The sequence below is a fragment of the Spirosoma aureum genome, from assembly GCF_011604685.1.
Lineage (GTDB): Bacteria > Bacteroidota > Bacteroidia > Cytophagales > Spirosomataceae > Spirosoma > Spirosoma aureum.
The window spans coordinates 1,911,275-1,968,945 of sequence record NZ_CP050063.1 but is presented as its reverse complement, the minus strand read 5'-3'; the positions used below and the strand labels follow the sequence as shown (position 1 = coordinate 1,968,945).

Sequence of the window (57,671 nt, the reverse complement as noted above, 5' to 3'; positions counted from 1 at the left end):
GCATACAATCGGCCAACAAACCGTCGGTAAGGTTCAATATGTTCGATACACTGTTGGTATCTCCACCGGCCTCGCGTGATTGAAGAATGCGTTCGGCGTCCTCAATAATCAGTACAGAGTCTTTATTATCGAGCAAAAACGGAATGATCTCCGGCGACGTCAGGTAATTGGTCATGTAGGGCGGCAAAATAAGCATGTCCTTTTTGACCAATGAACTCAGGTATTTGATATAGGTTGTTTTGCCCGTTCCGGGTTCGCCATGAAGCAAAATCAACCCTTTGCTTTTGGGTTGTGCCAACAGCGTAACCAGTCGTTCATGAACAGGCTGGAAATCGTCATTATAATGCAGGTCGAGATTAATATCAGGCGGTAAAATTTCAACCCGCTCAGTATGCAACCCACCTAATCCACTCTGAATCAGATATATATGAGTCTGATTCTCCTCATGAACGTATTTGTGATCCTGAAATCCATCCAGTAATGCACGCGCAGATCCCTCATCGCGGTAAAATCCATACAGCCTAAAGAATCGCTCGCCAACAAACTCAGCCTTAAGCACTACACCATCACTGTGCTGATAAATCCGTTCAACTGTATGCCAGCCATCGTCGTTGACGCGGGTTGAGAGATTAATCAGGTCAAACCCCCGCTCATCCAGCAATGCCCGTGCCGACGGCTTAAAATCGTCATTGAAATGCAGGTAGTTCGGATAGCTGCCAAAAGCCTGCACAAAGTGCGGTGCCATCGGAAACTCACGATCGAGGTCGCTGGGAATGTACAAGTTTTGAATGGTTTGATGATTAGGCATACGACTATCGGCCGTCAGGTAGCGGAACATTTCGGCTTTTGAGAACTCTTCCTGAGGCTTCAAGTGGGCTTTAGATTACGATTTTACGGTACTAAATTACCTTAAAATTAATAAATAGCATACTCTGGGCGACAGTTTAAGCCAATAGCGGTAAACAACAGGGACATTTAATATGAAAACTTGAGTAGGCCTGGCGAAAAGCGAAACATAATTTCATGCACACTCTTCTCATAATACTGATTTGATAACGGGCTTTCGGGTGTTTTTGAGTTAAAAATATACCCGATCCGAATTGATTTCGTCAATTGATACTCCGCCAGAGCCTGCAAATAATTTGTCTGAATAACCCCAGGGCTATTGCTACGATAGGAAGCACCAAGCCCAAATTCTTCGCCAAACCAGATCCGGGCGTTTATGTCGATACCCAATGGCCGATCGTCAATTTTAGAGACAAGAACGGATGGAATCAGTACGGTTCCTTCGTCAATGCTGATTTTCGTACCCACATTCACCATAATCGGCCGAACAGCGGGATAAATTGTCTGTCCTGCCAGATTTACTCCCTTCGACACGATTTCGGGCATCGAAATACCGCCAAAAAAGTGTTCAGCCTGATAATAAATCCCAACACCAAAGCTCCCAACGGCCCGGTTCAGGCTCGACGCGCTGGTGAAATCATAGACCGGTAACACGTTGACACCACCCTGCACACCGATCGATAGCTTAGCCAGTGCAGGCAAATTAAACCGATACGCCACACTACCATATACGCCGGTAGCGGCCAACACACCCATACGATCGTTCAGGGCCTGAAAACCCAACCCGATCCGGCCATTGTCTATTGACCCATCGCCCGAAACACTCTGCGTTATCGGTGCATTACGGGCAGTTATCCATTTACGTCGTAGAAAAGCGGACAAATGAAAAGACTCGCGACTACCCGCATAAGCCGGATTGATACTTAATGGGTTGACCAGATATTGCGAGTAAAGTACTTCTCGTTGCGCCAGAGCAGGACGAGCCGTAACTAGTGCAACGAAGCAAAAAAGCAAAAAAAGGGGATTTTTACGGATAAAAACAGACATAGGTCGTTGAGGAATAGGGGCCCAAATTGCGGGGTTTTGTGCTAAAAACCTAATCGGGCCATTGATTAACGATCAACCCCGCTCGACTACCGAGCGGGGTTGATTGCTTAAGCCATACAGGTATGAATACGATGTTCAGCGATATGCTTTTAATGGCAGATTACCCCTCCCTGTTAACGCAGATCAAGCTATTACTACTCCAGCGTCAGAATCTTAATTTCAGTCCGACGGTTCTGCTGGTGTACTTCTTCTGGACAGTTGACGCCATCTTTGCACTTGTTCAGCAACAGGCTTTCTCCATACCCTTTCGCAACCATTCGCGTAGACGAAATACCTTTTTTCTTCAGGTAAGCCACGGCAGCTTTGGCACGGTTACTCGATAATGTTTTGTTGTATGTTGCAGTTGCCCGGCTATCGGTATGCGACCGCATTTCGATTTTCATAGTCGGGTATTTGGCCATCAGGGCTACCACTTTATCGAGTTCGAGGGCCGCATCAGGACGGATAGTTGCTTTATTGAGGTCATAATAAATGTTATCAATTTTAATAACATCACCTTTCTTGAACATAGTCAGATCGGGCGACCCTGAACCGTCTTTCGTTATCCTGCCACCATTGGTTCCCATATTGTCTTTCATGGCTTCGAGCGAGTAATCGCAACCCGACTGTACCATAAACTCGTAGCTGCCATCCGCACCTGTCGTGGTTTCCTGCGATGTTCCGTCACATTCATTGACCAGGACTACTTTCACACCAGCAATAGGCTTCTTATTCGTCTGGGTCGTTACAACACCACGCAGCTTGCTTGTGGCAGGCTTTGCCTCTTCTTTCGGCTTAGTGAGCGGTATTTCGATACGGGATGGCAAATCGTCGGATAAATCTTTGGTCGAGAATCCGATTTTATTATCAACATAACCCTCACGACTTGCCAGGAATTTAAAATCACTGTCGGTGTCGAGGCAAATCCGCATCAATCCTTCGGCATCTGTTTTGAGCTGCTTGTCGTTTACTTTACCTTCACGCTCAACGGCCACCGACGTATTGGCCAATGGCTCTTTTGAGTCGGCATCAAATACACTTACCATCAGTTCACGGCAGGGATACATGGGCCCTTCACGCGTAAAACGATAGACATCATCATCAGCTCCGCCATTCTTACGATTACTGCTGAAGTACCCGGTTTTGCGTTCAGCATCAGTTACGATACCAAAATCATCCTGTGGAGAATTTAGCGGTTCGCCAACGTTCCGAAGATTTTTGACATGCTGACCATCGTCAGACAGCTGAGCATAAAATATATCCAGTCCTCCTAGTCCGGCCTGCCCATCGGAAGCCAGGTAGAGGTTGCCTTTTTCATCAATGAATGGAAACATTTCATTCCCTTTCGTATTTACTTCTTTCCCCAGATTTATGGGTTCCGACCACTTTCCATTCGTCCATTTTGACACGTAAATATCGGTTCCACCAAATCCTCCCGGGCGATCAGATGAAAAGTACAGGAATTTATCATCTGGAGAAAGAGCAGGATGCCCTGTCGAATATTCGTCGTTATTGAACGGAAGCTCTTCTACTTTACCCCAATAGCCGCTTGTTTGTGTTGATGTATATAATTTAAGTTTGTTAACACCATCGGTGCTTTTACGAGACTTCCCATCATTGAAGTTATTACGCGTAAAAATTACTCGGCTACCATCTTTAGTAAACGTTGCCGGGCCCTCATGGTATTTTGTGTTCAGAGATCGGCTAAACTGATCGGATTCACTAACTGCTTCCTCCGAATAGCCTAATCCGGCATTAATGTTATTGCCGCCGAAATAACCCACCGTCCGCGAGTCGTTGGCCGTTTGTGCCGTATAATCATCGCTACCGAGTGGCCGAATGAGCATGGTCTTTGGCACCTTTTTAGCATTTGGGGTAGATCCCCCCAGACGGGCTGCTGTTGAACCCCGAAGGTCCTTGGCTTCAGGCAGATAATACAGGTCCAGAAATGGTGTACTATTCCATTTGAACACCCGTTTAATTCCGTTTGGCTCACCTGTCGATACAAATACCAATCCACCTTTATACAGTATTGGACTGAATTCTGCCTTACGCGTATTTAGTTTCAAAAACTCAACTTTATAGCTGTCGGCATTGCTCGTCAATGGAGTTACGTCACGATAAAGCTTCGTGAATTTCGCGCCCCGTTTGTCGTCAGGTTGTACGTTACTGTATTTTTCGTACATCACCTGCGCTTCGCGGTATTTGCCATTGCTGGCCAGCGCCTGCGCATAATAGAGATAACTTTGAGAATATTCTGGTGGGAGTTCTCCCCCTGCGATTAGATCGCGATAAACCCGTTCAGCATTCTTCGTATCATGAATCTGATGGTAGCTATATCCTAATTTTACTTTAGCGGCTCGACGTTCATTTTCTGGTAACGTTGCAGCGCCAGTTAGGGCTTGTTCATATAGATTAACGGCCTGGGCATAGGCCAGTTGATCGAACTGGCGATCGGCCTGTTTATTGAGCGACTGTGCGAACACCTGTCCGATAAGCAGCCAGAGCAGACTAAAAAGCGGGCAAATCCGTATCATAATAACAAAGAGTGTTTTTAAGGCTGTTACAGGAGCCAGAATAAATTGGTATGTCTTTGTAAACAAGCAAAGCGAACATATCTATTAATAAAGCAAATACTGCGCCGAAATTGACGATGGCCTGTAAAGAGAAGAGACGCAAGCTAAAAGACTTATTGAATCGTCTTCCTTCTTACGTCTCTCCTTAGCTTTATCTTTCTTTGCTATCAGAAATACCTGGGCGTGAGGATGCGGTTCTTACCGAAACCAAACTCATAGCGCAACATGAGCTCATGCGAACTGGGGGCGATGTCTTTGAAATTGTTCATCGTCCGATCATACGCGTAGCCAAAGCGGAACTGATCCGTCAGCTGCACCTCCAGCATCCCCACCAACGCATCGGTGCCCACAGGACTCCAGTCCGAAAACTGATTCCGACGGATCGAAGCGCCAATCGCAACCCGATCTGCAAACCAGAAATTGATGTTCCCATCAAAGCCCAGTGGTGCACCCTCCGCATACTTCACCAGCATCGAGGGCTTCATCTTCACGACCGGACTAAGGCCGACAACAAATCCGGCCGCCAGATACGCATGACGACGTTGCGTCGAGATTACGTTTCCTACATTGTACTCGGTCAGCTTGTTCTTAATCAAGCGGGGCACCGATAAACTGATATACGACCGGTCATTGCTCAGGTAAATCCCTGTCCCGAAATTGGGCAGGATCTTTGAAATGTTGTTGGCAAAAGCCGGGTCCAACTGACCCGACCCGTCCGGAGTCGTCTTGATGTCGGCCAGGTTCACATTATAACTGGCCGCGCCAGCCTGTAAACCCAACGCCAGTGTGCTCTTGGCACCCACCTTGATCCGAAACGCATACGAGGCAAAACCGCCCGCTTCCGAGACCGCCCCATACTTATCCCCGTACAACTGTAGACCGACGCCTACCCGCTCCCGGTTCAGTGGCATATCCATCGTAAAGGTCGCCGTTTGCGGTGCTCCCTCTACCCCTGTCCACTGATTGCGGTACAGGGCCGACATGCTCAGAACATCCCGACTGCCCGCATAGGCTGGGTTCAAAGCCATCATGTTGAACATGTACTGCGAGAACATCTTGTCCTGTTGAGCCTGGGCCGGCTTGCTGCCGATCCCAAGGATCAGCAGCAGCCCCACCGCCCACTTTTTTGTTGAAAACTGGTTTGCCATCGGTCTTAGCGGTTAATCATCATGTAGTGTACAAACCGGCGACCGTCGCTGGTCCGGATTACGTAGTAGTAGGTGCCATCGGGCAGCCCGTCAGCATCCGAACCCACTGTTACTCCGGTATTCGGTTTGCCATTCCAATCGTTGTGGTAGTCTTCGTTCTTGTAAACCATATTTCCCCAGCGGTTATAGACTTCCAGACTTACCGTGACTCCCGTTAGCCCCCGGATCACGAACAGATCGTTGAGGCCATCGCCATTTGGAGAGAAGCCTTCCGGAATGAAGACGCTCTGGTCGGTGGGCGGCAGATTGAGCGGAGTGGCTTCACGTTCGTTGTCATCGGTCGGATTGCCATTACCATTGAGGTCGGCGATAAGACCATTAGTAGACACATCGGTAACGACTCCGGTTGGCGAGTTAGCCTGAGCAAAAGCTGAGTTGAGGAACGTAGTCGTGCTGCCATTAGTTGCCACATTGACAACCACCAGGATGGTATCGATCTGACCCGGTAGCAGCGTGCTGGTGCTATCCCCAATGACGATGAGCGATTCGGCGTTTCCATCGAAGTTAGGATTGAGCTTCAGTGTACTGCCCGTAGAGGTCGTAATCGGCGCTTTGACCACCGTGTACCTCGACCCTGTTTGACTGTTAAACACTTTCGATAGTGAATCGCTCACGCTGACACTCCTCAGGATAGTAGACCCGAAGTTCTGAACAACGATCTGGTAGGTCACGTTGAAGCTTCCATCAGGTTGGCGAAGGGTATCGGCCACGGCCATGGCAACGCCAATGTAGGATGCTCCGGAGAGACCGTTCAGTGAAACTGGTGTCGGCTCATTGTTGTTGCGCGGATCCAGATCATTATCGGGGTCTTCGTTTATACCAGCCGTCGACGTATCCGCTACTACTACATTATCAGGGCTCAAAGCGGTTGCATAAGCCGTGTTATAGAACGTCAGCGAATCCGCATTCTTCGCATTCACCCGAACTGTAAAGACCAGGTTGCGCGTAGCGCCAACAGGCAGTGTACTCAACGAATCGACCAGCATGTTTGTGATCAGCCCCTGTCCCGTATAGAGCGAATCGGCGGTCAGTCCTGAATCAGCGGTTACCTGAATCCGATCATCCACAATCAGAGCACCGTGGCCGAAGGTTTGAGAGAGATTATCCACCACCTGTACGTTCGTGAGTGGTACCATACCCAGATTGCTTAGCTTAATGGTGTAGGTAACATCATAAATACCCGTTTGCAATAGAGCAGGTTTCCCAACCGACTTGGCGACACCTAACAGCGCAGTCGGCAGATCGAAACGAACACCGGTAGCAGTAGCCCCCGCAGGTTTGGGGTCCAAACCATTATTCGATATATCGGTCACGGTCTGAGTTGTATCAGCAGTGTGTCCTTCACCTGTAATGGTCGAGTAGAACGGCCCTTTATTACCATTCGTTTTCACATTAACCGTTATTAATACGGTATCCTGTTCGCTCGCATTCAGATAACTGGCATTGGTCAGCAAGTTCGGCTCTGTGTTACCATTGAAGGCAGCGTTTGCTACCAGATGGCTACCGGCACCGACGACTGGCGATCCAACTACGGAGTACGTAGCAGGTGCAGGGAAAGCTTTCGCCAGGCTATCGGTTAGACTTATGCCGTAGAGGGCTACATCACCGAAGTTCTTCACGGTTGCTTTGTACGTAACATTATAGCTACTATCGGGCTGCAACTCAATTTTAACAACCGCTAGTGCAACACCGATGCTCGGTCCACTTGTCTGGGGTGCGCCCAGCGTAAATGTAGAGTAGCCTGTGTTGTTAGTCGGATCGCCATCGTTGTCCGGATCTACATCACCACCATCGACAGAAACGTCTTCGACCTTAGTACCGTTACTCAGCGCCGATATCGCAGCAATGTTGCTGAACGTTTTTGTGGAATCCCCTGAAGTACGCTTAACCGTTACATCCAGGAAGAATGTTTGTGAGCGTCCTGGTGCTATGTAGCTACTTGTCGAGTCGAATAGATTCGTATTGGCACCTGTTCCGGTAAAGGCTGGGTTATAGGCCAGACTAAAGTCCGCGCTCGTCGTGCTAACCGTTGCAGCTTCGATCTGATTCGGAGCGAACGCGTGTGCCAGATCATCTTTCACCTGAACACCTTTGAGCGTATCATCTCCGAAGTTGGTGACCACAAATCCATAGCGAATATTGATCAGCGAGTCACCCACAGCGGTCGGAGTGCCAACAACTGCTTTGGCCAACCCAACAATACCTGTTTTAGCCGCCGACGTGTCTTTCACGGTTACGCTTGAGCTATTGTTGGTCAGATCGGTGTCCACATTATCCAGATAGGTGATCTGTGCCGTATTCACCACTTCGCCTTTGGTTAGCAAACGAGCCGTGAACACAACCGACTCGCTTTTGCCCACTGGCAAACTGTCGATTCGTTTGGTCAGCACCCCGTACGAGACCGAAGCCTTCGGTGTTAGTACCGAAACCAGTTCCAGTCCTTTAGGCAGCACATCCCGTACATCGACGTTGTGTGCGGTGTACTTACCCTGGTTGCTTACCGTCAGCGTGTAGGTTACCAGTTCTCCGCGTTTCACTACCGACTTGTCGGCCGTTTTTGCCATCACCACATCGGCCGTCAGTGTATCAGCCGCACAGTTGAAGACTTTTACCTCGATTTTGGCGGGTGCACTCAAACAACCTGTGGGCCCTTTTGCCACCACCCAGTAAGTTCCTTCGCAAACCGAGTCCGGGCGAATCACCACATTCGAGGTGTTGCATTCACAAATCCGGTAGTTGTACGAATAACCAGCGATGGTTGAAGAGAGCGCTTTCGTCAAGTCTACAATTTTCGCGGGGCAGCTGTTGCGCAGATTCGACACCAGCGGAGGCAGAACCGGATCAGCCACATTCACCGTGACATTACCTGATTTTACTGAACTACATCCTTTTGGATCCAGCACTTGTACATTATAGACGCCACTGGCTTTTACCACAATGGTTTGGGTCGTGGCTTTGTTGTTCCACAAGTAACTGGCCGCGCCATCGGGTGCTTTCAACCGTACCGAGTCGCCATAACATAAACTGGTAGACCCAAGGATTGAAATAGTCGGTATGGTTTTGCTTCCCTCGATAGTCAGAATCATATCGTCGGTCGCTACCGGACAACTGGCATTGTTGGTACTCACCGACAATGTCAGCGTCACCTTGCCAGCCAGGATGTCTTCTGCACTGGCCGTGTAGACTGCATTCAACGCGAAGGCATTATCAAACGTACCATTGCCGCTGGTAGTCCAGTGAGCGGTTTTACCCGATCCTCCCAGCACACCCGCTAATTGGTAGGTCTTGGCCGCACAAATGCCCGCATCTTTTCCCGCATTGGCCGTCGCCGGATTTCGCTCATCGCAAGGTAGCTGTGCTTCGCAACCAGTGATCTGTACATGAACCACCACTGGCAGACTCATACAGCCGCTCACCGTCCTCTCGACTACATAGTACGTCCCGGTGCCGACCACTGAAGGATTGGCTACTTTCGAGGCTGCACTTAGGGTCGCATCTGTATAGTACTCAAATACACCTCCGGAAGTCGAAACCGTACTGCTCACCGCTGTGCTCAGATCCACCGTGTTGAAGGGGCAACTGTTTAGCTTGTCTACCACCGTAGGCGAAGCCACTTTGGGCAACACCGTAACTGCCACGGCATTCGATGCCGCGCTCTTACACTGAGCCGAGCTATTGCAACTGGCCGTGTAAGTTGCACTTGTTGTCAGTGAGACCGTGATTGATTGGCCCACCTGATCATTCGACCAGGTTACATAACTATTGTCGGGGCAACCCTGGGCCACCAGCGTCACTGGCGAGCCGAAGCAGGCCGTCGTGCTGGTCGAACCACCAGCCACCGAAACCGTGGGGGCAGCCGGAGCTCCGACCGTAATCGTGTTGAAAGCCGACCATTCACTGGCGCATTGGCCCACCACGCATTTCACTCGGTACTGTACCGTTTGGGTAGGCGTAACCGTCAATATACTGCCGGTGGTACTGGCCGGATCCGACCAGACATAGGTGCCTCCAGCGCAGCCGACAGCCGTCAGCGAGACGGTTTCACTAGTGCAGATGACGGGTTTATCAACCGCGATGGCTGGAATGGCTGGTGTACCCAGCTTCAGCACCAGTGGTTGCGATACCCCACTCGAGCAACCATCCACTGTACAGATAGCCGTTATCGATAGATCGCTATTGAGCACTTTAACGATGCTTGCTCCTATCGATTGGTCACTCCATGTTACGGTTCCATTCGTACAACCCTGGGCTGTCAGCGTCACGCTAGAGCCTGCACAGACAGTTGTGGAAGAGCCTGCGCTCAGCGTTGGCGGAGCCACTACCCGTACACTAACCTTGGCTCCTATTAGATCCAGATCCGCACAGACATGCTGGTCGGTGATCAACTTGAGCACATCGGCACTCGTGGTAATGCCCGGTTTGACAGCCGATAGATTCAGGTAGTTCTTATCGCCAGAAGTCGCGTTATAAACCAGCGTATGGATGGTGTATTCAGCTCCCACCGCTGACAGACTAAAGCTAGGCGTGGCACTGGTTTGTTCGACAACCAGACCCGCTCCCTGAGTCAGCAGGTACAGTACCGAGTAGCCCGCTGGCTGAACCAAACCACCATTGGGTGTAGCCGCCACAATTACACTAGTACTAGTTCCTACACAAACCGTCGGGCTCACAGGAACCAGCGTACCGGCTTTCGCTACACAATCACCTTTGTTGATGATGATGGCATTGGACGGAGTACTCAGGCAGTCATGGAATTTACACTGTGCATAGTAGGTCTGGGCTCCATCTGGCTGGACCACCAATACCGACCCCCGGTTATTGCCCGTAGCATCCATAGCTGACCAGATCACCTCGCCAATACAGCCCGTTGCCGTAAGTGAGATCGTTCCTCCCGGCTCCACAGCGGTGGCCGAGGCCACAATGGTGGGAGCACCGACTGGCATTACAGTAACGGTATAGGTAGCCGATACTTCGCTAGGACAAGCGCCCTGCTGGCAGAAGACGGTATAGGAAGTGGTCACACTAGGGGATACAACGATGCTGGCGGTTGTCTCCTGGGTGCTCCAGTGAGGGGTTCCGACGCAGTTTTTCACATTAAGTTTGACGGTTTCGCCTGGACAGATCGTATCGGCACTACACACACAGCGGACAATGGTCGGTCTGGGTGTGGGTGTCACATCGATATTGATCACGTTCGACTGACCGCTGGCGCAGAGCGTGGTGTTAGCCGGCCGGCATATGGCATAGAACGACTTATTCGTTGGCGTAGCAGTTACCGTTACTACGGCCCCTCTCTGATTATCGGACCAGATAATGTCGCCCGTACAACCCGTAGCGGTCAGTGAAACGACGGCACTGCTACAGACCGATAGACTTGACGCGGTAACAGTTGGCGCTGCAAGACCCGATGTAGACACAGTAACACGTACTTTGTTTGATGGATCACTAGTACAATTGCCAACTTTGCAAGTAGCATAGTAGTCTCTGGATTCACCAGGCACGACCTGGATGATTGGACCAACTTTATCCAGACCCACCCATTGCACTGTTCCGTTACAGCCCGTAGCCGTTAGCGAGATCACCTGACCGCTACAGACCGACAGGCTCGAAGCCTTCACAATCGGGACCGAAGGCGATACTACCGTTACCGGCAACGAAGCCGATGGGTCACTGATGCAATTCTCACCCGTTTTGCACTGGGCAAAATAGCTCGTGCTAGCTGATGGGTAGACTGAAATGCTGCTTCCCACCTGTTTATCACTCCATACCACGGTACCCGTACAGCCATAGGCCGTCAGTACCACTTTGGCATTGGCACAGACCGAATCCACATCCGCACTGATGGTTGGAATCGTCGGTGCGACTAGTTGAATCACGATAGGCTGCGAGGACTTGCTTGCGCAGCTACCTGTATTACAGTAAACCGTGAAGACTTTATTGCCTGCTGTTGGCGTAACAACAATGCTGCTTGTGGTAGCCGTTGTGCTACTCCACTGTGGCGTACCCAGACAGCCGTTGATCGTCAGTGTAACGTTGCTGCCTGGACAAACCGCCGTTGCACTGCTAACGATGCTCGGTGTCGGCACGTCTGTTGCAATATCAATGGTTTTAGTGGCTGGCTTGCTCAGACAGGTACCAATGATGCAGGTAGCAGTATAAGTGGTTTTGGTCATCGGATTGACCACAATAGAGGCACCGGTTTGGGGGCCTTCTGACCATTCGACGATACCACCAGTGCAGCCCGATGCAGTCAGAGTGACCGAAGCACCAGGGCAGACGGTCGTGGCACTGGCCACAATTGTCGGTGGCTGCGGATCACGAACTGTAATGGTGACCAGGTTGGAAACTCCGCTCGTACAGCTTGTGCCAGAAATGCAGCTGGCTGTATAGGTTGCTGTTACTTCAGGCTTAACTGATACTGAGAGCCCTCGCTGACCATCAGACCAGATGACAGTACCACTAGTACAACCCGTTGCTTTCAGAGTAGCCACATCGCCTTTGCAGATTTCACTAACGGCACATGCAATATAAGGTGGCTCAACAGAGCACGGGTTCATCGGGATGGTCACTGACGATGTATCATTGCCAGGGAGGCCAGGATCGTTGTTCGAACCACCGATTATCGCCGTATTCTTAATTGAACCTGTACCTGTTCCAATTATCGTTGCTTCAATAAGCAGATTACGGTTTGAGCCCGTTGTTAAGGTACCGATAGTCCAGACCCCGGTAGCAGCACTATATTCCTCTGCTGGAGTCGCGCTGACAAACATCAATGTCGACGGCAATAGATCGGTTACTTTTACAGCAGTACCTGTAATTGGGCCATTGTTCGTAGCGGTTATCGAGTAGGTGATTTTCTGTCCTACACTATAAGGGCCAGCCGTCACAACCCGCTTAACTACGGCCAGATCGGCCTGACATGAGCCAACTGTTACAGTTACTGATGAGCGCGTAACGCTAGTACAGTTTTCAGCACTTATGGCTTCGGCATAATAAATATTGATGCCCGTTTTCGCTGGCTGAATCGTTTGTTTGCCACCGCTCAGCGTCGAGCCAATCAATTTACCATCCTGATCATACCAGTTAATTTTGGAACCCGGAGCAAACCCGATCAGCTTAGTCGCGCCACCCTGACAAATTAGGGTGTCATCGCAGGCAACACCAGTTGGTGCTTCTGGCCGCTTATTGACTTTCAGGATCAGTGAGCTTGTAGATGCACTACAATCACCTGCACCATCTGGGTCGTTTGTGGTGGCCGTAATCAGTACTGACCCAGCCGTTATATCGGTAGCTGACGGTGTATACGTGGAAGTCAGACTATTGGGAGCACTAAATGTACCGGTACCATTTGATGTCCAGGTTACACTCGTAGCCGAACCCGAAATTGTTGCTTTCACTGTAACCGGATCTACCGAGCATGTCGCCAGGCCAGGACCAACCTGAACTTCTGCCAGATTCGGACAGTTACAATTTACGATTTCAACGGTCAGTACTGTCGGGCTACTGTAGCAACCTTCTGATGAGCGGGCAAACAGATAGTATTTACCTGCAGCTACCGCCGTTAGATTCGTCACTCGTGTAGCCTGCGATCGAGTTGTACTCGTATACCATTCGTAGGTCTGTGCCGGATTGTTGTTATCAACCGGAATAGTAGCCAGGTTAACCGTTTGTTCAGGACACTTATTTTTAATGGTACTCAGAATTACGGGTGTCTGAATAGTATTTACGGTTATAATTACCGGCTTACGAGCGCTATAACAACCATTTACTGTCGCTTCGACATAATAAGTCGTCGTTATCGTCGGTTTCACTGTTACCAACTCGCCATTACCAACTATGGCAAACGCGGTTCCATCCGTAGGAGTTAAGAACCAGCATATTTTTGCGCCAGGAAGAGACGATGCCGTCAGTTTAATTGAATCGCCGTTGCACATATTAGCATCATTCGACGCAATCAGGCTAAAGTTGGTTGGGCACGATGGCGTAAATCCAGCATCCAGTGTTGGATTGTATTCTCCAGCCGCCAGTGTCACCGACTGTGTCTGACCCGTTATCGAGTTAGCATCACTGTCTTTAGCACTATCTCCGCCCAGATTGGCCGTGGTACTCGTATAACCCGCCGGTGTTACAAAACTTACTGAGTAAGGAACGCCGGGTGTTAAGCCAGTGAAACTATAGATACCACTGGCATCCGTTGTTATTGACTTAAGCGGACTGTTATTGGCATCCAGCAATACGACGACGACTCCCGAAATCGGTGTATCACCCCCATCCTGAATACCATTTTTATTGTTATCCGCAAATACATAATCACCCAGACTTGCCGTCGATGGAATGAAGCCCGCATCCAGAGAGGTGTTAAACTCCCCAGCGGCCAGCGTAATCGATTGGGTCAGTCCTGTTACAATATCAGCATCGCTGTCTTTGGTATCATCTCCACCCTGATTAGCCAGAGTGGCTGTATAACCCGACGGTGTAGTGAAGCCTACCGAGTAAGTGGTGCTGCCACCTGAAGTCAAACCGGTGAAACTGTAAAAGCCAGTCACATCAGTGGTCGTCGTCAACGAAGCTACCCCGTTGACATACAAAACCACTTTGACTCCCGGAATTGGTGTATCGCCACCATCCTGAATACCGTTTTTATTATTATCCGCAAATACATAATCGCCTAAACCTGCCGTCGATAGTATCAGACCTGCATCCACATTGGGATTATTTCGGGCGATATCGCTAACCGGTTTACTCGTGTCAATGGTATACACACTCGTAAAGCCATCTGATCCGGCATCACTATCGAGCGAATCAGTGGGCGTAGAGGCTACATCCTGCTGAGAAAAAGTGAAGTTAGGTTGTATGGCGAATTTAACTTTATACTGACCATCGGTCAGGCTATCAAATAAATACCTGCCACCTCCTGCTGTTATTGTAGAATCTAATTTGGTAGTTCCGGTAGAGTTGTATAAGTAAACCTTTACACCATCTACACCGGTCGCTCCATCATTCTGTAAACCGTCTTTGTTCGTATCATTCCACACGTAGTTACCCAGGCTACCAAATAGACCCTGAATAACTTCAATGTCACAACAGTTAAGAGCTGGACAGCCATTGATACTTGTCGTGAAACGATAGGTACCAGGACTTTTAATGGTCAATGAAGAATCAGCGTTAATAACCGCCAAATCGGCTGAAACGGTTGTTACATTCACATTGTTTCGGTACCAGGTAATGTTCCTGTAACCCGATGGAACAGTTACAGTGAATTCATCACCCGCATACCAATAGATGGGAACCGAAAAGCAGACCGTACTATAATCATCTTCACCCAGACTCTGGTTATTAGGTTGCGAGTCGGCATCCGTTTGATCGGCAGACATAACCTCGGCCGTATTAAACCAAACGCCACGCTCCAGGACTGTAGCCTGAAGTGTAAGAATAGCAGAGTCGCCGGGAGCCACAGCACTTAAGCTCCAAAGTCCGGTAGCGGATGTATAGTTACCTGTTCCACGAACTGTGGTGGCCGAACCTGCAACATACGAAACGCCCCCAAGCGGTAACTGATCCTTCACGACCACATTTGTAGCGGTAGCCGATCCAGCACCATTCCGAACAATAACTGTATAGGAAATAACGTCACCCAATGCCGGATTCTGCTTACTGATTTTCTTTGAAACACTCAAATCAATAGTAGCAGGCGCTTGTGCATGGGCTGAGCCAGCAATCAAAAATAGTAAACCCAGCAGAGAAAAGGCAGTTTTCATCAACTGCTTCGACTGTAGCAACGAATGAGTGAAGGCTATAAACGGCAATAGCAACTTTTTCAAGTTGTTTGCCTCTGAAGGGTCAATCTCAGCCGGTTCCAGATTTTGGCCGGTGTCGGGCACCGTTCTGGAGACATTTGCGAGATAAGACTGGTTTAGTAAAGTTCGCTCATTCATTGGTTGTTGTCCTAAAAAAGTGGATGCCTGGTGCAGACAAATCGTTGATTGGCCAGGAGGGCTCGGAAGGCCAGTAAGAGGAATATCAGGTGGTTCGCAGTCGGCACGAATTGACCTATTTATTTTCAGATCCTCCGTAGGTGGCTTTACAACGGCTGTAAAGAAAGAGGTAGATTTATTATCGCCTGATAAGGGCTTGGTGGGTTTTGCCTGCAAAAGCTGCAGCAAATAGGTAATGAGTCGACCTTTCAGTCGAACCATCTGATTTTTCCTGCCGGCAAGACTAATGTCTCGCATAAGAAATAGACCGGCTAGGGCCTTAAGGCAAGTTGTGCTTAGCGTAGAAGTTACTTTCATCTGCAACCTTATTTGGGGCGGTATACTTAATTACAAAAAGACCCCGCCAGCTGGCAATTGTTCAGACAGCCAAACCACTGATAAGTCACGGTTTGCATTCTACTAACAGAGGTTACTTTTTGCTAACTAAGAATTGAACGAAAACTATGCCAAAGCGTAATTTTCTCTGATTTATTCTAAGTGGCAACTATCAAAACCGTTACATATTAACAGTATAAATAGACAAAATACCCCATCTGGTTACCAATTGTATGACAATTCATTCTCTGGTTCCGTAGACAACTTTGAGGTAGAGAGAGTTGTACAGATAGCGAAAACTATGCCAATCATCCGGCAAAGAGTCTTATAAATTATTTTATTGATTTTGTTCGCCTATGCGAAGACATAAACCCGGCAAAGTGGGGCTTAATCTGTTAGACGAAATAGAGAGAGAATATGCCCAAGGCACGCCTGAATCCTATTTATCGAAGAGTCGATAAGTACAGTGATTCAATCGAACAAACATACGTAAGAAATTGCGTATAACAAAGGTTCATGCCTGGCTGGAACTTCGTCAAACAAAAAGGCGACTTAGTAAAGCCGCCTTTTTGTTTGACGAAACGAATATCCGCTAAAAATCGTAACCTAATGTTAGATAGGCGATTGGCTTACTGACAACTTTATTTTCCAGACCCCAGCCGTAATCAAATTTAACAAAATAGCCAAATAGCATTGTTCGCGCTCCGGCGCCATATCCAATCAGGAAAGGATTTTTGAAATTCGTAACTACCGCTCTGAACGGAATATTACCACCGCCGACTATTTCGGTGTTCAAACTATTTTGCTGGCTAAAGGGCCCTTTGCCTGACCAGGCCGTTCCAATATCCGTAAAGGCAACTAATTGCAAATTCCGCAAAAAATTCGATGTGATATTACCGCGATATAAATAACGGATCAATGGTAATCGAAGCTCTAAATTAAGCAGCATATGACTGGTACCCGTTAGCTTACCTTGTCGGAATCCACGTAAGGGTGCCGCAAAATCCAGGAAAAACACGTTCCGATAATCATACGGGATCTCAACGGGAATTGTGTTTGGAACCAGCAACGGATTGGATGCAATCGGTTCTTTAATAGACGAGTTAGCCCCGATCCAGTTATCCATACCGCCCAATGTGCTTTGTTTGGGAGCAGGCCCACCCGACTGACTAAAGGAGAACCGGGCTGCCAGCACCAGATCACGGTGAATTTTCTGATAATGACGCAAATCAATCGATAACCTCCTGAAACTTTCCGATGAAGACCGCAATCCAGCGTACTCTTCATACTTGACTTTCATTTTGGTTCCGATGGCCATATTCATGCCATTCATTTTCGTATTGTCGAACACGACTTCACCTCGTAAACCGGCATAGTCAGAGACGCGATCAGGCTCGCTAAATGACGAAATATCGATTAAACGAGTCGTAGCGTAGAATGGCGAAACAGTGAACCGGGTAGTTACAGAAATTGGATAGGAGGCCGAAAGGGAGACACGATTATACCGATACTTCTGACTTAACCCGCTGTTGTCGACAAACAGTGTACTCCGGTCTACGCGTGCACCAAAGTCTATAAGATGGGTCAGGTTCGTATATTCGGCAAACAGATCACTATTGCGAAGGGTCGTCGTAATAAACAACCCGGCACGTAAAACGTGGTTTTCCAGGAGATCGGTCAGGGTCACGTCCTGCGAGTAACCAAATCCTTTGGCCGAAATCGGATCAATCCGCCAGTTTGAATTGGCATCATTGACCGTAAACATTCCTTTATAGTTAAAAGGCCCCGAATGGTAATATTCTCCCGGCGACGGTTTCGGGGCAACGTTGTTGTCAGCGTAGGCGTAGTGCCACCTATCGAACGGCGTTGGCGATATTCTGTTGCCTTCAGTACTTCCGGATCGAACTGATAATTATCGGTATCGACTTCGCCCGGTTCGAGAGCCAGCTTACTTTCAGTGCCAGGAGCACCAGTAGCAGGTCGTTTTGCTATCGATGTATCGGCTTGCGTGGTATTCGTACGGCCGGGTAGCCCTGCCGAATCAGGTTTAGCCGCTCCGGAACGAACTGCGTTAGCTTTGGCAGGATTTGCCAGTCCAGCATTAATACTGCGCTGTGTTGGAGGAGCCTGAACCGTTTGCGTTAAGTTTAATTGCGACCGGAAACCGATGTATTCTTCCCCATTCTTGAGGCTACTGTAAACAAAGCCTCCGTTTGAAGTATTCAGATCATAAAGCTGAATACTTTCTGGAAAAGCGGTCAATTGGCCGACCGATCCCGATTCAGTATCGAGTCGGTAAAGGTTACGTATTCCGCTGACGTCATTGAGGAAATATACAACTGTTTCGCTGGCCGGAATTGGCTGTGTAGCATGCGAGAGTGAATCCGTCAGGCGTACCAGCGAGAAATCGCGTGCACCGCCCTCGTGCGAGAACAAGCTCAACCGATCGGTAATGCTTTTGTAGGAGCCTTTGTCGACACCGAGCGTATCTAATTTCCGGTTTGAGCTGAAAACAATCTGACGAGCTGTTCTTCCAACAAATTGAGGATATAGATCATCATACAGATCGTTGGTTAGTTGTTGATACGAACCCCGATTAATGCTGTAAATGAATAAATCGTTTTGCCCCTTCCGATCGGCACTCAAAATCAAGCTACCTCCATCATCCGACGCATCGACCGAAACAACCTGCGTTAATCCGTTGATCTGCCGCTTAAACTGGCGCTTGGGCCGTTTCTCAAAGTCGCTGAATTGATACAGGTTCGTTTTCCCCAACTCGTCGGTAATCACGATTAGATTATTTCCACGCTGCCAGGCAACGAGTGGAGTATTGGTTCGGGCCACCTGTCCATCGAGTCGGTATCCACCCTGCAAGACCGTCGTTTTCTTATGGTTTGTGGTATTGACAACCTCTACATTAAACTTTCCGTCGAAAAGCGTCGTATAGGCAAAATATTGTTTATCGGGGCTTAGTTTCAAACTATTCAGTACCAGCTCATCATCAGACGAACTAAGTTTAACCTGAAAATCATCGGTCCCGGCCTTGTAGGATTGCGCAACTACATTAGCCATAGCGGCATAGTATTCACGCCACTCGCGCAGAAACCGGTTATAGGGTACACCAAGGGTGCTTGAAATGCTACTTTGCTCATTACGAATAATGCGGGTCAAATTCAGAATGTTCGATACATTATCCCGGCCATATTTCTGAACAATGTAGTTCCAGATTGAATGGCCTACCCGTTCAGCTTCTGTACCCGACAATAAAGACGGTTTTTTGACAGCCTTTGCTATTGACGCATCACGCATGTAGTCGTCGATCTCCAGACTATAGCCATCAGCAATATAGGAAGCGATGCCAGGCATAAACCAATCGGGCAGTGTCAATAAAAGCGAGCTCTGGAGAGCGTCTTTCAGGCTACCTCCATAGAGCATGTCATAGACAAACAACATGGAGATATCATGTACTATCTGCCGACGGAAACTAATCTGATCGCCCGTAAATGCCAGTTCTACACGCGACTTCGACAAATCAAGTTCCCGTCGATTCAGGCCGCCCTGTGTATTAAGGCCAATATTGCTCTGAGCCAGTTCTGACGGTGAATTAAACAAGAATATTTTGACCCGGTTATAGGGCGTATATCCTAATAATTCCGTGATCCGATCAAATTCAGATTCAGCATATTGAGCCGTTAGATTCGCAATCTGGCTACCATCCTGATAATAATAGATTTCGAAGTTGGAAGTTCTTATAATCTTCCAGTCAAAACTCCGGTATTGAATCCGGTTTTTACCAAAACGCTCAAGCGCTGGGTAGTTTTGCGCTGTGGCTGCGCTCAATGTTCCCAGCCACAAGCCCATCAGCAGAATGTATTGATTTCGCATACTGATCAACAAAACGTTAGACGTCGGATAAAAGCCCCGGAAAGGAGCCCAAAAAGCTCTCTATTCAGGGCCTGAAATCGAACGCCTTAATTAACGCTATAATAACGAAACATAACGGCTAATATTCGCTTCCGGCTCTAATTCTTCGCCATCTAATAAATGCCGTGCAAATTGCTCAGCCAGATAGGGCGCAAGTGAGACCCCTTTTGTGCCCATACCCCCAAAAATACCAATGGCCGGATACTCCGGATGAATACCCACAAACGGCCGTCGATCTTTGGTTGATGGTCGAATACCCGCCTGTTGTGCAACGACCTGATAAGGAACCTTCAAAACCGCGCGAACTTTCGACTCTAAAAACGATCGCCCGTCATCAGTTGTTTGCCAATCCAGGTCATGCCAGGAGTAAGTAGCCCCAATCCGAAGCAACCCGCTCCGAATTGGCAAAATAAAAACACCCTGATTCACGATCGATGTAATAGGATAATTATCGACAACCGCCGTCAGAATTTGTCCTTTCACGGGATTATACGGCAGCCAGTCAAATAACAAATTCTCGCGGGCCTGAACGCCATCACAAAATATGACTTTATTTATTTTGACGCCCTTCCAATCGACACTTTCATCCTTAATTATCAGATCAATAGAAGAAACTCGACCTTCATAGTATTGATTTTTTCGTATAAAATAGCCCTTTATAATTCTGGTCAGTTCAGTTAAATCTACCCATCCTGACTGGGTTACTTCCAAACCTCCGAACGGGTTATTTATATACTGACTATAGGACTGATTATCAACCAGTTTTGACACATACGATTGAATGTCGGGTTCAGCTATAATGGCGAGATAATCGGTTTGCTCGGCCAGTGAGCGAAAGGGGCGGTAGATATTTTTAGGATGAAAGAATCGAACAGCAAGTTCCTGTTCAATCTGAGAATAAAACTGATGAAGGAAAGGGAACAACTCGTCAGCTTTCCAGGTTCGAACCAATTTCCGGCCGGTAAGCGGATTAACAATTCCGGCTGCTACCGCCGAGGCTGATGGAAGCCCAGGATCATCGGCCAGTAATACAGAACAACCGCGTTGATCAAGTATCCAGGCCAGCACAGACCCGGCTATCCCCTGCCCTACAATCAAAAAATCGGCAGTCATTCGTGTTTAAAATTTGGCAAGTGCAGCAACAGACAGATAAGACATTTGGACGCCCGTTATAATCACTCAATAATTAATAGTCCTGATATCGGCTAATTAATTATCCTATTACTTTCTTCGATTTCAATCGATGTAATTCGGCCAGCCGCCGGTCTGCCAGTTCAATAACCCAATCGACCTGCTCTTCAATAGTCATGTGCGACGTATCCAGCAAAATGGCATCAGGTGCCTGGACGAGCGGGCTTTCAGAGCGAGTGGTGTCAATTAGATCCCGCTTTTCGATGTTTTTAATAATTTCTTCCAGACCGACCAATTCACCCTTTGCCAGCAACTCCTGCTGACGCCGTTTAGCCCGAATATACGTTTCGGCGGTCATGAAAACTTTGATCTCCGCATTCGGAAAAACTTTGGTTCCGATATCCCGACCATCCATAACAAGTCCTCGCCGACGCCCCATCTTCTGCTGCTGGGCTACCATTGCCCAACGAACTTCTGGAATGGCGCTCACTTCACTGACCAGATTGGAAATGTACATCTTGCGAATTTCTTCCTCTACATTCAGCCCGTTCAAACAGGTTTCGTTCTTACCCGTGCGAGCGTTGTGCTTGAATGTAATATGAATACGGTCAAGAGCAGCTTCAATTTCTTTTTTATTGGAAAACGAAACCCGTTCCTGAAGAAAGAACAGTGTTACAGCTCGATACATAGCACCCGTGTCGATGTAACCGTAACCCATTTTGGCGGCTACGGCCTTAGCCGTCGTACTTTTTCCGCAACTGGAATATCCGTCTATGGCAATCACTATCTTCGGCATGAAAGGCTTGGTCCGCCGAAGCGGTAATATTTCAGCAAAATAACCACAAATTAGAGGGATAGTCAAATCAACAGATCTGATCGACTATCGGTTTAACTCTCTAAATTCTGAACGTAACATGGCAAAAATATGCTCGTCCAGATATTGATTGTTCTTGACAGCGGCTTTAAGATGTACGGATTCGTGTCGATACCCCGATGCTTCCAACACCCGCATCGAACCTACATTTCCATCCAGCACACAGGCAAAAATCCGATTGACCTGAAAATTCTTAAAAATATAATCAGTCATGACCGGCACGGCTTCGCTCATAATTCCCTGCCCCCAATAGTCTTCACTAAGCCAGTAGCCAATCTCGGCATTATAGCGATAAATATCGTCTTTAATCGTAAATCCAATATTCCCTACGGCCTGACCATCAATCTCAATAGCCAGATTATTAGGCTGTTGATATGACTTATTGGATCGCACCCACGAATGGGCATCGCGTGGCGTGTAGGGGTACGGAAAAAAATCCCGGACGTTATTCCAGATACGACGGTTACTGGCATGGCGGGCTAACGAATCTTCATCGCCCTCACGCCAGGGGCGAAGTCGACCAAGAGAAAGTTGAAATGTGATCAATGTAGTGGTCAATGGTGCGAGGGTCTTTATACGAAAGTAACTATGTATTCCACCAAATGTTAACCCAAATTTATCCTTATCCTGCGGGATTTCACACCCCGCTTTACTGAGTTCGTCGGAAAAAGTGGGGTGCTGGCAGATGAGCACGGTAGTTTTGGTCCATCCAACAGCAACCGAAGCACCAGAACGCCGGATCGTCATGAAAATAATTTACGTTATTTCCGCCCTGCAACTCACCACGTCTGTGGCTTCGGCACAGGTCATACTGGCAGGGCGCGTAACGGATCAGAAAGGACATTCGTTGCCAGGTGCCAATGTGTTCCTGCGTGGTACGTACGATGGTGCTAATACCGACAGTACGGGTAGCTTCCGTTTTTCTACCACCCGAAAAGATACGGCCACCCTACAGGTTTCCTACATCGGTTATGAGTCATTCAGCCAAAAAGTAACCCTGGGATTTCCTACCCCCATTGCGATTCGGCTCACCGAAGCAGCCAACGATCTGAATACGGTTGTCATCACAGCGGGCTCATTTGAAGCGTCCGACGAACGCCGGATGACCATGCTTAAGCCAATGGATATTGTAACAACTGCCGGAGCCAACGCTGACATCACTGCTGCCATGAATCTGTTGCCCGGTACGCAGCGGGTTGGCGAACAAACGGGATTGTTCGTGCGGGGAGGCTCCGGAGAGGAAGCAAAAGTAGTAATCGATGGGATGATCGTCCAGAATCCGTATTTCAGTTCGATGCCCGATGTTCAGTCACGAGGGCGGTTTCAACCCTTCATGTTTAAAGGAACATCCTTTAGCACAGGGGGATATTCAGCCCAGTACGGTCAGGCACTCTCATCAGTCCTATTGCTCAATACCACCGATAAAACCCAGAATGAAGGAGTTAGTCTAAGTTTAAATCTGGCGAATGCAGGCATCAGCTACGACCATGCTACGGAGAAATCGTCGGTATCTGCAACGGGTTATTATGGCAATCTCAAGCCTCTTTTCACTCTGGTTCGGCAAAACATCGACTGGACGCACATACCCGAATTTGCCGGATCGTCTTTAACGTATCGGCTACAGCCTACTAAAACAGGAATGTTCAAGTTTTATGGCATGTATTCCGACAGTAGGCTTGGTATGCATTTCGTCGATCCGTCGAATGAAACGGGCAAAACAGCACTTCAGCAGCACAATCGTAACTTCTTTACCACCAGTACATATACCGATAGTTGGGCCAATGGCCGCTGGCTGCTCAATTCTGGTTTATCGTATAGCTATGACACAGACGCAACCACGTTCGATACCCAGGATTTCGGGCGTTCAAGTGCACGGGCACAGGGCCGGTTTGTGCTGACTCGGCTCTTCGGCAACAACTCGCTGCTGTTTGGTACCGAAGCCCACGCTATTACAATAAAAAATTCAGTACAGGGAATCCAATACGCTCTGCATGATAATTATGGCGCAGTGTTCATGGAGTCGCAGACTTACCTGGGACGCAATTTAGCCGTACAGGCAGGAATCAGGGGCGAATATTCGTCGGTACTCAGCCGATTCAACCTGGCTCCCCGCTTATCCCTGGCTTACAAAACAGGGATGTTCAGCCAGGTATCGATGGCTTATGGACAATTCTATCAAACGCCGGATTATCGCTATCTCTATCGCAATACGTCTCTGGATTTCGAACGGGCCGACCATTTAATTCTGAACTACCAGATCATTAAAAACAAGCGCACATTCCGGATTGAGACTTTCTATAAAAACTACGCGCAATTAGTTCGTGAATTTACGGGTCAACCTTTTGACGCCAATCCCTATCGTTTTCCGATCGGCGCTACGAACAACACGGGTAATGGTTACGCGCAGGGGTTCGACGTTTTCTGGCGCGATCAGAAAACAATAAAGGGCCTCGATTACTGGATTACCTACAGCTACGTAGACTCCAGGCGGCTATTTCAGCAATACACAGTTCAGGCTACTCCGACATTCATTTCTAATCACAACATAAGCCTGATTATGAAGCGGTATTTCGAGAAGATCAGCACGAACATAGGGCTAACCTACACGGTCAGTAGTGGCAGACCCTACTTCAATCCTACTAACGAAGTATTTCTTGCTGACCGGACGCCCATAGTTAATAACCTCAGTTTCAGCGCCAGTCATATTACGAGCATCAGGAAAAATTTTGTAGTCCTCTATGCTTCAATAGATAACATCCTCAATACGCACAATGTGTTTACGTATCGCTACACCCCCGATACAAAGACCCGCTATGCTGTTGGTCCACAGTCATACCGGAGTTTCTTCGTCGGTGGTATGATCATGCTCTCGAAGAAAGCGAAGGTAAACGTGAACGAATTATAAGAAGGAAACCATATGCTGATGGAACCAAGTCAAACCTCAATCAGGCCAGCAGTTGTAGCTGTCGATGAAGCTGCAATTCGCGAGGTCTTTGCTCAACTGGCAGTGGCCTGGAATGCTGGTGATGCCAGAGCGTTTAGTCAATATTTTACCGACGATTGTGATTACATCACGTTCGCGGGGCAACATATCAAGGGCAGACAAGCGAACGAACAGATTCACAATGAGCTATTTAACTCCTGGGCGTTGAAAGGCTCTACGATGCATGCAGGACCCGAATCGCCTTCGATTGCCTTTTTGAGTAATAACATTGCCCTTATGCATTCAACCGGAATGATTCAACTACGCTTCCAGAAGAAGCCCCCTTTGAATCGATTATCGATCCAGACAATCATTTTGATCAAAGCAAACGGCCAATGGAAAATCAGGGCGTTTCACAACTGTCGTGTGCAGAAACCGGGTTTATTCCAGCAGCTCCTTATGGCATTTAAAAGCAAGTAATTAACTACAGGTCAAATTACCAATCTCATGAAAACGATCATTCTCATCATCATTGCGGCTCTCACCGCCCACTGCCCGGTATGGGCGCAATCTGACCAATATAAGCAGGCGATGAACGAAGCTATTGGCATGATGAAAACGCATACCGAAAAAACGCCAGCCGCCGATTTACTGGCAACAGCGAATCAGTTTGAACGCATTGCCGGAGCGGAGCCTAAAGAGTGGTTGCCGCGTTACTATGCGGGTCTGAACTATGTTTATTTAGGCTTTACGGGCAAAGACGAAGCGACCAAAGATAAATTCCTCGATCAGGCCGACGTCAATCTGAAAGCGGCAGAGGCCATTTCCTCCGATAACGACGAATTAGCTGTTTTGAAAGCGTATATTGCTCAGGCGCGAATGGTAGTTGATCCGATGAGTCGCTGGCAGCAGTATGGGCCACTTTTTCAGGCTGGTTTAGTGAAAGCGAAAGGTCTGAATGCCAATAATCCACGCACGTACGTACTGGAAGGATCTTCGCTTATGTACACCCCCGAGCAGTATGGTGGTGGGCCCACCGCAGCCTGTCCGGTATTAAAGCAGGCCACCGAAAAATTTGCTAGTTTTAAGCCAGCCAGCGACTTAGCCCCCATGTGGGGCCAGAAGCAAATAGAACCATTATTGGCAAAATGCCCAAAATAAGATCAGTATTTAGCCAATGGCTTTCGGTTTATAGTAAACGGAAGAGCTATCTACAACAACAATACACCAGTAACTTTTAGATCAGATACCGTAAACTGTAAATCAATAACTAACGAATGACTCGCGAGCAACTTATCGGCACGATCGGTAAAAATGGCAGGCGCCTTAACATGCGGGCATCTGACCTGGCCGATTTCGATTTTAGCGGTATTGACCTGACACAGGCTGACCTTCGTTTTTCGAACCTCACCAGAGCTAATTTTCGGGGAGCCATATTGCGACAGGCGAATCTAAGCTTTTCGGAACTCAGCGGGGCTGACTTTACGGATGCCGATTTGTATGAAGCGAACCTGAATTTCTGCGGGTTGATGAATGTGAACCTGACAGGCGCTAATGTAGAAGGAGCCACATTCAATTTTGCCGGGCGAAGTAAATACATCCCGGAGAAGATCAAAGCAGAACCCATTACGTTAACGACATTACTCCAGAAACCCGGCTGGGGAACCTTCATTGGCTCTTTTCTGGGTGCCTTACTGATCTATGGCTGCAATGCCATCATCTACTTTACTCACCTGATTCTGAACGCTACAGATCCACTGATAGCGGGCTTGTATCGATTTCTGATCATCGAGAATGTTACCGATGGAGCTGCTGTATTTCTGCTAACGTGGGCAATGTCGGGTTGGCTTACGAGTCAGTTTAAAGCTATCTGGCTAAGACACCTACTGGTGAGTGTTGCGGTAATAATTAGCTTCTTCAGTATCAATTCGGTTTTGTACATGTTGCTGGGCAAACCGTTTATCGATGAATTAGCGAAACGACCCGTCGGGGTCGAGCAAACAGCATCCTGGTATTTCTATGTATTAGGTGATTTGCTCATCGCCAACATCTTCCTTTATGTTCTTCAGCAAGGGCGCCAGTTGACCCGGAAGCTCTCAGAGCAGGAAATTCAGCTTCTGAATCTGGAGAAATTAAAAACACGGGCTGAACTGGATGCTTTACAGGCTAAAATTAATCCGCATTTTCTGTATAATGCCCTGAATAGTATTGCCAGCCTGGTTCACGAAGATCCCGACAAGGCTGAGGAAATGACGTTGTTGCTGTCAAAACTGTTTCGTTACTCGACGAGCCGCAATGGCGAATTATTTTCTACCCTGGCCGACGAACTGGAGATGGTTCGAACCTACTTACAGGTTGAACAAGTGCGATTCGGAAATCGGTTAACGTTTAGCGTTGAAGTGGCCGATCCGGCCCTGAATGAGCTGAAACTGCCTCAGTTTTTGTTACAGCCCATTGTCGAAAATGCCATCAAGCATGGCATTGCGAAACGCGCCGATGCAGGCCGTATCGACGTCCGTATTTATGAGAAAAACGGTGAGCTTCACCTCTGTGTCCACGATAACGGCCCCGCTTTTTCCGACGATATGAGCGGTGGGTATGGCTTACGAAGCATTCAGGATAAACTAAAACTACTCTACGGTGACGACGCCCGCGTAGAACTTCAGAACTGGCCATTGAAGCAGGTGCTCCTGTCTATTCTTATGACTAAAGTTCGAAGTGGTTATTCGCTGGTGATTCCCGATACAGATGCCTAATCACACGAATCCATGACATTCCCGCTCAAAACCATACTTATTGATGATGAGCCACTGGCTATCAGCCGTTTACGCCGACTTCTCGTCAAATACAATGATACGTTTGAGGTAATAGGCGACGCGCCGAACGGGGCTGAAGGTTTAACATTGATCGAAGCAGAACGCCCGGATGTAATTTTTTTAGACATCGAGATGCCCTTGCTCAACGGCTTCGAAATGCTTTCGCGACTCACGGCGATGCCGTTGGTTGTATTTGCCACAGCCTTTGATCAGTATGCGATTCGGGCATTTGAAGAAAACTCGGTCGATTATTTACTAAAGCCCGTTGAAGCAGATCGATTAGCTCGTACAGCGCAGAAAATCAGATCGTTGGTCGAACGAAACGATCCCTCACAATTAGGCAGCAGCCCGATGTCGGACAATTTAATGCGGCTTTTGGCCCAGATGCAGCCGAAAAAAGAAATTTATTCAATCTCGGTGAAAACGGGCGAAAAAATCCGGCTGGTTCCTCTTTCAGACATTGCTTTTTTTGAAGCCGAAGACAAATATGTTTTTCTGGCTACGATGGACGGGCAGAAGTTTCTGACAACTTATACGCTGACTACACTCAACGAAAAACTGCCCGACACATTTGTCCGCGTGAGCCGGTCGGTGATGGTCAATCGGCATAAAATTGCCGAAATTCACAAGCATTTCGATGGCAAATTCCTGCTGGCGATGAGCGATAAAAAAGGTACGAAACTGACAACGGGCAGTACCTATGGCGAAGCTGTGCGGCAGATGCTGGAACTTTAACAATCAACGTTATGAAAGCCGCTACCGAACGTAAAATCATACGCTGGTTTCATATTCTGGCCAGCATTCCTGTACTTGGCTATATCTATGGGCCGGTTGCCTCACTACCGGAGCCAGCTTTTGCCGTCAAATTTGTCATACTCCCTGCCGTCGTTTTATCAGGGGTCTGGCTATGGCTGGGGCACCACGTCCGGAAGTGGTGGCGTACCAGGAATGGCGGGAATACAAACGTACGCACGGCACAGGGACGAACGCGCTAACTAATAAAAAGCCTGTATTTTTAGGACTTTCGTTCAGAAGCGTGCCACGGTTACTAGTGATATGCAAACAAACCGTGGCACACTTCTGAACGAAAGTCCTATTTTTGCAGGAAACAGCGAAACCTATGAGCAAGAAAAATCGCAGTGGTATTGTTTACTCAACTAACCCAGACTTTGATTACCAATCTGACGATCAGTCAGAAGCCGAAACAGTAGCCCCAGCCCAGCAAAGTCTGAAAATCTGGTTAGAGAAATTAGGCGGCAATAAGGTCGTAACGAGTATACGCGGATTTATTGGCACTGATGCCGATCTGGCAGACCTCGGCAAACAATTGAAAACCGCCTGTGGTGCAGGCGGTTCAACGAAAGACAACGAAATTCTGATTCAGGGCGACCACCGTGATAAAGTGCTGGCGTGGCTAACTGGTAAAGGTTATAAAGCGAAAAAAGCAGGGGGATAAAGGCGTTTTACTACCTATTCGATTCCGCCCATCCATTTCTTTAGTGGCTTAACAAGCACCAAAAGCAGAAAGCCAAATCCCAGGCTGAAATAGGCAACGTTCTGGAACATTTCGGGCATCTGGTGCACATTTTTCTCATCGAATCCGCCCGCAAACAGGCCGGCGATCAGGTTCCCCAGCGACGTACCTACGAACCATAAGCCCATTAGCTGGCTCGTGTACCGTTTGGGGGATAACTTGGAAAAGGCACTCAACCCGACGGGGCTCAAAAACAGTTCGCCAAGGGTAAAGAACAGATAGGTAAATGCCAGAAAGAACGGCGATGTACGAACGCCAGTACCACTAAGCGCCAGCCGGGAGGCTACTACCATAACAACATAAGCTAATCCAAGCAGCAGTAGACTAGTCGCGAATTTGGCAGGAACGGCAAAATCAATCTTTCGCTTGAACAGGAAAACCCATAAGGCCGCCAGAACCGGCGAAAAAATGAGGATAAAAGCAGGATTTAGATTTTGAAACCAGCTCGAAGGCATCTGCCACCCAAACAGGTTAAGGTCGGTATAGCGATCGGCAAAAATTTGCAGTGATGAACCTTGTTGTTCATTTCCCGCCCAGAATAAAGCCGATGCCAGAAAAAACACGAATAGAACGACAACCCGCTTTTTCTCGACACTATCGAGCCCACCCGCAGCCAGAATATAAACAAAGTAACTTACAGCGATGAGCGAAATAATCGTGCCCATTGCCTGAGCCAGCCCCTGCGCGGTTGTCATATCGATTACTCCGGCCAGTTGCAAACCGGCCAGAATTGCCACCAACACAGCCAGAAACACCAATAGCGAACGATTGCCCGTCGATGAATTTTCCTCTCCAACCGCTGTTGGTACCACATAGAGGCCCCGGTCGCCGAGGTATTTTTGGCCGAACATCCGGAAAGTAATGATCCCCAGGGCCATTGCTATAGCTGCGGCTCCGAACCCATAGTGCCAGCTAATTTTCTGTCCCAGATAGCCTACGATCGAAATACCGAGCAACGATCCGGTATTGATACCCATGTAGAAAATAGAAAAGGCAGCGTCTTTACGAGCACCGCCTTCAGGGTAAAGTTCGCCTACAAGACTGCTAATATTAGGTTTCAGTAATCCCGTTCCAATGGCAACCGTGCAGAGTCCGGCGTAGAACAATCCGGGTCCCGATGGAATAGCTAATATGATATGGCCAAGCATAATGACTATGCCACCGTACAGAATCGATTTGCGCTGCCCCAGCAGGTTGTCGGCAATCCAGCCTCCAGGCAGCGAAAGCAGGTAAACAGAAGCGGTATAAATGCCATAAATAGCGGCACCATCAGCTTCGGTCAACCCCATCCCACCCCGAACATTATCAATTAGAAACAGCAACAGAATGGCTCGCATACCATAGTAGCTGAACCGCTCCCACATCTCGGTAAAAAATAAGACGAAAAGGCCCATTGGATGGCCGAAAAGCGTGGCCTCATTAACGGGCTTCTCAATAGTAGCTTCCATGCAGTTAGGTTAATTGGTCAGTTTGCCGAAGAATATGCCTGTAATAACGAAAAAATAGTTGTAAATATACCTTCAGCATCCGAAACCAGCAAGGCTACCTAGTTACCATCCGGCGTAAACTCCCATAAATCATTAAAACGCGTCTGACCGCTTGACCCCGTCGTTATATAGCCTTTGGAGCTGGTAGCAAAGCCGACAGCTCGTGTTCGGGCAGTACCTTCAAACGACGATTTGGTATCCCATGAATCATCGGTGGGGTCATACGCCCATACGTCGTAATCGCCTGAACGCTGTGTACAGGCACCTGTTATGAGATAACCGATTTTATTAATCGAAAAACCAACGCTGTAGGAACGGGCGATGGATGTTCCGGTAAAATTCCGACGCTCTTTCCAGACATCTTTAGAGGCATCATACGCCCAGAAATCATTTTGGTTCACATTATTGGTACTTCCTGTTCCAAGATAAGCGATGTTGTTAATAACAAAAGTTGCCGCACCAAGCCGTGCCCGGCCGCCAAAATCGGCTTTACGCGTCCAGGAATCTGTCGCGGGATTGTAGGCCCATAAGTCTTTCTGTTCGGCGCCGTCAGATCCTGTTCCGACAAAACCGATCCCATCTACGGTAAACGCAATGGCCGACCGTCTGGCCGACCCGCCAAAATCGGCTATCGGAGTCCACTTATTTGTGGCCGCATCATACGCATAAAAATCCTTTAGCAAATTGCCCGTAATCCGATCAAGGCCTGTTCCAACGTAGCCTTTATCACCAATAGTAAAACCAACCGCTTCACTACGGGCTTTCCCAGGGAAGTCGGCAATTTGTGTCCAGGAATTTTTTGCCGGATCATACTGCCAGAAGTCGGCAAGTGGGTCTTTATCGGTATTGGCCCCGGTTCCGACATAAGCCAGATCGCCAAGGGTAAATGTTACAGCAGCATTTCGCGCTGTTCCGCTAAGATCTGACCTTGGATGCCAGCCTCCAGCAAGGGGTGGCGTATCATTCATGGTACAGCTATGCAGTAAAAAACTGATGAAAACACATAAAATTCCAGATGCACTACTGCGTTTCATAGCTTTCTATTGTGGTTAGAGTACTCCAACGTTTCTGTAGGATTGTAAAGTATACGATTGCCAATTCTTAATAGTTTTAACGAAAGAATTCTTAACTTTTGAATTAGTCTTACCTTTTGCGTCACTCATTGCGTATGCTTCTTCCCTTCGATTTTCAGAAAGATCCCTATTTACGACTCGACTTATCGGCCACAAACCCTGATCTGGCACTGCTTGATTTAACCGATACGGTCCTCTTTACTGATTATATTTTTGGGAAACTACGGGAAGCAGGTGTTAAAGTCGGCGTTGGTGGTTATAACGAACATCGTGTCATTTACCGTCGTAGCGAACACTTTAATACGCAGGAAGAACCTCGAGAGATTCACCTAGGCATTGACTTCTGGGCCGAAGCCGGAACGCCCGTCTTTGCCCCCTTAGCCGGTATCGTTCATAGTTTTCAGGACAATGCCAACTTCGGCGACTACGGCCCAACCATTATTCTGGAACATACGATTGGCGGGCAACCACTTTACAGCCTCTACGGCCATCTTACGCGTTCGTCGCTGAGTGGGTTATATGTGGGAAAGCAAATTGACGTAGACGATAAAATCGGTGAGATTGGCCCCTATCCCGAAAATGGTGATTGGCCTCCACACCTCCATTTTCAACTCATGACCGATATGCTTGGCCACGAGGGTGACTTTCCTGGCGTTTGCTCAATAAGCGATCGCGCGAAGTTTCTGGCGATCTGCCCGAATCCCAATGATCTGATGGGCATTCGGGGTTTATAAAAATTTCTTTATCTAATCTCAGTACCGCTGATTAGTTTTTGCGCCTTAAAGTTTGGCACGTTAAGCAATAGCCTATATTTGATTTTCATTTATTCACTATTTCGGGGTGGCTCTTTAGCCAACCATGAATGGCTTATTTTCAGCGCACAATGAACGAACACAGTAAAAACTTTCTGTATCAGTATCTTAATAATGCCTCGCCAACTGGCTTTGAATCGTCGGGGCAGCAGATTTGGCTGGACTATCTCAAGCCTTACATCGATGAGCATATTGTGGATACCTATGGCACGGCAGTAGGGGTCATTGGGCCAGGAAAAGACTATAAAGTGGTCATTGAGGCTCACTCCGATGAGATTTCATGGTTCGTCAACTTTATTTCTGACGATGGCTACCTGTTTGTCCGACGAAATGGCGGTTCCGATGCCGTTATAGCTCCTTCTATGCGCGTTCATCTACATACCAAAAAGGGTGTTGTAGAAGGCGTGTTCGGCTGGCCCGCTATCCACGTCCGAGACCTCGCCAAAGATACTGCGCCCAAAGTAACGGATCTGTTTATCGACATCGGTGCAGCAACCAAACAGGAAGTATTGGATATGGGCGTCCACGTCGGTACTGTGTGTACGTTCTCTGATGGCCTGATGGAATTAAACGAGCGCTATTTCGTTGGTCGCGCTCTGGACAATCGTATGGGCGGGTTTATGATCGCTGAGGTAGCCCGGCTCCTGAAAGAAAATAGCGTAACGCTGCCGTTTACGCTGTATGTGGTCAATGCAGTGCAGGAAGAAATCGGTTTGCGCGGAGCCGAAATGATTGCCCGTCGACTCCGGCCCGATCTTGCTATCTGCACCGATGTGACCCACGACACGCAATCGCCGAGATACGACAAAAAAGAGCAGGGAGACCTTAAATGTGGCGATGGTCCTGTATTGTGTTATGGCCCGGCTGTACAAAACAATGTGCTTGATTTTATGATCGGTGTAGCCGACCAGCAAAACATTGCATTCCAGCGGCAGGCCGTTAGTCGTTCGACAGGAACGGATACCGACGCCTTTGCCTACGCTACCGAAGGGATTGCCTCAGCGCTAATCTCACTTCCGTTAAAATACATGCATACAACCGTCGAAACTGTCCACAAAGACGATGTTCAGAATGTGATTAAACTCATGTATGAAACATTATTGGCGTTGAAAGGTGGAGAAGATTTTCGCTATATCAAATAAAATCAATCAACTAGCCGGTTACTAACCGGCTAGTTGATTATTATCGGTTTTTTCGCAGATATAGTGGTACGATTAATCAGGCATGACAAACAATTGTATTTTGTTGCCTGTACGGAAATACTCCAGGCATGAAGTAATCATTAATAATCAAATGCTCTATTGCCGAATGATAGCTCTGATCACTTCATCCAGATCACGGAAGCGGAACCACGTTTGTCTAAAATAAACTGTTCCGTTTGGGTTAATCAAATAGGCCGTATTAGGTGACTGACCAAATGATAACCAAAAATTATTAGCTGGATTATCAATCAGGATAGGCAGCATAACATAGCTCTTCTGTTGCAACAATTTTGCTAATATCTTTCGCTCACCGTATGTTTTAGGTTGTTTAGCGTCAATATGTTCTTTGATATTTTCAGTACTTAATTGTAAGAGATTATCTTTTGAATAGGGGCCGGCAATATCTGAAGGGTGAGCTTCAATTGTGTAGATGAAGTAGACATTAATAAAGTTTCTATACTTAGCTGCTATTGAATTTATATCCAGCATATTACGACGGGTAATATCACATGTATAGCTGCCGGAAATCAATAAAATTGGTTTTTTATTTTTTAATACTTCAGAAAAACTAAACCGAATTCCATCGAGAGAAAATAAAGTAAAATCTAAAATTTTATCTCCTTTATGGTAGCCAATTTTATCAAAATCTTTATAGTTATTTTTAACACCTTTTGATGTCATTAAGGCAATTTTATCGGTATCTAACGGTAGCTTATCAGTATTTGCATTCTCACAACCAAAAACAAGCATAGCTATAGCAGACACCCAGTATAGGTTTTTGACTTGCCACATATTCATAACGCTGGTAGTAGTTTTTACACCAGTTCGGCAAGTGAAATTTACTAGTTATATACTCAAAAATAATAGTCAATAAGTAAATTTACAGTTGCTATAACTAATGCCATTTTTAATTGTTTATGAGAAATTATTTTTACGTATGAATATATATTTTTAATCTATTCTATTATTAAAATAATATTAAAAATCCACACTAAAACCGGTCTATTCAGGAATATTTCAGAATAATAGCTCTCCTTTTTCTGAGTCAATTTTCATAACGACTGTTCGTCCAATTGGTAAAGCTAAATTGTACGTTACATGCCCAGCGGGAAAATCAAAAATAATTGGGTAATTATACTCGGACACCGAATCGGCAATTATGGAAAACGCGTCTTTGCCAAATGGTAACGATGGATTAAGGCGCATATCGGAAAATTGCCCTACTACTAATCCCGCCAAATTCGCCAATTTCCCTGCCCGACGAAGTTGAGTCATCATACGATCGAGCGAGAAAAGTGTTTCGTCTATGTCCTCAATAAACAGAATCGATCCTGAAAAATCGATATCCGTAGATGTACACAGCGAGTTAACAAGAATAGTTAGATTGCCACCAACCAGCGGCCCCTTTGCCTCACCTACCCGGTTAAGCGAATGGGCAGGCACAGCATAGTGCGCTGGTATCTCGCCAAATAGCCATTGTCTCACAGATTCAAGCGATTGAGACCGATCTGGGTATCCAAATTGGCGGGGCATCAACCCGTGTAAGCTCTGAATTCCATGCTTATAGAACAGACTTAATAAAACGGTTATATCGCTAAAGCCGACGAGCCATTTGGGGTTCTCGTGTAAGCAGGTCAGATCTAATTGGTCTACAATTCGGTAGCATCCGTAGCCCCCTCGAGCCGCAAAGACGGCTTTTACGGATGGATCATCAAAAAGGCGTTGCAGATCCGCCCGACGAAGATCATCGGAACCGGCAAATGGACCATCAATGGCGTGCAGGCTATCGCCTTCCAGTACATTTAGTTTCCAGTCGTTACGCAGTATACGCAATCCATCAGCTAACTCTTCATATGGAAACCAACTGGCTGGAGCTACTACTCCGACTGTATCGCCAGGGCGCAGAAATGGAGGGAAAATCAATTTGGTTTACAATTTATGGTTCACAAAGTAGGCTTGCCTTTCATTACATTATGAGCAACTAAACTACCTTGAGATGAGAACTAGTTAAGCTCAACTTCTTCAGTATCATCCAGTTTCTCAAGATCGAGATTAACAATACCGCTTTGGCCGCTATCAAACATGGGACGAAATTTGTGGCCCCAAAGAACTTCATCATACCGATACGAATAGCGTCGATGAACTACCTGTGAGAATGTATCATCCATTGCCTGGAGCAAAATTAAGAATTCAGTGTCAGATTCGGCAAGGTCTTCGGGCGTACAGCCATGTAATGGGCTTTTATTCGTAATAGCATGGACCAGGGTCCAGTTAGTTGGAAAAAACGTTACTTTCTTCCGTTCCAGACTTAAGGAATAATAATTACGGTGCTTTGTTCCATCCGCCTTAGTTTCCATCCGCGACATGGTTACTTCAACCACCACATCGATCAGTTGGTGTGATCGTGCATTGATGATCCGGAACATCCAGGCATTTACATCCAGATAAGGCGCAAACACCGAACGTTGGGAAAATCTAATATGAGCAGATGGTCGCGAAAACCGGCCGTACAGGAGTCCCGTTACCAAAGCAAACGACAGCAATCCCATCATTGACTCGAAAGCGGCAATAATACTAGTCAGAAAGCTAGTGGGAGCAATATGTCCGTATCCTACGGTTGTAAGCGTTTGAGAACTAAAGAAAAAAGCTTTCCAGAAAGGTCCGTAAAATGACTGGTCCGAGGTACTTTGAAGATTCTCAGCACCAGCCAGCATATATACTACGGCAAAAAAGCCATTCGCAATGAGATAAAATACCAATACCAGTCCCAAAAAAGGAAACCATTTGATTGTAATCAGTCGATTATAGAGATTTAGCTGATCCCAAAATGTTCCGTTCTTACGAAATATATTAAAACTACCATCTTTATTGATTAATCGAGAATAGGTATCGCCCAGCTTTGTTCCGAATCCTAAATCACGCCTTTGTTCCTCTTGTTCAACAAGTTGACTGTTTCGCCCTTGTAAATTCTGCTTTGGCAAAGTATTCATATAGTCTATAGAGAAGTGCTCTTTTAATAAATATTTGCCGATAAAGGCAACTTTTAAAACAACTTTAATTCATCTGTTGGCAAAATATTAAGTATTAATACTTACTTTAGCAGAAAATTTAAAGAAACCGTCCGTAACGGTTTCTCAATCCACGAAGATACAATGAAATCATCTGAAGGTATGATTAGTATAGTCGTACCAGCCTATAACGAGGAAGAGAACTTACCCGTTTTAGTACATCGGCTCATGGCCGTTATGGAGCCATATCGTTCTTATGAAATACTGATCGTAGACGATGGTAGTTCTGACCAGACTCGCTTTGTGCTTCGGCAGTTAAGCAAAGAGTATCCGGTAGTACGGTTTCTTTCTTTTTCCCGCAACTTTGGTCATCAGATGGCCCTTCGTGCTGGTTATGAAAATGCCAGAGGTCAGGCGGTAATCTGTCTCGATGCAGACCTCCAGCATCCTCCCGAACTCATTCCTACGCTGATCAGTAAATGGCGTGAAGGCTTCGAGGTCGTTTATACGGTTCGGCAGCCAGACCCGAAACTATCGTGGTTTAAGCGTACTACATCAAAAAAGTTTTATAGCCTGCTGAGAAATATTTCAGGCCTTAAAATTGAAGATGGTGCCGCTGACTTCCGGTTACTCGACCGCAAAGTTATCGACACGCTCAAGGCATTCAAGGAGAATGATCTGTTCCTCCGCGGGGCGATTTCGTGGGTAGGTTTCCGCCAATGCCGGATTCTCTATCAGCCAGCCGCTCGCTACGCAGGCCGTTCTAAATACTCATTTCGCAAGATGATGCACCTGGCTGCCATGGGTATCACCTCGTTCTCTACCAAGCCGTTGTATCTGTCCGTTTTGCTTGGCTTTGGCATGTTCATGTTTGCCAGTTTATTCGGAGCGGAAGTTCTCTATGAAAAGTATTTCACCAATGCTACCGTTTCCGGCTGGACTACTTTAGTCCTGTTGATGCTGCTCATCGGCGGTGTTCAATTCATCATAATCGGGATCATCGGCGTATATTTGGGAAAAACGTTTGTGGAAGTAAAACAACGCCCGGCTTATATCATCGGCGACACAAGCGACATTGAGGAGACCGTTACAACATGGGAAGCCCCAACCAAAGAGCAACACCCCCTGGGAGGCATATATTATTCACCGTTGATGTAGAAGAGTTTGATACTGCGGTAGAGTTCGGTCACAATATTCCACTGAGTGAGCAAGTGGCCGTTTCAACGCGGGGGCTGCGTTTGCTGGCCGAACGCTTTGACGCAGTTGAGGCTCGTACCACGCTTTTCACTACGGCTAATTATGCCCTTCATGAACCCGAATTAGTCTGGCAGCTTGCTGGTAAGCACGAAATTGCGTCGCACGGCTATTTCCATACGACTTTCGAACCGGCAGATTTGCTTACATCCAGATTAGCGCTGGAGAAATTACTTAATCGTCCGGTAACCGGCTTCCGGCGTGCGCGCATGGGTTTTGTCGACCCCAACGATGTTGAGCAGGCAGGCTATCAGTATAATTCATCGTTGCATCCGACCTGGCTCCCTGGCCGCTATAACCACTGGGGCGAACCACGTCATCCCTTCCGGGAAGCGGGTGTCTGGCAGATTCCGGCATCCGTTACGCCTACCCTACGGTTGCCACTTTTCTGGTTAAGTCTAAAAAACTTTCCGTTTGCTTATTACAAACAACTATGCAGGCAAACGCTTCAAGCCGATGGCTTTCTGAATTTATACGTTCACCCCTGGGAGTTTACGGACCTGTCGGGCTATGAAAAAATCCCGGCTTACGTTCGGCGTCATTCCCGAGAGGAGTTACTTGACCGGGTTGAGGCACTACTTCGCTATTTAAAGCCACAAGGCGAGTTCAGTACAATGCATGAATTTGCCAACTCATTATCGTAAGGAGTCTACGGGATTTTAAAACCGAAAAAGGCATTACTGACCAGTAATGCCTTTTTCGGTTTTAAAATCTAACTTATTCAGATAAATATAACGTCCTCGATAACATCGGTACCCATATCTTTATTTACAAGTTGAATCAGTTTCTGCTTGGCATTGACGAGTTCATTACGCAGTGGAGCTGAAGCGATCTCGATATGTAATTTCCGATCCCTAACGTAGAGACGGTTTGTTCGCGATGCAATCGTTGGCCCCATCATACGTCCCCAGAAGGCTTCGAGGTACGTTTCGTTGAAGCGAGTCTGAAGTTGATACGCTTTCAGCAACTGCCCGATTGCATCCTTCACAGTTGTAGTTCCGGCTACTCGGGTAGCATTTTCACGGTTGTAACGGTAGGTTTGGTTCATCGGGGGGGTGTCTTCGCCACAAAAGTAAATATCCGCCCGATTAAATAAACCTTACTTGCCAACGAAGTCAAAAAAAATAAGGCAACGGTCAGAAAATAGGGTCTGTGTTTGGATTGGCGCGCTTTGGCTAGTATACTTGCGGTATCAAGTCAATTGCCAGACGTCAATCATTTCATACCGACGTCAATTGATTTATAAAGAAGCGAGGAGAGATCAGGCTCTGTGAATCGCTGGCAACCTACCACATGGCAAGGTGCTAACTCCTGCCTAAAGCAACCGCGAAGGCGGACGGTTAGGGACTATAAATCGTTTAATCACATGCGCTACACACGGCACTGTATGCCCTACGAGGCCTACTAAGCATCACTCACCTCATCGCACCGCTAACCGGGAGTGGTTTTGTGCGGTTCCATATGTTTATGGTTTTCAGTGCCGTTATGCCTTCATAATGCCTGAAAACGTTAGGGCAGAAAACGCATTATCCTTTGGACATCCATTATTTTAACTATAAATATTCGTTCCCGCTTGAATCGGGAGAGAGCTTACCGGGTTTTCGGTTAGCTTACACCACACGCGGAACACTGAACAGCGATGGGTCTAACGTTGTCTGGATTTGTCATGCTTTGACCGGCAATGCCGACCCCGGCGACTGGTGGAATGGCATGGTAGGGCCAGGGAAATACTTTAATCCCGATACTGATTTCATCGTCTGTGCCAATATTCTCGGTTCCTGTTATGGCTCAACCGGACCTCTCTCAGTCAATACAACTACAGGAAAGCCCTTCTACCACGATTTCCCGACAATTACCATCCGCGATATGGTTGAAGCGCTGGACCTGTTACGGCAGGAGTTGGGTATCGATAAAATTCATACCTGTATTGGTGGATCCGTTGGCGGAGAACAAGCGGTTGAGTGGGCAATTCTACGCCCGAATCTAATCGAAAATCTTGTTCTGATCGCTGTCAGCGCGGTTGCATCGCCCTGGTGTATTGCCTTCAATGAAGCCCAGCGTATGGCTATTGAAGCTGACCCCACCTGGATCGAACGACGCGACGATGCAGGCGCGTCGGGGATGAAAGCGGCTCGGGCTATGGCCATGATTTCGTATCGTAACTACGATACATATGGCTTTACGCAGGCTCTCGATAACAACGAACAACTCGATGGCTATAAGGCCGCTGGCTATCAACGCTATCAGGGGGAAAAAATAGCCGATCGATTTAATGCCTTTACGTACTGGACGCTGTCGAAGGTAATGGATTCGCACAATGTCGGTCGAAACCGGGGTAGCATTCTGAATGCACTCAACCAGATAAAGGCTCGCGCCCTCGTTGTTGGCATCCGTTCCGATTTGCTGTTTCCAATAGCCGAACAGCAGTTTTTGGCCCGGCATATTCCTAATGCAGTCTACGAAGAGATTGATTCTCTGTATGGCCACGACGGATTTCTGATCGAATTCCGCCCCTTGGGCAGCATTCTCCGAAAATGGATGGCTTCAGCCACGTCTGATTCAAACAAAATGGCCGAAGCAGTAAAAAAGTAAAGCATCAGCCCTTCAATCGCATGAAGCTTTCTTCAACCTGCGGGTAGTATCACTAAAAAATTATTGACTAATGGCAAACGGGTTTATAAAGATTTGACAACACATTTGTCAGCTTATGAGTTAACCCATTCCGGTGCAGTAATCTATTCATGCGGGTTGTAAGAAGCCATTAGGTAACCCTTAATCATACAATAACCAGATGGTCTGGTACGAAGACGACGTTCGGCAACTCGAAGCCAAAATCAAGTTAGTTCATCCCGCATCCGATCGGGTTGTGTTTTATGGTAGTTCATCGATTCGACTTTGGTCGACGCTGGCTCAGGATTTTCCGCAAATCGATACGCTTAATTTAGGATTTGGCGGTTCAACATTAGCGGCCTGTGCCTGGTTTTTTGACCGACTGGTTGTTCCGGCAAATCCTAAATCCATTGTATTTTATGCAGGTGATAACGACCTGGGCGACGGTCGCCATCCTGAGGAAGTTTACCTGTTTTTTTGCGCACTGGCCGATAAAATGCGCCGGGAGCTACCTGATGTACCGCTGTTTTTTCTAACGATCAAACTAAGTCCGGCACGCTGGGGAATTGGCGATAGGATTCGCCTGACAAACAGACTCATTGCCGACGAAGTGGCTAAAAACCCCGCTTTTCGAACCATCGACATGACTTCTCCCTTATTGGGTAACGATGGCCGGCCACGTCGCGAATTTTTTGAAGGCGATGGACTTCATCTTAACCAGGCTGGTTATCAGGTATGGAAAGGAATCTTACAGGAATCGCAGATTTTTAATAATTTGTTTACCTACTAAGTTAGCCTGATTTGCCCTCTCTGATGCAATTTCACCCAATCTATCACCTTCCTTATGCATCGTGAGTATCATAAATGGTTCAGTCCAAATCTGAATCGTGACATGGAGTTGCTTGTCTTCGGCCATTCGGGGGCTCGTGTACTTGTCTTTCCGACCCGACGAGGTCGTTTTTATGAGTACGAAGAGTTGGGCCTTGTAAATGCCCTGGCCGACCGACTTGAAAACGGCTGGCTCCAACTTTTTTGTGTGGATAGCGTGGATCGGGAAAGTATTTATAACCGCTATATTCCTCCACCAGAACGTATTAAGCGGCATGGGCAATATGAAGAGTATATCCTGAATGAAGTTCTGCCATTTTCGCGTCTGAAAAATCCGCAGCCCTTCATGATTTCGCACGGGTGCAGTTTGGGAGCCTATCATGCGGCAAACATTGCCTTTCGTCATCCGCAATGGTTTGGCAAATTAGTGGCGCTCAGTGGCCGATACGATTTATCGGCTCCGGTAGCTGAGTTCCGGGGGTTATTCGATAATTATTATGATGAGGATATTTATTTCCATAATCCCAATCATTTCCTCCCGAATTTGGGCGATGGTATTGTCCTCGACGAATTGCGACGAATGCAGATTGTTATGACCGTGGGAGCTGCCGACCCATTTCTGAACAGTAATCTGGCCTTAAGCGAAACCCTTGGGCTAAAAAACGTATCACACGAATTCTACATCTGGGACGGGCGGGCGCATCAGGCCGACGACTGGTACAAAATGGTGCAGATATACCTCTAGTCGTTATTCTGGTTAGGGTAATTTAGCGGCCAGATTCAGGTATGGCTCCAGTAAATGATGTACAAAAATCGTTTTTTTGTTGTCAGGGTATTTTTTAAAGTACGCTTCGTCGGCCAATAGAATAACAAATGTTCCCGTCCGGACGTAATGACTGGATTGATAAAACGTTGGTGGAATGTATTCTTTCAGGTTTGTTTTTACATATTTCCCCGCAAACTGACCCAGATATTTTTGATAATTCTTCCGCGCCTTCTGGGCTGGTTTAGATAACTTGTTGAACACATATTTCAATGCCAGATTCTTTGGGAATTTCTGTTTTTTCAATAAATCCGGAATATTGGCAAACGGGTTTGTCTGATTAAAATCTTCAAGTGTCTGGATGGTAATCGGCATCTCGGGAACCCAGTCGGCAGAATTGACGACATTAAACCCCCAACCACCGGCTGTCAATGCTTCATACTCATAGGCATAAAACAGATTGCCGGGCTTAGGTGCAGCACTACAATACGTTTTAAATTGAACAGTTGGCGGAATTTTACCCTGCCGTTGCAATTGCTTCAAATGAGACGTCATCAGGTAGCCAATGGCTCCGCCCTGGCTATGCCCCATGATGTAAAAATTTGTGATTCCTGCCCGAACGCATGAATCCAGCCGGGGCAGAATTGTCTGTGCCAGAAAAGCGGCACCAATCAGCCAGCCGATGTGCACAGCAGCCTGAGGATGATCGGCAAGGTGATAATCGAATTTATAATCATTCGACAGGATTAGCTGCCCTTTGGCCGGTACCATAGCTGCATAGAAATTCTCTAACCAGCCAACCGGCTCCAGTGTTGTTCCACGAATACAGATGGCAGCCACCGAATCGGGTGAGGTCCATAAATCCCAGCGATTGTCCAGACCAACTACCGGCGACCGATAGACAAATTTGAAACGCTGAGGTTTTGGAATAGGGCTATTGACAGGCAAGGTATCGACCTGTCGTGCAAATACGCTCATTAGCTCAACGTATTCCGTTTTGCTGAAACCAGGCTTAAGTTTCTGGCCAAACAGCGTTGTGGATGCCAGAATAAAGAAAAGCAACGTTAGAGGTTGTTTCATAAAAGACGGAAACAGATCTTATTGACAGCTAAATTGTTGTTGATGGAAACTGTTTACGCTCGATTAATTATTTTACCGATTCCGCCTGCAAACGTGCCAGTAGCCGTTCATCGTTCTTTAGCTATAATTCATTTCCCAAAATGCCGTATGAATTCGTTTCGCTCAGCGCTTTTACAAATGTACTTTTGACAAGGTATCCTTACAAGATAACTATCTATTCTACTGGCAATTGCTGTGGCTCCAGGAGGCTATTGCTGACCTTGCGCTGGGCATTTAACAACGCATTGGCATAGGGCTCATACAACACGCGACCCGGCGGATCGACCGATAGATCAGCATCCCATAATCCGGAATGATGCCAGTGATCCAGATGGTCCCAGTCGGGCCGGTCTATGATCGGATACAAACAAACACCCCAAAGCGGCACCCCTGCTTCAATCACAGCGGCACATTCTTGGCCGATCATGTTAATCCAACCCGGCCGGTCAATTCCAGGATGGCTAGTTTCGGTCAGAGCAATGGGTTTATTGTATCGATGGTGGGCTTTTAGAAGTAATCGCCGTAGGGGCACCCAGCGCGGATCGGGAATGGCATCGGCCCACCCCAAAAACGTACTGGTTTTGTTGATCCACTGGTTGTTGTAGTAATAATTAAACCCTAGAATATCGAGGTATTCGGGCGAACCACCCAATTCTGGACAAATAGCCCCGGCTAACATATCTACCGACTGAAACTGATTTTCATCGGCAATGGCAGCATCTATAATTTCCTGTTCGGTAGCGTTCATCGGTGGCACCATCTGTACCAATGGTTCGGTCGTCAGGATACGAATGGACGGATCAAGTTCACGCATAGCGGCAACGCCTTCAATGTAGGCTCTCATCAGCCCAACTTTCACTTCCCAACCCTGTTTGGTGCAGTAAGGTGATGTACCACGCACATCGCCCCCTAGCCAGGAAATAAAACTGACTTCATTGATGGGTGTTACAATTAGTTCATCGTCAGGATACCGATCGCGATAAAAATGGACAAAGGCCCGGCAAAGTGCCGCAAAACGGCGGGCAAACATCGGGTGTAAGGGCGTCAAATCGTCGGGATAACCAAAATGACACAAATCCCAAATTTGCTGAATACCCTGCCGGCGTCCTTCGGCCAACAGTTGTTCTACCACATGCCAGTCATACTGATAAGCGGTTTTCTCGACCTGACTCCAGCGAATACCCTCCCGAACCGTGCGAATCGCAAACGAATTAAGGTGTTTATAATCGTCGCTTAATCGTTGTAAATGCCCCGTCAGGGGTAGAAAATCCACCCGATTACCAAAGCAATTGAGTTGATCTGTGCATTCATAACCTGCCCACCAGAATGACTGAAAGGGGTTCTTCGTTAAGAATGTACGTTTGCTGATCATAATTTCGGGTTAAATATGTGTAGTTATCCAATATGACTAAAAAAAACATCGATCAGCCTATATCCTGGGCTTTTCTGAGGGAAAGGGCTATAAATGCCACCTATAATGTCCAGATGCTGCTCGGTACGTTGTCAGCTATTTGTCGTAAATCCTCATAATGCCTGAACGATAGCGATGACTAGCTTGGCCGAGTTGCGGGCAGCCGTGGGATAAAACTTGTCGTAGGCAATATGTGCTTCGGCATCAGCACGATCACTCAGGCTACGAATGATCAGGTGCGGCACCTTTACCTGATAACAAACCTGCGCAATAGCCGCTCCTTCCATTTCAGTAGCATCTGCACCGAACTCAGCTCGTAGGCTGCTTACTTTTACCGATGACGCAACAAACACGTCTCCTGTTACAACCGTACCGGTCATAACTTTCACCGGTCGATCAGAAACACCACCCGATGCAAGTGGAATCCCCTCCAGCGTAAGACTTGTAACTACTTTTTCAGCTAATCGCATCAACGACGAATCAGCGGGGAAATAGACCGGATTAAACTGTTTCGTGATAACGTTTCGAGTTTGCCGCGTCGGTGTATTTTTATCGGTGATCGAACCATAGTCGTGGTGGGCGGTCCGGCCAGCAATGACAATGTCACCAGGTTGTAAATCGGGGTTTGTGCCACCCGCTATGCCGGTGAACAGTACGCGTTCTGGCCGAAAATGGTCGAGCAACAGGGCCGTTGTCATGGCCGCATTGACCTTACCAATACCGGTTTCGGCCACAACGACTTTGCGTTTGCCAATGCGCCCGGTGGTGAATGTCACTCCGTCGACTACAACAGTTTTTGGCTTTTTCAGCGTCTGTTTAACCAGCTCAACTTCAGCTCCGAATGCGCCCAACAAGCCTGTAATGGAGCGAGGTTTATAGTGCTGAGCAACGGTAGTTTGCGAAAGGAGCAAAAGAACGAGGAAGTGTTTTTTTATGCGTTTATTATTCATAAGGTTGTATTAAGCAATCACAAGGTACAGCCTTTTGCCAATAGAGAGACAACTATGTCAATTTAGCGTTTTACTCTCTGATTAACTGCATTTCGTAGTCACAATCGACATTTTCCGTACACTCATGGACTCATTACATACCGGATAAAAATTATTGAGGTAAACAGTTGGTTATAAAAAACTTAAATAAGAAATTTAGATGACTTGTATTAATAAAATATCATTTTTTACAAATAAAATGACAAAATATGCTACTTTTCTACTAATTTTTGGGCTACTAGGATTTATAAAGGCAAGAACAAGCTGGGCTCAAACTGGACCGACTTCTAATTCAGCACTTTGTGGTACGGTAGACTTGACTCCCGCGCAGGCCCTATCGCTTGTTCAGCAAGCCAATCTGGCACTACAAGAAAAGAGAGCTTCCGGAGCTGTATTTACGAATATAACGTATATACCCATTCGCCCCCATATTGTCCGCCGGAGTGATGGCAGTGGCGGTCTGAGTCTTGCGAATCTGAATCGGATGATGGCGGCTACGAATAGCTATTATTTGCTCAATGGCTTTGGCATCCAGTTTTATTTTGCCGGTACCACACCCGACTACATCGATAACGATGGTCTATTCAACAGTTTTCCGTATCCGGAAGGATCAACGGTAGATGGTCGTGATGCCGCCAATGCAATGAACCAATATTACATTCATAGCTTTTCTGCCAGTGTTGGTGGCTATGCTTATTACCCTGCCAATAACATTGTTACAACACGCTCATTTATTGGGGTATTTAACAACACGGAAGCGGACATCAACGATGCCAGTAACCGGATAATACCCCATGAATTAGGCCATAATTTTAACCTCTACCATACATTTGGCAATAACAATGGTAACGCAACCACGACTGAGCTAGTCACTCGGGGAGCGGGGGCCAACTGCACGACCGATGGCGATCTGATCTGCGATACGCCTGCCGATCCGTATGGCATGTATGGGGCTGATGTTACCTATGTCAATAATTGTCCTCAATACAATCCGAACAGCTTCGCCCACGATGCTCATAATGAGTATTATACGCCCTCCATTACCAATCTCATGTCGTATTATTTTCCCTGTACACATGATTTTACACCGGGGCAGTATGATCGGATGCAGGCCGGATTAGCCCTCCGTCAAACCCATACAACCTACACACTCGATGCCCCGGCTACGAATGTCGCTCCAGTCAGTAACCTAACGGCTAATTTTACGCTGACATCGATTGTCCTCAACTGGCAGGATAACGCCAATAATGAGATGGGGTACTTCATTGAACGCTCTACCTCCCCCACCTCAGGCTTTGCGTGTATTGGGGGGGTAGGCCCAGACGTAACAACATTCACAGACATCAAATTTGACAATCGAACTATCTATTATTATCGCATTCGTCCGTCCAACACAACTACAGGCAGTTTTAGCTCAACGGCTAATGTCGATACGACAATACCTTCGGTAACGGGCCTGAACACAAATAACATTACGGCGAATAGTGCGGTTCTGAGTTGGAATAGCCTGGGTTCAGGCCTAACCTATGATGTACAGTGGCGTGCCGTAGGAAACGCTACCTGGACCACTGTTTCTAACATCACAGGTATAAGTAACTCCCTCTTCGGTTTGACTCCGGGTACTGCCTATGAATGGCAAGTGAAAGCATCGGCTAGTACTGCGTATTCCGGGCCGATTGGTTTTTCTACTCCCTGTACAGCCCCCCAAAACCTTTATTATTCGCCTAGTCGTACTGTGGCCTCTCTATACTGGTTTGGTACTGGTTCCCCAACCTATACCCTCCAATGGCGTCAGCAGGGAACTGCCAACTGGACAACTGTGACAGGAATAACGAACTCAACCTACTCTTTAACAGGGCTAACCTCATCGACTGCCTACGAATGGCAGGTGCAAAGTGTTTGTTCGCTTACAGCTAGTTCAACTTACGCCGGTCCGCAGTCATTCACAACACTCTCCTGCCAGGCTCCAACTAACCTAAATGCTATTTCCAAATCGATATCAGCTCAGTTAAACTGGTATTCAAACGTTGACCCAGGCCAAACATTTGAACTGCGCTACCGCCCGGTAGGTGCAGTTACCTGGACGTCGGTCGCTAGTTTAACAACGACAACCTATTCGCTGACCGGTTTGACAAATAATATACAGTACGAATGGCAAGTCAGGAGTATCTGTTCCATAACTGAGTCCTCAGACTATAGCTTTCCGAATACCTTCACGACCTTCTGTCTGGCAATTACTGGTTTAACCGCTAACCCTACTACCACATCGGCCAATCTATATTGGGGCTATGCTGGCATTCCTGAGCCGAGTAGCGTCTATGAATTACAGTATCGCCCTGTAGGCAACCCAAACTGGATGACTACTATTGGCTATAATTCCGGGTCATCGTATAATTCCCGAACGCTAACCGACTTACTGGCGAACACCGCCTATGAAGCTCGCATCCGAACGCTCTGCTCACCAGGCGTAAACACTGATTATTCGACCATCGTCACCTTTACAACGGGCTGCTATGCCCCGGCCTCCAACAGTCTGTATATAAGCAACACCTATTCTTCCTTTGTCCAACTTCAATGGAGCGTTACTACCGATGCCAGTTCAGCGTTTGATCTGCGTTACCGCACCGTAGGCGCAACAGACTGGTCAATACTCAATGGTATAACGACTCAATATTACTCATTGACGGGTCTGAACGGCAACACCCAATACGAATGGCAGATCAGAACGGTGTGCTCACCTTCCACCAGTTCAACCTTCACACCAGGTCCGAATTTTACAACCAACTGCCATATTCCCAGTGGATTATATGCACTTGCCAAACTAAAGTCGGCCACGTTAAACTGGAGTTCTGACGAATCTGGCTCTAGTTACGATGCTCGGTATAGACAGGTCGGAACCACCGATTGGACCACGGTTAGTAATCTGACCAGTTCAAGCGTGGCCATAACAGGCTTAATTAGCAATATCAGCTATGAATGGCAAGTCAGAGTGCGGTGTGCTAATGGCTCATACTCAGATTTTTCAGGCTTAAATACCTTTAATACGGCGCCCTGTAGCCTACCCTATAATTTAGTGGCCTCAGTTAGCTATAATGGCGCCCGTCTGAGCTGGTCTTTTGATAATGCTGATGCTAATACGCGTTATGAAATTCAATATCGGCCAACCATGGACTTTGCAAATCCCGGCTGGAATACGCTCTCTAATCTGACCAGCAATAATGGCAACGGTTATGTGGACATCAGCGGATTAATTTACAATAGGTTCTATGAATGGCAAATCAGAACACTTTGCTCACCCACCGAAAGCACGGTCTTTTCGGCTAGTTCTTATTTTGCTACTCAGTGCGAAACGCCAACTAATCTTAACGTTACGACAACGCCTACAACCGCCCGATTAAACTGGTCATTCCAACGTGCAGATGCCGACACTCGGTATGAGGCTCGCTATCGGGTCGTCGGAACGACGAACTGGGTGTTCGTCGGCAATCTGACAAGTGACACTGGTGTTGGCTATGTTGACATTACTGGATTAACCAACAATACACAATACGAATGGCAGATCAGAACCCTATGTTCAGTGACCAATGGTTCTTCATTTACGCCATTAGCCACATTCTCGACCCAATGTAGTGTTCCTACCGGACTGGTTGCTAACGTTCTAATTAATTCAGCGACGTTATTTTGGACTCAATTGTCAGGAGCCGTTGGTAATTATGAAGTGCGATACCGGCTTACTGGAACAACAGGTTGGACTACGATCAGTAACGTAACCAGTACCAGCACAGCAATATCGGGACTCACAGCAAACACTGTCTATGATTGGCAGGTCAGGACGTTATGCGGTAATAATGTTGCTTCTGATTTTTCGGACATACGAAGCTTTTTAACCAACTCCTGCAATACGCCCGTAAGTTTGTATACGAGCAATTTGACTACAACCTCGGCCCGGATAAACTGGTCTTTCTATAGTGCAACAGCCGAGACTCGTTACGAAGCGCGTTACCGGGCAGTAGGAACCACCGACTGGGCTACACTCAGTAATTTGACGAGTCTACTCGGAAGCGGTTATTTTGACCTGACTGGCTTGACCGAAACGGGGCCCTATGAGTGGCAAATTCGAACGATTTGTTCGCCTTCTGAAAGTTCTGCCTTCTCTTCATCGGTCACTTTCCGAACGCTTAGTCCTTGCCAGAGCATGTATACCATCAAAACGGGTTTATGGACAGATCCTGCAATCTGGTCATGCGGGCGATTACCCCTTAGCAGCGATATCGTTGAAATAAGGCATTTTGTAACCGTTCCGGCCAACCTGATCGTTTTTGCGAAGAAGGTCAGCATCGACAGCGGGCAGCGGCTGATCTACAGTCTCAATACTCAATTGAAGACAGGATTTTGACGGTTTGTCATCCGGCATCAAGTGATACCAGTTTTGAAAAATTGGTATCACTTGATGCCCGAATTGGGCAAAACCCGGCAATCAAAAGTGCTCGATTTTGCCAGACCAAACGATGGATGAGCCAAAGAGTTTGGGAAAACCTCACCAAAAAGTCGTTTTCTATGACAATAGCACCGTTGTGTGCCTGCCGGATTGGCGTACCCCTTGTTACTTTTTACCGAAACGTTGGCTCGATCCTGTTATCTACTTGCCCATGACTATGAATCCTACTAATGTCTGATTCGATTCAGACGTTAGTAGGATTCATAGTCGAAATGCAGGGTCTCTACCGTAGTCCGGTTGCCAGCAGGTAATGGCATAGTGGATGTCTTAATCCGACGAATAGGCAGATTAGCCGCATTGTATTGGTATTGATAGGAAATGGATTCGGCCTCAGGCAAAAGAGGATTCTTCTCGGTCAACACATTGTTCTGGCTCAAATTAAGCACATTATCGATCCCGCCAAAATAGGCTTTGGGCGACCCTGGTGATGATTGCAGATTAACAAATCCATTGGGATAGGGTGATGGAATCACATATATCCCGTAGAAAGGATTGACTTTATCATCGTGGGTATACACATTGTTAGACCCACTGCTTGGCAGCATTACGCCATGCCCTGTCACGTTCAATGTTGTTTGATAGGCTGTCAGGTTATGGCCTGTGAACGTGAAATTCCCAGACCCATTGATCGTAAGGCCACCCGTTGAAAAATTGCTTGTATGACCTACCGGCTGGTTGGTGCCATTGTAGCTAAATGTCAGAGTTAGCCCATTCACGTACTGTATTCTGGAAACCTCGCCCGAAGCGTTATACGAATATACATACTGCTCAACCCGGTTGGGCCAGTTACCTCTGGGATACAATACCACCTCATGGCGAAGCTGCGTAAATCGATTCTGCTCATCATAGGAGTATGTGCTATATTCAACTTCAGAAACAGTACTGTCGGGTGTCTGATAGGTCAGGATGGCGCTAAGCTTGCCCTGTGCATCATAGGAAAAGGCGCTGATTTTTGACCGATTATCGGGTAACTCCTGCGTTATTGTTTTGACTCGCAAACGGACAGGTGGTGAGCCTGGAGGCACCAGAATGCTATGATCAGCGCATTGAGACAGTGCTACAATCACCAGTAATCCGGTAACCCATTGGTATAAATGTGTGCTTTTCATGGTTTGTATAAGAAAATGAGGTGTATTTGGAATAAGGCTATAAATAATGTAGGCTGGCCTGGCCGTCTGTAGCGACCTGCTTACTCATTTATAATTAACTAGCCACTTATGTGAAAAACTTCCGACTAACAGATTAGCCGGGAAGTCAATACATTCCAGAATAACAGCGCAAAGGGGTATATTGAGACGTTTAATGTTATGCCTAAGCCCGTAAGGAAGTATATTGAGACAGCATTATTTGGAGGTATACTCCTGTTTCTGGTTTATCAATCGGTACGGTGGGCCATGATTTATTGTTTCCCCAGTTATACGGTTGGAGTAGTCAAAGCGCCTTATAAGGGGGCTAAGGGTATGTATGGTATCGAATATGCCTATTCTGTATCAAACAGGGCTTATACCAGTAGCCAGCGAAGAAACACGTTTGATAAGGCAAAGGTAGAGCCAATGGGCAACCGGTATGTAGTTAAATATTGCTCAAAAGTTCCGCGCTGGAGCAGGATGTATATGGACCGTCCTGTTCCGGATAGTATTCCTGATTTTAAGATCTGGTCAGATTTTCCCGCGACAGGCTGGGGCAGGCTTTCGAACCAACGTGAAAAAACACAAGAGGAGTCACGCTAGGAGTTGTGTGATTGTACAGTATAATTTCGTTATCTGGGCTCTGGAAACTCTTGCCGTTAATAAACCAGGTTCGGATCGCTAAACCGTATGCCGTTCCTGGCTTCCGGGAGTACCTAGAATCTCATAGTCAAAAACAGCCTACGATTGACCGCATTGCTAAGCGAAAGCTGGATTTGAATGGGTATATTTGTTTATAACCAATCTGCATCAACAATGAGAGCCATCGATAGTATCCGGCAAAAAGCAAATCAATTAACGCTTGATAAAGTATCCCTAAACGGCGAGCTAATTCACAACTGGGAAGCGTATAGCCCATTCGACGATGGCCATTCGACTCAGGTAAGGATCTATTTTGATGACTTCTATATTCGATTTAGGCAGGATTATTCGCCTACTGTCAATGAGTCGAACTTGCGGGTAGCCCCCGTCCTGAAAATGGTGGATCGGGAAACCCTGGAAAAAAATTTAAAGAGAGCGGAGGGAATTATTGACAAGATACGCCACACCCATTTCAAGGAAGAAATGGCCCGGGTAATCGAATTTAATATGATTCTGGATGATGGCCGCCCGATTGAGCGATGAGAAAACTGTTCGGGTTTCAGCAGCTTTGAATAGGCTCAACTAATATATAATGTTCATTCCCTGAATTCTAGCTCAGCCGCTAACGCTCGTTTTTATTTATTTCTACAGATAGACTAAGGGTAAATAGGCATTTATCCGTCTACTTAGTGTACTGAATATCCTGAATTGTTCAAAAGTGGGCATTACGGGCTTTAGAGAAATTAATCAAGTCCCCATTTTGCTACTGGCCGGATGGGGCTTTTTTTTGGATTGAATCGCAAAAACGACAGCATCCAGGTTAAATCGTTTTTATCTGAGTACTGTCAACTCAGTCTACTCCACTCCTTCAAGTCGTAATCTGGCGACTTAATACAATACCCACTGTCAGCATAAAGTAGACGATTAAAAGTAGGTATTCTCCATGCCTGACTTCTCATTAGGTATCCACTACACACGTTTAGCCTACCCTTCCTTTCGACAATGAAAAAGCTATTCTCCCTCCTTTTTTTGCTGGGGCATTTTTCGGTAGTCGCCCAGCCAGCGGCCGAATCGTATCCAATTGATTCAGCTTCAATTGAGCAGGCCGGCGTTCCTAAAGGTGAAGTTATGAAGTTTACCTTTCAGGATTCCAAACGTTTCCCCGGAACCTGGCGCGAGTATTGGATCTATGTACCCGCTCAATACCGTCCAGATAAACCGGCTTGCGTATATGTCAACCAGGACGGCATTCAGTGGAAGGCCCCCACTGTTTTCGACAATTTGATCCATCGAAAAGAAATGCCCGTAACCATTGGGGTTTTTGTCATGCCCGGCAAGGTGCGAGTCGTCGATGGCGACCCTACTCATGATCGGCTGAATCGGAGTTTTGAATATGATGGACTGGGCGAAGCCTATGCCCGGTTCATTTTAGACGAGATTTTACCCGATGTTGAAAAGCAAAAGACCAGCGATGGTCGATCGATTCGACTCTCGAAAAGTGGCAACGACCGCGCCATTGGTGGTTCAAGCAGCGGGGCCGTTTGTGCCTTCACCGCAGCCTGGGAACATCCAGAAGCTTTTTCCAGGGTATTTAGTGCAATTGGGACCTACGTTGGGCTAAGAGGTGGTGACCGCTATGCAACTTTAATTCGCAAATATGAGCCCAAGCCGATTCGCGTCTTTTTACAGGATGGAACCAATGATCTGAATAATTTCGTCGGCGATTGGTGGAAAGCCAATGAAACCATCGATCGGGCGTTGATTTTCGCGGGCTACGAGGTACAGCATGTATGGGGTGAAGGAGGGCATAGTGGCCAGCATGGTACGGCTATCTTTCCCAAGGCTATGCGATGGCTCTGGAAAGATTACCCAAAACCTGTTACAAATGGACAGACCAAGAACCCTTTTCTACTAGATATTCTATTGCCTAATGAAGGCTGGGAACTGGTTGGCGAAGGTTACTCCTTTACGGAGGGGCCAGCGGCAAATGAGGCAGGTGAGGTTGTTTTCCAGGACGTATTAAACGGAAAAACGTTTAAAGTTGACCAGACAGGCAAACCTGTCAGCATTAATACCGATTCCAAAAAAGCGGCAGGCACAGCCTATAGTACGAGTGGGCAGCGCTATACCGTATCAAGCCGGAGTAATGCGGTATATCGATACGATCGTTCAGAGAAAGAGACAGTTGTAGCAGAGGGTCTATCGGGCAATGACATTACGGTGGCAAAAAATGGAAATCTATACATTACTTCTCCGGATGGAACTGACAAGCCAAGCACAATTTATCTGATCCGACCTGACGGCCAGAAAGTAGTGGTTGACGGCGGTGAAGCGACAACGGGTTTAAAGTTCGCCAATGGGCTGGCTTTCACACCCGATCAGCGCCAATTATATGTAGCGGAATCAGCTTCGCACTGGATATGGGCGTACCAGGTCCTGCCCGATGGGCAACTGACTCATAAACAACGCTATGGGTGGCTTCATGTTCCTGATACCGCCGAAAATGCCTGGCCAGATGGACTGAAGTGCGATAGTGCCGGTCGGGTCTATGTGGCCACACGACTAGGCATTCAGGTTCTTGATCAGACAGGTCGGGTCAATGCGATTATACCTACTCCCACTGGTTACCCTTCCAATTTATGCTTTGGCGGCAAAAACTTTGACACGCTGTACGTAACTTGTGGAGCCAAGGTATATAGGCGTAAATTAAAAGTAAGAGGTCCATCACCTAATTGATAAATCGCCATCTATTTCAATTGATAGCAACTCATGGCTGAATATTGAAATTTGGTATTTTTGATATATGGAAGGATTATCTGATCAGATAGAGCCGAATTTGCCATCGTCCGAGCAACAACGGATCGATGCCGCGAATGATTTTCTGACTATTTGTGACCGTTTATCTACGGGCTATGATAGTGGTTATTATTGGGAAGATGTGCAGCGGGCTTTGCGCATTGCTGCTGGCCTGGAAAAGTGGCCTACCTGAAGAGGTTATGGTTGAATTCGTCCCAATAATAGCTTTTCTATGCTAAGGACTCTCCTGGTTTCGTTTATAGGGAGAAGTACATAATCTATTCCTAATCTCAATCATGAGCCAGCCTGTTTACACATCCATTCCTGATACGTCGGACACTAATTACTGGGAGAGAAAGTCTCATAGTGAAAAGCATCAGAGCAGCACTTTTATACCAAGAGACAAAGAGCTACACCAACAACTAAAGGCAAAAGCCTGGGTTGAGATTCAAGCCTCCCTAGATCGTAAGCGACGAAATTATTAAATTAAATGCCTTGTCAGAGCAGGCATCAAGCGATTGGAGCATCACCAATTGCGAAAAATAACCATGTCTTTTATTTGGCTATCGCATGATTTAGGTGTCATTCCTATGCACCTATCCAGGAAAACCCACAACAACCAATAGAGGTGGTGGTCAATAGAGTTACTTGTTTGGAGTGGGTATCTGCGCTACATCGATCGACGCTTCCCGTATTACTTCAGGCACATATTTACGATCTATTAACTCATTCATCGGTGTACGTTTGGTCAATAGGCCCATGCTCAATCCCATATCCTCAATGCGTGCAAGGTCTTTATCTGTAGGGGTAAGGTTTACATAGCTAACACGTTTGGGATCAGCAGTAAGCACATAATTAAGGACTTTCTCATCTTGCCGGTAATAGGGAGCTACCAATTTCGCGGCTTCTGCCCGGTGTGTTTCGGCCCACGCGCCAGACTGCGCAATACCACGCACAAGATCCCTGACCATGTCTGGCTGGCTTTTTATAAGATCTTCGTGTACAACCAGCGCGCAGGAGATAAAGTTGGGCCATATATCTCGCGCATAATAGAGAACGCGTCCAACACCGTCGAGCTCTGCCTTTGCACAGAATGGCTCACCGACAAAGTAAGCATCGATGGCGCCCGCAGCGAGCGAGGTTGGCATGTCAGGGGGAGGAAGTACGACAAAATTGATGTCGTTGGGCTGCATTTGATAATCCGACATCAGCTTGTGAAGAACGAAATTTTGATTACTGAACAGACTGGGAACCGCTACTTTTTTCCCCTTGAGGTCGACCAGGCTTCTGATCTTACTGTTCTTGCCAACCACAACCTGCGAGCCGTCTCGGTGTCCGAGATAACAAATTTTTACGGGTACCCCCTGCTCCCGAAGCTTCATCGCCAACGGAACGATCATAAACGTTGCCTGAACTTGTTTCGCTTCCAACGCACTGACGACCGTCGGAAAATCGGTAAAGACGCGCGAATTGAAGTTGGTATTGGTTTCAGTTGTCTTCGAAGCGAAGTCGGTAACCGGACAGGTAAGATGACAGGTTACGGGTAAAAAACCCACAGTAAGTTCTCGATCGGCATGCTTGTTGCCACCTTTATGGATAACTTCTGCGCGAGAGCCAGTAAAGTCGCCAAAGGGTCGATAACGAAGTACTCCCAAGACTGTAATAACAGCGGCAACGCCGATAAAGAGTTTTATTCCTGTTCGTTTCATCCTGTCAGCAATATATACATGAAAGTTTGTAGTATCAAAACCCTACTACTCAGGCACACTACTAGTATTGTTCAGACCCAGCTCACGGAGGATCATTCTCATTGCCTCGACCACCTCATCATCAGCCAAACCCCGTGGACGAGGAACAGTAATGGATAGTTCCCGGCAAATCGTTGCGGGCCTTTTGGACAAAACCAGAACACGATCAGCCAACTGAGCAGCTTCTTCTATATCATGAGTCACGAAAACAACCGTTCGTGGCTTTTTCTCGAGCACTCGTGCAAGCTCACTGCGCATGTTAAGTCTGGCCTGATAGTCAAGCGCGGAGAATGGCTCATCCATCAACAGGATGTCAGAATCGCCGGCCAGTACCCGAGCTAACTCAGCCCGTTGCCGCATACCGCCAGACAACTGATGGGGATAGTGGTTGCCAAAACTTTTAAGATTTACCAATTCAAGCAGTTCCGTCATATCATAGTCACGTCGCTTCTCATCTTTCACCGATCGAAGCCCTATTCCGACATTCTCGGAGACCGTTAGCCACGGAAACAATCCGTCCTGCTGATACACTGTTCGGGCTGTGCCCTCTCTGGTGATCTTTCCAGACACCGGGGCAATATGCCCCGATAGCAAATTCAAAATGGTTGTTTTACCACAACCACTTGGGCCAACCAATACAACCACTTCGCCGGCCTTGACCTCAAGGTTAAGATTCTCCAATACGGCTACGTCGCCATAGCGATGATATACCTTATCAAATACCAACTTGCTCGCTTGCTTATCTCTCATATCCCCAACGTACAGCCGGTAAGTTTGTTAACTGAGCAAGTAGACGATCTATGCCCATACCGAGCGATCCGATTACCATCATATAACAGACAGCGGAGTCTAAACGCAATCCGTTCCGTGCCTCCCAGATACCGTAGCCCAATCCATCCTGACAACCAACCATCTCAGCGGCAACAATCACTACCCAGGCAATACCATAGCTCATTCTCAAGGCGGTTATTACCTGTGGAAGTACGGCAGGGAACGTAATATGTGTAAGAAGTTCTACCCCGCTATAGTTGTAGTCTTTCGCCACCCGAAAGTAGATACTTGGAATACCAGCTACA

The 57,671-nt window shown here is 47.2% G+C and carries 40 protein-coding genes, 1 pseudogene and 1 riboswitch (2 of these 42 running past the window's edge); of the genes and pseudogenes, 19 read left to right on the top strand and 22 right to left on the bottom strand.

The window, feature by feature from the left end; translation table 11 throughout:
* The 9 genes and pseudogenes from G8759_RS07910 to G8759_RS07870 form a co-directional block, all read right to left on the bottom strand.
* Nucleotides 1-838, bottom strand: the 5' portion of a protein-coding gene (locus G8759_RS07910; protein WP_167218798.1) for an AAA family ATPase. It extends 242 nt beyond the left edge of the window; only the first 838 of its 1,080 coding nucleotides appear in the window; its start codon is at nucleotides 836-838; its stop codon lies off the left edge, out of view.
* 137 nt (nucleotides 839-975) lie between these two features.
* On the bottom strand, nucleotides 976-1,893 hold the full coding sequence (locus tag G8759_RS07905; protein ID WP_167206762.1) for a PorP/SprF family type IX secretion system membrane protein: 918 nt from the start codon (nucleotides 1,891-1,893) through the stop codon (nucleotides 976-978).
* Nucleotides 1,894-2,087: 194 nt separating this feature from the next.
* Nucleotides 2,088-4,469 carry an OmpA family protein gene (locus G8759_RS07900; RefSeq protein WP_167206760.1) on the bottom strand — a complete coding sequence of 794 codons (2,382 nt, stop codon included), beginning with the start codon at nucleotides 4,467-4,469 and terminating at the stop codon, nucleotides 2,088-2,090.
* A gap of 206 nt (nucleotides 4,470-4,675) precedes the next feature.
* On the bottom strand, nucleotides 4,676-5,656 hold the full coding sequence (locus G8759_RS07895; RefSeq protein WP_167206758.1) for a PorP/SprF family type IX secretion system membrane protein: 981 nt from the start codon (nucleotides 5,654-5,656) through the stop codon (nucleotides 4,676-4,678).
* A gap of 5 nt (nucleotides 5,657-5,661) precedes the next feature.
* Nucleotides 5,662-15,912: an SdrD B-like domain-containing protein gene (locus G8759_RS07890; protein WP_232074173.1), complete on the bottom strand. Its 10,251-nt coding sequence runs from the start codon at nucleotides 15,910-15,912 to the stop codon at nucleotides 5,662-5,664.
* Nucleotides 15,913-16,618: 706 nt separating this feature from the next.
* A pseudogene (locus tag G8759_RS07885) lies at nucleotides 16,619-19,911 on the bottom strand (hypothetical protein).
* Between the two features lie 96 nt (nucleotides 19,912-20,007).
* On the bottom strand, nucleotides 20,008-21,063 hold the full coding sequence (locus G8759_RS07880) for an NAD(P)/FAD-dependent oxidoreductase (protein WP_167206756.1): 1,056 nt from the start codon (nucleotides 21,061-21,063) through the stop codon (nucleotides 20,008-20,010).
* A gap of 100 nt (nucleotides 21,064-21,163) precedes the next feature.
* Nucleotides 21,164-21,877: a (d)CMP kinase gene (gene cmk, locus G8759_RS07875; protein ID WP_167206754.1), complete on the bottom strand. Its 714-nt coding sequence runs from the start codon at nucleotides 21,875-21,877 to the stop codon at nucleotides 21,164-21,166.
* Nucleotides 21,878-21,961: 84 nt separating this feature from the next.
* A complete protein-coding gene (locus G8759_RS07870; protein WP_232074172.1) occupies nucleotides 21,962-22,702 on the bottom strand; it encodes a GNAT family N-acetyltransferase in 741 nt (246 codons plus the stop codon).
* Here G8759_RS07870 and G8759_RS07865 point away from each other — a divergent pair.
* The 7 genes from G8759_RS07865 (at nucleotide 22,701) to G8759_RS07835 (ending at nucleotide 29,150) form a co-directional block, all read left to right on the top strand.
* Nucleotides 22,701-24,860 carry a TonB-dependent receptor gene (locus G8759_RS07865; RefSeq protein WP_167206752.1) on the top strand — a complete coding sequence of 720 codons (2,160 nt, stop codon included), beginning with the start codon at nucleotides 22,701-22,703 and terminating at the stop codon, nucleotides 24,858-24,860. The two genes, G8759_RS07870 and G8759_RS07865, sit on opposite strands and share 2 nt — an antisense overlap.
* Nucleotides 24,861-24,878: 18 nt before the next feature.
* Complete coding sequence (locus G8759_RS07860; protein ID WP_167206750.1) at nucleotides 24,879-25,358, top strand: SgcJ/EcaC family oxidoreductase; 480 nt, start codon at nucleotides 24,879-24,881, stop codon at nucleotides 25,356-25,358.
* A gap of 27 nt (nucleotides 25,359-25,385) precedes the next feature.
* The gene (locus G8759_RS07855) at nucleotides 25,386-26,039 is read left to right on the top strand and encodes a hypothetical protein (RefSeq protein ID WP_167206748.1); all 654 of its coding nucleotides are present in this window, start codon (nucleotides 25,386-25,388) and stop codon (nucleotides 26,037-26,039) included.
* 116 nt (nucleotides 26,040-26,155) lie between these two features.
* Entirely contained in the window at nucleotides 26,156-27,634 is a 1,479-nt protein-coding gene (locus tag G8759_RS07850; protein WP_167206746.1) for a histidine kinase, read from the top strand.
* Nucleotides 27,635-27,646: 12 nt separating this feature from the next.
* The gene (locus G8759_RS07845; protein WP_167206744.1) at nucleotides 27,647-28,429 is read left to right on the top strand and encodes a LytR/AlgR family response regulator transcription factor; all 783 of its coding nucleotides are present in this window, start codon (nucleotides 27,647-27,649) and stop codon (nucleotides 28,427-28,429) included.
* 11 nt (nucleotides 28,430-28,440) lie between these two features.
* The gene (locus G8759_RS07840; protein ID WP_167206743.1) at nucleotides 28,441-28,689 is read left to right on the top strand and encodes a hypothetical protein; all 249 of its coding nucleotides are present in this window, start codon (nucleotides 28,441-28,443) and stop codon (nucleotides 28,687-28,689) included.
* A 125-nt stretch (nucleotides 28,690-28,814) separates the two neighbouring features.
* Nucleotides 28,815-29,150, top strand: a complete 336-nt coding sequence (locus tag G8759_RS07835; protein WP_167206742.1) for a translation initiation factor — start codon at nucleotides 28,815-28,817, stop codon at nucleotides 29,148-29,150.
* Nucleotides 29,151-29,164: 14 nt separating this feature from the next.
* Here the strand turns inward: G8759_RS07835 and G8759_RS07830 are convergent, their stop codons facing one another.
* Nucleotides 29,165-30,676, bottom strand: coding sequence for a peptide MFS transporter (locus G8759_RS07830; protein ID WP_167206741.1), 1,512 nt, complete (start codon nucleotides 30,674-30,676; stop codon nucleotides 29,165-29,167).
* Nucleotides 30,677-30,774: 98 nt separating this feature from the next.
* Nucleotides 30,775-31,683: a Kelch repeat-containing protein gene (locus tag G8759_RS07825; RefSeq protein WP_232074171.1), complete on the bottom strand. Its 909-nt coding sequence runs from the start codon at nucleotides 31,681-31,683 to the stop codon at nucleotides 30,775-30,777.
* Between the two features lie 200 nt (nucleotides 31,684-31,883).
* On the opposite strand from G8759_RS07825, the gene G8759_RS07820 reads away from it, so the two are divergent.
* Together G8759_RS07820 and G8759_RS07815 are read left to right on the top strand one after the other, a co-directional pair.
* A complete protein-coding gene (locus G8759_RS07820) occupies nucleotides 31,884-32,522 on the top strand; it encodes a peptidoglycan DD-metalloendopeptidase family protein (RefSeq protein WP_167206739.1) in 639 nt (212 codons plus the stop codon).
* A gap of 149 nt (nucleotides 32,523-32,671) precedes the next feature.
* The gene (locus tag G8759_RS07815) at nucleotides 32,672-33,742 is read left to right on the top strand and encodes a M20/M25/M40 family metallo-hydrolase (protein ID WP_167218795.1); all 1,071 of its coding nucleotides are present in this window, start codon (nucleotides 32,672-32,674) and stop codon (nucleotides 33,740-33,742) included.
* A gap of 156 nt (nucleotides 33,743-33,898) precedes the next feature.
* On the opposite strand, the gene G8759_RS07810 is transcribed toward G8759_RS07815, so the two are convergent.
* The 3 genes from G8759_RS07810 to G8759_RS07800 form a co-directional block, all read right to left on the bottom strand.
* Nucleotides 33,899-34,600 (bottom strand): hypothetical protein, encoded by a 702-nt coding sequence (locus G8759_RS07810; protein WP_167206738.1) that lies wholly within the window; start codon nucleotides 34,598-34,600, stop codon nucleotides 33,899-33,901.
* Between the two features lie 219 nt (nucleotides 34,601-34,819).
* Nucleotides 34,820-35,725 carry a S66 peptidase family protein gene (locus G8759_RS07805; protein WP_167206736.1) on the bottom strand — a complete coding sequence of 302 codons (906 nt, stop codon included), beginning with the start codon at nucleotides 35,723-35,725 and terminating at the stop codon, nucleotides 34,820-34,822.
* An 80-nt stretch (nucleotides 35,726-35,805) separates the two neighbouring features.
* Nucleotides 35,806-36,792: an ion channel gene (locus G8759_RS07800; protein WP_167206735.1), complete on the bottom strand. Its 987-nt coding sequence runs from the start codon at nucleotides 36,790-36,792 to the stop codon at nucleotides 35,806-35,808.
* 162 nt (nucleotides 36,793-36,954) lie between these two features.
* On the opposite strand from G8759_RS07800, the gene G8759_RS07795 reads away from it, so the two are divergent.
* Complete coding sequence (locus G8759_RS07795; protein WP_232074170.1) at nucleotides 36,955-37,968, top strand: glycosyltransferase family 2 protein; 1,014 nt, start codon at nucleotides 36,955-36,957, stop codon at nucleotides 37,966-37,968.
* On the top strand, nucleotides 37,905-38,708 hold the full coding sequence (locus G8759_RS07790) for a polysaccharide deacetylase family protein (protein ID WP_167206733.1): 804 nt from the start codon (nucleotides 37,905-37,907) through the stop codon (nucleotides 38,706-38,708). Before G8759_RS07795 ends, G8759_RS07790 begins: the two co-directional genes overlap by 64 nt.
* A 77-nt stretch (nucleotides 38,709-38,785) precedes the next feature.
* Here the strand turns inward: G8759_RS07790 and G8759_RS07785 are convergent, their stop codons facing one another.
* Entirely contained in the window at nucleotides 38,786-39,112 is a 327-nt protein-coding gene (locus G8759_RS07785; RefSeq protein WP_167206731.1) for a DUF721 domain-containing protein, read from the bottom strand.
* A 189-nt stretch (nucleotides 39,113-39,301) separates the two neighbouring features.
* Nucleotides 39,302-39,420, top strand: a riboswitch (SAM riboswitch).
* Nucleotides 39,421-39,597: 177 nt separating this feature from the next.
* Here G8759_RS07785 and G8759_RS07780 point away from each other — a divergent pair.
* The 3 genes from G8759_RS07780 to G8759_RS07770 all read left to right on the top strand — a co-directional run bounded on the left by G8759_RS07780 (nucleotide 39,598) and on the right by G8759_RS07770 (nucleotide 42,247).
* On the top strand, nucleotides 39,598-40,656 hold the full coding sequence (locus G8759_RS07780; RefSeq protein ID WP_167206730.1) for a homoserine O-acetyltransferase family protein: 1,059 nt from the start codon (nucleotides 39,598-39,600) through the stop codon (nucleotides 40,654-40,656).
* Between the two features lie 199 nt (nucleotides 40,657-40,855).
* Nucleotides 40,856-41,464, top strand: coding sequence for a GDSL-type esterase/lipase family protein (locus G8759_RS07775; RefSeq protein ID WP_167206729.1), 609 nt, complete (start codon nucleotides 40,856-40,858; stop codon nucleotides 41,462-41,464).
* A gap of 54 nt (nucleotides 41,465-41,518) precedes the next feature.
* Nucleotides 41,519-42,247, top strand: coding sequence for an esterase family protein (locus G8759_RS07770; protein ID WP_162387742.1), 729 nt, complete (start codon nucleotides 41,519-41,521; stop codon nucleotides 42,245-42,247).
* Between the two features lie 12 nt (nucleotides 42,248-42,259).
* Here the strand turns inward: G8759_RS07770 and G8759_RS07765 are convergent, their stop codons facing one another.
* From G8759_RS07765 to G8759_RS07755, 3 genes are all read right to left on the bottom strand, one after another.
* Complete coding sequence (locus G8759_RS07765) at nucleotides 42,260-43,345, bottom strand: lipase family protein (protein WP_167206728.1); 1,086 nt, start codon at nucleotides 43,343-43,345, stop codon at nucleotides 42,260-42,262.
* A gap of 214 nt (nucleotides 43,346-43,559) precedes the next feature.
* Complete coding sequence (locus G8759_RS07760) at nucleotides 43,560-44,756, bottom strand: amine oxidase (RefSeq protein WP_167206727.1); 1,197 nt, start codon at nucleotides 44,754-44,756, stop codon at nucleotides 43,560-43,562.
* 152 nt (nucleotides 44,757-44,908) lie between these two features.
* Nucleotides 44,909-45,745 (bottom strand): 5'-methylthioadenosine/adenosylhomocysteine nucleosidase, encoded by an 837-nt coding sequence (locus tag G8759_RS07755; RefSeq protein WP_167206726.1) that lies wholly within the window; start codon nucleotides 45,743-45,745, stop codon nucleotides 44,909-44,911.
* 355 nt (nucleotides 45,746-46,100) lie between these two features.
* On the opposite strand from G8759_RS07755, the gene G8759_RS07750 reads away from it, so the two are divergent.
* Entirely contained in the window at nucleotides 46,101-50,180 is a 4,080-nt protein-coding gene (locus tag G8759_RS07750) for a fibronectin type III domain-containing protein (protein WP_232074168.1), read from the top strand.
* Nucleotides 50,181-50,473: 293 nt separating this feature from the next.
* Here G8759_RS07750 and G8759_RS07745 read toward each other — a convergent pair whose 3' ends face one another.
* Nucleotides 50,474-51,391, bottom strand: coding sequence for a hypothetical protein (locus G8759_RS07745; protein ID WP_167206724.1), 918 nt, complete (start codon nucleotides 51,389-51,391; stop codon nucleotides 50,474-50,476).
* A gap of 198 nt (nucleotides 51,392-51,589) precedes the next feature.
* Between G8759_RS07745 and G8759_RS07740 the strand changes: the two genes are divergently transcribed.
* The 4 genes from G8759_RS07740 to G8759_RS07725 all read left to right on the top strand — a co-directional run bounded on the left by G8759_RS07740 (nucleotide 51,590) and on the right by G8759_RS07725 (nucleotide 55,040).
* Nucleotides 51,590-52,012, top strand: coding sequence for a hypothetical protein (locus G8759_RS07740; protein ID WP_167206723.1), 423 nt, complete (start codon nucleotides 51,590-51,592; stop codon nucleotides 52,010-52,012).
* 213 nt (nucleotides 52,013-52,225) lie between these two features.
* Nucleotides 52,226-52,594, top strand: coding sequence for a hypothetical protein (locus G8759_RS07735; protein ID WP_167206722.1), 369 nt, complete (start codon nucleotides 52,226-52,228; stop codon nucleotides 52,592-52,594).
* A gap of 459 nt (nucleotides 52,595-53,053) precedes the next feature.
* Entirely contained in the window at nucleotides 53,054-54,787 is a 1,734-nt protein-coding gene (locus tag G8759_RS07730; protein WP_167206721.1) for an SMP-30/gluconolactonase/LRE family protein, read from the top strand.
* 67 nt (nucleotides 54,788-54,854) lie between these two features.
* On the top strand, nucleotides 54,855-55,040 hold the full coding sequence (locus tag G8759_RS07725; protein WP_167206720.1) for a hypothetical protein: 186 nt from the start codon (nucleotides 54,855-54,857) through the stop codon (nucleotides 55,038-55,040).
* A 451-nt stretch (nucleotides 55,041-55,491) separates the two neighbouring features.
* On the opposite strand, the gene G8759_RS07720 is transcribed toward G8759_RS07725, so the two are convergent.
* The 3 genes in view from G8759_RS07720 to G8759_RS07710 are tightly spaced (at most 45 nt apart) and all read right to left on the bottom strand, a layout consistent with a single transcriptional unit that may run on beyond the window.
* On the bottom strand, nucleotides 55,492-56,556 hold the full coding sequence (locus G8759_RS07720) for an ABC transporter substrate-binding protein (RefSeq protein ID WP_167206719.1): 1,065 nt from the start codon (nucleotides 56,554-56,556) through the stop codon (nucleotides 55,492-55,494).
* Between the two features lie 45 nt (nucleotides 56,557-56,601).
* Nucleotides 56,602-57,345, bottom strand: coding sequence for an ABC transporter ATP-binding protein (locus G8759_RS07715; RefSeq protein WP_167206718.1), 744 nt, complete (start codon nucleotides 57,343-57,345; stop codon nucleotides 56,602-56,604).
* A protein-coding gene (locus G8759_RS07710) for an ABC transporter permease (RefSeq protein ID WP_167206717.1) crosses the window boundary here: on the bottom strand, nucleotides 57,335-57,671 show its final stretch. Its footprint extends 455 nt past the window's final position; the window shows 337 of its 792 coding nt (coding positions 456-792); its start codon lies off the right edge, out of view; the stop codon is at nucleotides 57,335-57,337. The genes G8759_RS07715 and G8759_RS07710 overlap by 11 nt, the downstream gene beginning before the upstream one ends.

Bases quoted from the DNA above. Each gene is read 5' to 3' on its own strand.
- G8759_RS07905 (WP_167206762.1), bottom strand. From the start codon at position 1,893: ATGTCTGTTTTTATCCGTAAAAATCCCCTTTTTTTGCTTTTTTGCTTC.
- G8759_RS07900 (WP_167206760.1), bottom strand. From the start codon at position 4,469: ATGATACGGATTTGCCCGCTTTTTAGTCTGCTCTGGCTGCTTATCGGA.
- G8759_RS07895 (WP_167206758.1), bottom strand. From the start codon at position 5,656: ATGGCAAACCAGTTTTCAACAAAAAAGTGGGCGGTGGGGCTGCTGCTG.
- G8759_RS07890 (WP_232074173.1), bottom strand. From the start codon at position 15,912: ATGGTTCGACTGAAAGGTCGACTCATTACCTATTTGCTGCAGCTTTTG.
- G8759_RS07880 (WP_167206756.1), bottom strand. From the start codon at position 21,063: ATGACTGCCGATTTTTTGATTGTAGGGCAGGGGATAGCCGGGTCTGTG.
- cmk (WP_167206754.1), bottom strand. From the start codon at position 21,877: ATGCCGAAGATAGTGATTGCCATAGACGGATATTCCAGTTGCGGAAAA.
- G8759_RS07865 (WP_167206752.1), top strand. From the start codon at position 22,701: ATGAAAATAATTTACGTTATTTCCGCCCTGCAACTCACCACGTCTGTG.
- G8759_RS07870 (WP_232074172.1), bottom strand. From the start codon at position 22,702: ATGACGATCCGGCGTTCTGGTGCTTCGGTTGCTGTTGGATGGACCAAA.
- G8759_RS07860 (WP_167206750.1), top strand. From the start codon at position 24,879: ATGGAACCAAGTCAAACCTCAATCAGGCCAGCAGTTGTAGCTGTCGAT.
- G8759_RS07855 (WP_167206748.1), top strand. From the start codon at position 25,386: ATGAAAACGATCATTCTCATCATCATTGCGGCTCTCACCGCCCACTGC.
- G8759_RS07850 (WP_167206746.1), top strand. From the start codon at position 26,156: ATGACTCGCGAGCAACTTATCGGCACGATCGGTAAAAATGGCAGGCGC.
- G8759_RS07845 (WP_167206744.1), top strand. From the start codon at position 27,647: ATGACATTCCCGCTCAAAACCATACTTATTGATGATGAGCCACTGGCT.
- G8759_RS07840 (WP_167206743.1), top strand. From the start codon at position 28,441: ATGAAAGCCGCTACCGAACGTAAAATCATACGCTGGTTTCATATTCTG.
- G8759_RS07835 (WP_167206742.1), top strand. From the start codon at position 28,815: ATGAGCAAGAAAAATCGCAGTGGTATTGTTTACTCAACTAACCCAGAC.
- G8759_RS07830 (WP_167206741.1), bottom strand. From the start codon at position 30,676: ATGGAAGCTACTATTGAGAAGCCCGTTAATGAGGCCACGCTTTTCGGC.
- G8759_RS07825 (WP_232074171.1), bottom strand. From the start codon at position 31,683: ATGAATGATACGCCACCCCTTGCTGGAGGCTGGCATCCAAGGTCAGAT.
- G8759_RS07820 (WP_167206739.1), top strand. From the start codon at position 31,884: ATGCTTCTTCCCTTCGATTTTCAGAAAGATCCCTATTTACGACTCGAC.
- G8759_RS07815 (WP_167218795.1), top strand. From the start codon at position 32,672: ATGAACGAACACAGTAAAAACTTTCTGTATCAGTATCTTAATAATGCC.
- G8759_RS07810 (WP_167206738.1), bottom strand. From the start codon at position 34,600: ATGAATATGTGGCAAGTCAAAAACCTATACTGGGTGTCTGCTATAGCT.
- G8759_RS07800 (WP_167206735.1), bottom strand. From the start codon at position 36,792: ATGAATACTTTGCCAAAGCAGAATTTACAAGGGCGAAACAGTCAACTT.
- G8759_RS07795 (WP_232074170.1), top strand. From the start codon at position 36,955: ATGAAATCATCTGAAGGTATGATTAGTATAGTCGTACCAGCCTATAAC.
- G8759_RS07790 (WP_167206733.1), top strand. From the start codon at position 37,905: ATGGGAAGCCCCAACCAAAGAGCAACACCCCCTGGGAGGCATATATTA.
- G8759_RS07785 (WP_167206731.1), bottom strand. From the start codon at position 39,112: ATGAACCAAACCTACCGTTACAACCGTGAAAATGCTACCCGAGTAGCC.
- G8759_RS07775 (WP_167206729.1), top strand. From the start codon at position 40,856: ATGGTCTGGTACGAAGACGACGTTCGGCAACTCGAAGCCAAAATCAAG.
- G8759_RS07770 (WP_162387742.1), top strand. From the start codon at position 41,519: ATGCATCGTGAGTATCATAAATGGTTCAGTCCAAATCTGAATCGTGAC.
- G8759_RS07765 (WP_167206728.1), bottom strand. From the start codon at position 43,345: ATGAAACAACCTCTAACGTTGCTTTTCTTTATTCTGGCATCCACAACG.
- G8759_RS07760 (WP_167206727.1), bottom strand. From the start codon at position 44,756: ATGATCAGCAAACGTACATTCTTAACGAAGAACCCCTTTCAGTCATTC.
- G8759_RS07755 (WP_167206726.1), bottom strand. From the start codon at position 45,745: ATGAATAATAAACGCATAAAAAAACACTTCCTCGTTCTTTTGCTCCTT.
- G8759_RS07745 (WP_167206724.1), bottom strand. From the start codon at position 51,391: ATGAAAAGCACACATTTATACCAATGGGTTACCGGATTACTGGTGATT.
- G8759_RS07740 (WP_167206723.1), top strand. From the start codon at position 51,590: ATGCCTAAGCCCGTAAGGAAGTATATTGAGACAGCATTATTTGGAGGT.
- G8759_RS07735 (WP_167206722.1), top strand. From the start codon at position 52,226: ATGAGAGCCATCGATAGTATCCGGCAAAAAGCAAATCAATTAACGCTT.
- G8759_RS07730 (WP_167206721.1), top strand. From the start codon at position 53,054: ATGAAAAAGCTATTCTCCCTCCTTTTTTTGCTGGGGCATTTTTCGGTA.
- G8759_RS07725 (WP_167206720.1), top strand. From the start codon at position 54,855: ATGGAAGGATTATCTGATCAGATAGAGCCGAATTTGCCATCGTCCGAG.
- G8759_RS07720 (WP_167206719.1), bottom strand. From the start codon at position 56,556: ATGAAACGAACAGGAATAAAACTCTTTATCGGCGTTGCCGCTGTTATT.
- G8759_RS07715 (WP_167206718.1), bottom strand. From the start codon at position 57,345: ATGAGAGATAAGCAAGCGAGCAAGTTGGTATTTGATAAGGTATATCAT.